Here is a 56928-nt window from a genome sequence, read left to right on the forward strand (position 1 = left end):
CTCCGGGTCGATGGCATCAGGGCCAAGGTCGATCGGGCGGCGCCGCGCATCGGCGAGCACAGTGCCGCCATCCGCGCGGAGTTCGGCCTGTGAGCGTGCCCAAGCTCAAAGGCATGACCTGGAGCCATCCGCGTGGCTACGATCCGATGGTCGCCTGCTCGGCGCTGTGGCAGCAGAAGACCGGTATTGCCATCGAATGGGACAAGCGCTCGCTGCAGGATTTCGAATCCTTCCCGGTCGAGGAACTGGCGCGCGCCTATGATCTCATCGTCATCGACCATCCGCATGTCGGCCAGATCACGGCCGAAGGCTGCCTGGAGCCGCTGGATGTCGCCGGACGCGAGGCGGAACGCACGGCCCTTGCCTCGGGCAGCGTCGGCCAGTCCTATCCGAGCTACAACTGGCAAGGACGGCAATGGGCTTTCCCGATCGATGCGGCAACCCAGGTCCAGGCATGGCGGCCGGATGCGATCGAGGCGCCACCGGCGCGCTGGAGCGAGGTGCTCGATCTCGCCCGGCAAGGCCGTGTGCTGCTGCCGCTGCGGCCGCCTCACGTGTTGATGGTGTTTTACACATTCGCAGGCAATCTCGGCCGTCCTTGCACCACCGATCCATCCCACGATCTCATCGATGTTGACGCCGGTAGCGAAGTGTTTGAAGCAATGCGCGAGATTGCAGCGCTCGTTGATCCGGCTTGCTTGGAGATGGATCCGATTGCCGTCTCGGAGCGCATGGCGGAGGCCGGTTCCAGGTTCGTCTGCGCGCCACTGATCTATGGCTATGTTTCCTATGCGACGACTGGCTTTCGGGCGAACCGGCTGGCCTTTGCCGATGTTCCGGTCATCGGTTCCGGCGGCCCGATCGGTTCGGCGCTCGGCGGCACCGGCATAGCCGTATCAGCCTTTTCCAAAGCCAGGGATGCCGCGATCAACTTTGCCTATTGGGTCTCGAGCGGCGATGTCCAGCGCGGCGCCTATGCCGCCGCCGGCGGCCAGCCCGGCCATGCAGCGGCCTGGGAAGATCAGGCCGTCAATGAAGCGACCGGCAATTTCTACCGGGACACGCGCGCGACACTGGCGGGTGCATGGGTGCGGCCGCGCCATGACGGCTACATGGCGTTCCAGCAGGCCGCGTCCGAACGCATCCTTTCCGGCATGACCTTCCGGCATCAAGCCCGACAGGTCGTTGCCGATCTCAATCGCCTGTTTCGGGAGAGTTCCCCGGTGCAGGTGTCCGGCGCTGCCGGTGGAGGAGCCTGAACCAAACCGAACGGAGGAGAACAAGAATGACAGGAATGATCCGCGGCCTGCTGGCCGCAACGGCGCTTGCCTCGCTTGCAACGGCCGCCTTTGCACAGGATGTGCAAGGCGTCATCGGTGGACTGCCGACCGAACTCAAGGCGCAGTATGACGGAGCGCCCCAGAAGGTATTGCCTTCGGCCTGGGAGAATTTCAACGCGCCGCCAAAGCCGTGGAAATGGTGCCACTCGGAATCCTACCAGGGCAACCCGTGGCGGGTCACGGTGACCAAGGAGTTGAAGCGTCTTGTCGACGGGCTGATCGCCGACGGCACCGTCTCCAGCTTCGAGGTGTCGGATTCCAACAATGATGCCAGCCAGCAGATCAACCAGATCCGCGCCTTCATCGACAAGAAATGCTCTATCATCACGTCGGTGCCGGGCTCGGCGACGGCGCTCGACGATGCCATCGACGCTGCCGCCAAGGCCGGCATTCCGTTCATCACCGCCGCCGGCTCGGTGACCAGCCCGAACGCCATCAATGTCGATTCCAACTATGCGCGCTGGGGCTATGACATGATGACGGCGATCGGCAAGGCGCAGCCGGACGGCGCCAGCATCCTTCTGGTCGAAGGCATCGCCGGCCACCCGATCGTGGTCCAGGAACGCCAGGGCGCGGACAAGGCGCTGGCGGAAAATCCGAAGCTGAAGATCTCGCGCAACGTCAACGGCAACTGGACAGCCAACGTCACCAAGACCGTGGTGCTGCAGGCGATCGCCACCAACCCGGCGCCGATCGATGCGGTGTGGACGACAGGCAGCGAAAGCCGCGTCGTCGCCGAAGCCTTCGCGGAAGCCGGCCGGCCGGCGCCATTGATCACCGGCTCGATCACCGGGGACGCGCTGGGCTACTGGAAGGCCAACCCCGACAAGTACCGCTTCGAAGGCCATGCGGTGCTGCCGCACTGGACCGCGCAAACACTGTTCCGCGTCGGCGAGCGCATGCTCGACGGCCAGAAGCCGAAGCTGAACACGCTGCTGATCCCGATCCCGCCTGTCCACACCGCCGATCTCGGTGCCTGGTACAAGGACTGCATGACGACGGATGCCGTGTCGATCTTCCCGATCCCGCCGAAAGATCCGATGCCGGAGGAATGGCTCGACGCCTATTTCTCGAACCCGGCGCCGACCAAGGGCTGGGATTATTCGAAGGTGCCCGATGCCTGTGCAAAGTGACGCCTGCTAGTCTCTCAGCAGGCCGGCTCCTTTCAGGGAGCCGGCCTGCCAGCATCGAAACGCGACATGCTTGAAATCAAAACCATATCCAAACGCTATGGCGAGACGATCGCGCTCGCGGACGCATCGATCGCGTTTCGGGCGGGAACCATCCACACCATCCTGGGCGAGAACGGTTCGGGCAAGAGCACGATGGTCAAGCTGCTGTCCGGCATCGTCCAGCCGGACAATGGCGCGATCCTGCTGCACGGCAAGCCGTTTTCGGGTGCCAAGCCCTCGGCCTTCCAGGCGCAAGGTTTTGCCACGGTGTTCCAGGAGGTGCTGATCGCGCCGGACTGCAGCGTCATCGATAACATCCTGCTCGGCCTCGACGGGCTGGTCCGGCGCGCTGTTCCCCGCAACGAGCGCCGTGACCGGGCGAAAGCCGCGCTGAAGCGCTTCGCGGTTACCGACGTCCCCCTCGACAAGCCAGCCGGCCTGCTGCCGCTTGCCGCGCAGCAATTGGTCGTTCTCGCCCGCGCGATCGTGCGCAACCCAAAGATCCTGATCCTCGACGAGGTCACCGCCGCGCTCGACTTCGCCGATCGCGAATCCGTCTTTTCCCTGATGCGCGCGCTGGCCGGCGAAGGCTGCCTGATCCTGTTCATCACCCACCGCATGGACGAGGTGATGTCGCTGTCGGATCGCATCTCGATCCTGCGCGGCGGCAGCGTCGTGCGCACCGAGGAGCGCGGCGCTTCGACGCCGGCTGAACTTCTCAAGGCGATGGCGCCACGCACGGCGGCGGAGCTGCAGCATGGCTGATCGCGCCGCCCTCGATTTTGGTGGTCTTGCCGTTCGGGACCTTGTCATCGCGCCCGGCGCCAGCCCGATCACGCAGGCAATCGCTCCGGGTGAGATCGTCGGGCTTGCCGGTCTCGATGGTCATGGCCAGGAGCTGTTTCTCAAGATGCTTGCCGGCCTGGAACCGCCCCATGGCGGCTCGATCGAACTCGGTTCATCGGATGCCTCCCGAAAGATTACCGGGTTTCGCAAGGCTGTCGCCAGCGGCATCGCCTATTTGCCGCGCGACCGACGCGCCAACGGCATTTTCCCGACACAGTCGGTGCTCGACAATTTCGCCGTCTCGACCTTGTCGCGCGACACGCGGCTCGGGCTAATCAGCCCGTCGGCACGCAAGGCGCGCTACGACTTCTATCGCGAAAAACTCTCGATAGTGGCGCCCCGGCCCGATGCGCCGATCACCACTCTTTCGGGCGGCAACCAGCAGAAGGTGCTGTTGGCGCGTGCCTTGGCGCTGGAGCCCGCGATCCTGCTCCTCAACGATCCGACGCGTGGCGTCGACGTGGCGACGCGGCATGTGCTCTACGACGTGTTTCGCGGGCTGGCGTCCGACGGCATGGGGCTCGTCATCCTATCCAGTGAAATCGAGGAGATTCTTCTCCTGTGCCAGCGCGTGCTGGTGTTCCGTGAGAATGAAGTCGCGGCCGAGATCTCTGGCGACGCGCTCACCACCGACAGCGTGATATCAGCCATGTTCGGACGTGCGGCATGAACCCTGTTGCGCGCCTCCTGTCCCTTGGGCGAAATTTCGGCTTCGCGGTGGTGCTGCTGGTCGTGCTGCTTGCGATCAATCTTATCCTCAGCCCCGGGCGGTTCCAGCCGGGTTCCTGGGGCGCGCTGGTCGGATTGGCGGCGCCCTTGATCGGTGCGGCCATTGCGTCCACGCCTGTCATCCTCGCCGGGCGTGGCGGAATCGACATCTCGGTCGGGCCATTGATGGGCTTCGTCAACGCTTTGACGATCCAGGTGCTGTTCCTCGGCACCGGCATCTCATCGCCCCCGGTGCTCGTTCCGGCTGCATTGCTCGTCGGGGCGCTGGTGGGTGCTGCGAACGGCTTTCTGGCGACAATCGTGCGCATTCAGCCGATCGTCGCGACGCTCGGCACCTATCTGATCCTCACCGGCGTGACGTTAACAATCCTGCCGGCGCCGATCGGTCCCGCACCGGCCTGGCTCAAGGCACTGTCCGGTCCGCTGTCGATGCTGCCGCTGGCGGCGATGTTCATCGTCTGGTGGCTGGTGCGGCGCACCCCTTACTACGACCAGCTTATGGCGGTGGGCAGCGACGACCGTGCCGCCTACACCGCCGGCGTCGATGTCACGCGCGTGCGCTTCATCGCCTATATCATGACCGGCATCCTTGGCGGCTGCGCCGGATTGATGCTGACCGCGCTGATCGGCTCCGCCGATCCGAACATCGGGCCAACTTACACACTGATCGCCATCGCCGCGGTAGCGCTCGGCGGCGTCAGCCTTGCAGGCGGCCGTGGTGGGGTGGCGGGTGCCGCCATCGGCGCCATCGACATCTTCCTGCTGCAAAGCGTGCTGACGACGTTCAACGTCTCGACCTTCGTGCTGCAGATCGCCTACGGCGCGATCCTGGTGCTGGCCGTGATGCTGACAGCGCTGCAGGAACGTCTTGCTATGGGGAGACGCTGACATGGTTTTGCGCCAAAACCTCTTCGCCACAACCAACGCTCGCGTCGTCGGCGCCTTCTGCGTCGCCGCCCTTCTGCATCTCGCCGGCACGATCCTCATTCCTGGCTACTCCGCGCCGTTTGCCATACGCGCCATGCTGGTGCTCGCCTCGCTGCTCGCCGTGGCCTCGATCGGGCAGACGCTGGTCGTCATCATGGGCGGCATCGACCTGTCGATCCCTTTCGTCATTGGCTTTGCCAATGTCGTGGCGGCGCAGCTTTATGGCGATGGCTGGCATTTTGTCCTGGTCTGCGGCCTCGTCGGCGTACTGGCGATCATCATCGGCGGGCTGAACGGGCTGATCTCGCGCAGCCTCGACATCCAGCCGCTCATCGTCACGCTCGGCATCGGCATGGTCGTGCAAGGGCTGGTGCTGTTGTGGACGGCGGGTTTCCCGTCAGGCTCCGCACCGCAAGCGGTATCCAGCTTCGTCTCGATCGGCGGATCGGCCGGACCGCTGCCGGTGCCGTGGCTGGTGCCGAGCCTTGTCGTGCTGGCGGCACTCGTCGTCCTGGTGCTGGAGCGAACGCCCTATGGCCGCCGGCTTTACGCGCTGGGCAGCAATCCGGGCGCGGCGCCGCTGGCGCTGATTGACCCGGTTCGCATGTGGGTCATCACCTATGCGGCAAGCGCTTTCTTCGCCGCCGTGGCAGGAGTGCTGCTGCTCGGCTTCACCGGTTCGGCCTATGGCGATGTCGGCCAGCCCTATCTGTTCCAGACCATCGCAGCCGTTGTCGTAGGAGGTGCAGCACTTGTCGGCGGCCGGGGAAGCTATCTCGGCACGATCGCCGGCGTGCTGGTGCTGACCGAGATCAACACGCTGCTGATCGGCCTCGGCTTCCAGCCCGCAGCGGTGCAGGCCGCGCTCGGCTTCGTCATCGTGCTGCTGGTTTCGCTCTATGGCCGCGAACGGCACGTCTCGACAACCATCTGAAAGGACCAGTCAGTCGAGCCGCCACAGCTTGCGGGCATTGCCGGACAACAGCCTGTCGCGCTCGGAGATGCTGCAGCCCGAGAGCAGTGCATGGGTCGCCGCCACCCAGGTCGACAGACCGCCGCCTAGCGTGCAGACCGGCCAGTCGCTGCCCCAGACGACACGGTCCCAGCCGAATGAATTGATGGTGTGCTCGACGTACGGCCGCAACGTCTCAACCGTCCAGCTGCCGGCATCGGCATAGGCGACGACACCGGAGATTTTGGCCATGACATTCGGGCGCCGGGCGATGTCGCTCATATGCTCGCGCCATGGATGTTCGCTCTTGCCTTTGATGTCGGGGACGCCGCAATGGTCGAGGACGAACGTCACATCGGGTGCCAGGTCGGCAAGCACGATCGCCCTGGGGATCTGGTGCGGCAGCACGACGAGATCGAAGGTCAGGCCGGTGCCGCCAAGCCGCTTTATGCTGGCGCGAAACACCGCACCTTCCGAGAGCTCGTCGGGCACGACGTGGAGGACGCGGCGAAAGCCTTTTACGAACGGGTTTGCCCGCTGCCGTTCGAGATAGGCCGCGAAGTCCCCTTCCTCAGGACGGCAGGACGCGATCACCCCGGCCAGCATGCTGCTGGGCTGCCGTGACAGGCCTTCGACCCGAGCGGTTTCAGCCTCGATGTCGGCCGCATCGACATCGACCTCCATATGCAGCACGCGCTCGACGCCGACACGCTGCGCCTCCACGGCGTAGTCCTCATAGGAGAAATCGCGGTTGAGCGCCGGCACGCCGGCGAGCCAGGGATAGCGCAGGGCCGAGCGATCGATGAGATGCAGATGGGTATCGATGATCATGGTGAGGCTCCTCCCTCTGGCTTTTCAAATCATCTCACGGGGGAATTCTTCATTCAAATAAGAATTCACACCGATGAGCCTACTGCTGATCCAGCAAGGTGCGACAGCTTTTCACACGTTGCCAGCAACAGTTCGATCGTCCTGGTGATGTCGGGCGCGGAAGGCGCGTTGACCACCGTGATGTAGGGAATCGACAGCGCGGCGATCGCCTTGCCGTCGGAACTGCGCACCGGGGCGGACAGGTTGAAGACGCCGGCTGTCTGCATCGAGGCCATCATCTCGTAGCCACGGTCGCGGATCTGGTCGAGACGGGTGAAGAACTCGGTCGATTGCGCCGTCTTGTCGGTGCTGCGGACGTGTTCGGAAATCATCATCTGGCGCTCTTCCGGTGAGCGGAAAGCGAGCAGCACATGTCCCGAGCCGGTGTCGAACAGACTGATATGGGAGCCGACCCGGATCGATATGCCCCAGTAGTTCGGTGCTTCTTGCTGGCCGATGACGACGGCAGAACCGCGATCAAAAACAACGAGTTGGTTGGCCTGCTGCGATGTCTCGGCAAGCTCACGCATCAGCGGCGTCGCATAGGAGACCAGCCGCCGAACCGGCGCGTGCAACTGTGCCAGACCGAACAGCTTGAGCGTCAGCGAATAGCGGTCGCCGTCGAGCCTGGTGACATAGCCGCGCCGCACCAGCCGGTCGAGCATACGGTAGAATTCGTTGGGGCTGCGGTCGAGTTTCTTGGCGATTTCTGCCTGGGTCAGGCCGCCGTCGACGCCCGCCAGCAGTTCAAGGATATCGAGCCCCTTGTCGAGCGCCGGCGCGCGATAGCGCTCGTCTTCGCTGTCGTCCATGGGCTCATCCTCCAGTGAATTTCACCCTTCATATATGCAGGAACGTGCGCGGCGGAAACAAATTTCGCCTTGACGTGTCTATGAATGTTTTGTTTGTATATGAATGTAGCACTTCTTGTCATCAGACGAGTTGCGGTCGCCGCGGAGGCGGCACCAAGGGAGGATACAGATGAACAGACTGCTGTCCGGCGTGTGCGCCGGTGCATTGTTGCTCGCGTCAGGTGCGGGCGCTGCCCTTGCCGGCGACCTGCCCGGCAAGTTCGAAGGCGTGACCGTCGACGTGAAGCTGATCGGCGGCCAGCAATATGAAAAGCTCTACGAGCGCATTCCCGAATGGGAGAAGGCGACCGGCGCCAAGGTCAACATCCTGACCAAGAAGAACGGCTTCGACATCGACAAGGAGCTCAAGTCCGACATCGCCTCGGGCAGCACCAACTGGTGCGTCGGCTGGAACCATTCGTCCTTTGCGCCGCAATATACGGGCCTTTACACCGACCTCAGCAAATTGCTGCCCAAGGAAGAGATCGACGCTTTCGTGCCGTCGACGATCACGTCCGCAACCATCGACGGCAAGCTGGAGATGCTGCCGCGTGCGCAGTTCGACGTTTCGGCGCTCTACTACCAGAAGAGCCTGTACGAGAACGCCGACAACAAGACCAAGTTCAAGGCGAAGTACGGCTATGATTTGGTGCCGCCGGACACCTGGAAGGAAGTGACCGACCAGGCCCAGTTCTTCGCCAACCCACCCAATTTCTACGGCACGCAGTTCGCCGGCAAGGAAGAGGCGATCAACGGCCGCTTCTACGAGATGGTTGTCGCTGAAGGCGGCGAGTATCTCGACAAGGACGGCAAGCTGGTCTTCAATTCCGAGGCCGGCATCCGGGCGCTCGACTGGTTCGTCAACCTCTACAAGGCCAAGGCCGTACCGGCCGGAACCACCAACTATCTCTGGGACGATCTCGGCCAGGGCTTTGCGTCCGGCACCGTCGCCATCAACCTGGACTGGCCGGGCTGGGCTGGCTTCTTCAACGATCCGAAGTCGTCGAAGGTCGCCGGCAATGTCGGCGTGAAAGTCGCGCCGAAGGGCTCGTCCGGCAAACGCACCGGCTGGTCGGGTTTCCATGGCTTCTCGGTGACCGAGAATTGCCCCAACAAGGAGGCCGCGGCTTCCCTGGTGTGGTGGCTGACCAACGAAGACAGCCAGAAGCTCGAGGCCGCCGCAGGCCCGCTGCCGACCCGCACCGCGGTGTGGGACTGGGATTTGAAGCAGGCCGAAAACGATCCTTACAAGAAGGAGGTTCTTACCGCCTTCCAGGAAGAGGCCAAGCACGCGTTTGCCGTGCCGCAGACGCCTGAATGGATCGAGATCTCGAACGCCGTCTATCCCGAATTGCAGGCGGCGATCCTCGGTGACAAGACCTCCAAGCAGGCACTGGACGATGCGGCCGCCAAGGCGACGCAAATCCTCCAGGACGCCGGCAAGCTCTAGAAACGGGCTCCCAAGGCTGCCTCCCCCATCGGAAATGGGGGAGGCGATCGTGTTTCGCGGCCAGCGATTTACGCTAACCCATCGCCCCCGGCCCACTCACGGCCGTCCAAATGCAAACACCTCAAGGATTCTGATGAAGGGCTTCAAGCCATCCGCGCCATTCCTGCTGCTGCTTCCGGCCATGATCGTGCTGGCGGCGGTTGTCGTTGTGCCGTTGCTGTTGTCCCTTTACTCCAGCTTCACGCCGTTCCGCCTGACGCGGCCCGAAACGTTCTACGTCTTCATCGGCATCCGGAACTATCTTTCGATCCTGTCCAACACTGATTTCTGGTGGGCGTTCGGTCGCACGGTGCTGCTGCTGACCATCGCGCTCAATCTCGAAATGCTGCTTGGCCTTGGGCTTGCCATGCTGGTCGAGAAAGCGACACGCGGCCAGCGCATCCTGCGCACGCTGATGATGTTTCCGATGATGTTTTCGCCGATCCTGGTCGGCTTTCAGTTCAAGTTTATGTTCAACGACAATATCGGCCTGGTGAACAATGCGCTGCAGTCGCTCGGCATCACGCAAGACGCCATACCGTGGCTGATCGAGGGCCATCTCGCCTTCATCGCCATCTCGATCGCCGAGATCTGGTCGTCGACGGCGATCTTCGCCATCCTGATCCTCGCCGGCCTGCTCGCCATGCCCAAGGAGCCGATCGAGGCGGCGCGGGTCGACGGCTGCACGCCGTGGCAGACATTCCGCTATGTGACGTGGCCGTTCGTCATGCCTTTCGCGTACATCGCCATGACCATTCGCTCGCTCGACGTCGCGCGCGCCTATGACATCGTCAAGATCATGACCGATGGCGGACCGGCGGGCCGCACCGAACTGCTATGGACCCTGGTGGCCCGCACCGCCTACAGCGACGGGCGCATGGGCATGGCCAACGCCATGGCCTATTTCTCGATCCTGCTGTCGATCGCCTTCACTGTCTACTTCTTCAACAAGCTCGCCGCGGCGCGCACGCAGATCGGTGCGGAGTGGTGATGGACGAGAATTCTTCCGCCCGCCTGAAGCGCCGGCTGCTGGGCGTCGTCTATCGCATCGGCCTGTTCCTGGCGATGCTGACCATCTGCCTGCCGGGCCTGTGGATCGTCATCTCGTCGCTGCGGCCGGCGGTCGAGATCATGGCCAAGCCACCGGTGTGGATCCCTCAGGAGATCTCGTTCGACGCTTATGTCGCCATGTTCTCAGGCATCGGCAAGGGCGGCATCCCTGTCATCGAATATTTCCGCAACTCGCTGATCATCTCGGTGACCTCGACAGTCATTGCGGTGGCCATCGGCATGGCCGGCGGCTATGCCTTCGCGCGCTACCGCTTCCGCGGCAAATCCAGCGTCTTCCTCAGCCTGATGCTGACGCGCACCGTGCCGGGCATTGCGCTCTCGCTACCGCTGTTCTTCCTCTATGTGCGGCTTGGCATCATCGACACGCATTTCGGGCTGATCCTTGCCTATGTCGCGCTCAACGTGCCGTTCACCATCTGGCTGATCGACGGCTTCTTCCGCCAGGTGCCCAAGGACCTCGCGGAGGCGGCGCAGATCGATGGCTGCACGCGCTGGCAGGCGTTCTGGCAGGTCGAGTTCCCGCTTGCCGGACCGGGCATCGCTTCGGCCGCCATCTTCGCCTTCCTGACCTGCTGGAACGAGTTCGCGCTGGCCTCGCAGCTGACCCGCTCGGTGAGCGCCAAGACGCTGCCGGTCGGCCTGCTCGATTACACGGCCGAGTTCACCATCGATTGGCGTGGCATGTGCGCGCTGGCCGTGGTGATGATCATTCCGGCGCTCACCCTCACCTACGTCGTCCAGAAACACCTTGTCGGCGGCCTGACCTCCGGCGCGGTGAAAGGCTGATACCATGGCAACCGTTACCCTCACCAAGCTGACCAAGCGCTACGGCAACATCGGGATCGTGCACGGCATCGATCTCGACATCGCCGACCGCGAATTCATCGCGCTGGTCGGCCCGTCCGGCTGCGGCAAGTCGACGACGCTGCGCATGATCGCCGGGCTGGAAGAGATCAGTGCCGGCTCGATCGAGATCGGCGGGCGCGTCGTCAACGACCTGCCGCCGCGCTCGCGCAACATCTCGATGGTGTTCCAGTCCTATGCGCTCTATCCGCACATGACGGTGCGCGAGAATCTCGGCTTCTCGCTGAAGATCGCCGGTGCCGCCAAGGAAGACATGGACCGCCGTGTCGCCGAGGCCTCGGCCATTCTTGGCCTCGACACACTGCTGGACCGACGCCCCTCGCAACTCTCCGGCGGTCAGCGCCAGCGCGTCGCCATGGGCCGCGCCATCGTGCGCGATCCTGACGTCTTCCTGTTCGACGAGCCGCTTTCCAATCTCGACGCCAAATTACGCACGCAGATGCGCACCGAGATCAAGAAGCTTCATGCCAAGGTGCAATCGACGGTGATCTACGTCACCCATGATCAGGTCGAGGCGATGACGCTTGCCGACCGCATCGTCATCATGCGCGACGGCCATATCGAACAAGTCGGCACGCCCGACGAGGTGTTCCGGCAGCCGGCGACGCGCTTCGTCGCAGGCTTCATCGGCTCGCCGCCGATGAACCTGCATGAAGCCACGATCGATGATGGCCAGATGGTTTTCGCCAGCGGCGAAAAGCTGCCGCTGCCCGCCCAGTTCAAGACCAACGTCGCCACCGGCGACAAGGTCGTGTTCGGGCTGCGGCCGGACGACATCTATCCGACCGGCCATGGCATCAGCTCCGGTGGTGCGGCCGATGTCCACCAGATCGAACTGCCGATCACGGTCACCGAACCGCTCGGCAACGAGACACTGGTGTTCGTCGAATTCAACGGTACGGACTGGGTGTCGCGCATGCTGAACCCGAGGCCACTGCGGCCGGGCGAGCGGGTCGCCATGAGCCTCGACATGTCGCAGGCGCACCTGTTTGCCACCGAGACCGGAAAGACATTGCGGAGCTGATCGGCATGGCCAAAATTGAGAAAGTCGACCTTCGGATGGTGGACCTTGTGCCCAAGGTCAAGCGCACCGACGCCATCCAGAGCTTCGTCAGCCAGGAAACGCCTATCGTCACCATCACCGATTCCGACGGTGCGGTCGGCACCGGCTACAGCTACACGATCGGCACCGGCGGCTCGTCGGTGATGCGGCTTTTGTCCGACCATCTGGTGCCGCGCCTGATCGGCCGCGACCCCGACATGATCGAGGCAATCTGGCACGATCTCGAATTCGCCACGCATGCCACGACCATCGGCGCCATCACCGCCATCGCCATCGCGGCCATCGATACAGCACTGTGGGACCTACGGGCAAAGAAGCAGAACCTGCCTTTGTGGAAGCTGGCCGGCGGCGCCAAGGACCGCTGCCCGCTGTACACGACCGAAGGCGGCTGGCTGCACATCGAGACGCAGGCGCTGGTCGACGATGCGCTGGCCGCCAAGGCCAAGGGCTTTCGCGGCTCGAAGGTGAAGATCGGCAGGCCGCACGGCTCGGAAGATCTGGCGCGCCTGTCGGCGGTGCGCAAGGCGGTCGGCGACGGCTACGAGATCATGACCGACGCCAATCAGGGCTTTTCGGTCGACGAGGCGATCCGGCGCGCGGCAAGATTACGCGACCTCGACCTCGCCTGGATCGAGGAGCCACTGCCGGCCGACGACATTGACGGGCATGTGCGGTTGTCGAACTCGACGCCGACGCCGATTGCCATCGGCGAGTCGCTCTACTCCATTCGCCATTTTCGCGAGTACATGCAGAAAGGCGCCTGCTCGATCGTGCAGGTCGATGTCGGCCGCATCGGCGGCATCACGCCCTGGCTCAAGATCGCGCACGCGGCGGAGGCCTTCGACATTCCGGTCTGCCCGCATTTCCTGATGGAGCTGCATGTCAGCCTGACCTGCGCTGTTCAGAACGGCCGATATGTCGAGTACATTCCGCAACTCGACCAGTTGACCGGCAAGCGCCTCCGCATCGAGGATGGCCAGGCGCTGGCGCCCGACGAACCCGGCATCGGCATCGATTGGGACTGGGACGCGGTCAAGGCCATGAGCATCGCCGAATTCACCACGGCGATCACGAAATAGGAGAATGATATGCAGCGGATGGGAATGGTTCTGGGGCTGAAGCCGGAAAAGGTCGAGGAGTATGTCCGCCTCCATGCCGCCGTCTGGCCCGACGTGCTGGCCATGATCTCCGCCTGCAACATCAAGAACTACTCGATCTACCTGAAGCGGCCGGAGAACGTGCTGTTCAGCACCTTCGAATACCACGGCAGCGACTACGAGGCCGACATGGCGAAGATGGCGGCCGATCCGAAGACGCAGGAATGGTGGGCGGTCTGCATGCCGTGCCAGGAGCCGCTGGCGACGCGCAAAGAGGGCGAGTGGTGGGCCGAGATGGATGAGGTCTTCCATCATGACTGAAGGCGGTTTCGACCCTGCCTTGCTCGTTCAATCCTGGCCAAAACCCTCCAAGCCCCGGCAGATCGTCACCTTCGGCGCCGGATCGATCGTCGGCGACGCGCATTTCCCGGCCTACCGGAAGGCCGGCTTTCCGGTTGCCGGGCTTTATGATCCTGATCATACCAGGGCCGAAAAGCTGGCCAGCCAATGGGGCGTGACGGCCTTTGGGTCGGTCGAAGAAGCTGCTGCCGTCGAGGGCGCGATCTTCGACCTTGCCACCCCGCCGTCGCGTCATGCCGATGTGCTGAAGTCCTTGCCTGATGGCGCGGTGGCGCTGATCCAGAAGCCGATGGGCAGCAATCTTGCCGAGGCGACCGCGATCCTCGAGATCTGCCGCGCCCGGAAGCTGCACGCAGCGGTGAACTTCCAATTGCGCTTCGCGCCGATGATGCTGGCGCTCCAAGATGCCGTCGGCAAGGGCTGGCTCGGCGAGATCGTCGACTTCGATGCCTGGCTGGCGCTGGCGACACCGTGGCAGCTTTGGGAATTCCTGCTCAAGGCGCCGCGCGTCGAGATCGCCATGCATTCGATCCACTATCTCGACCTGATCAGGCAATTGCTCGGCGACCACAAGGGCGTGCACGCTAAGACGCTCGGCCATCCCAATCATGCCGTGGCGCAGACGCGCACCAGCGCCATTCTCGACTATGGCAACACCATGCGCTGCGCGCTGTCGATCAACCACGACCACAAGTTCGGCCGCCGGCACCAAGCCTGCGAGTTCCGCATCTGCGGCACCGAGGGAGCAGCCTATCTCAAGTTGGGTCTCAACCTCGATTATCCCACAGGTGAGCCGGATGTGCTGGAAATCTATCCGAAAGGCGGGACGGACTGGATCGCAGTGCCCTTGGCCGGCGAGTGGTTTCCCGACGCCTTCGTCGGCCGCATGGCCAATGTCCAGCGTTTTGCCACCGGAGAAGATGCTACGCTGATCAGCCCGGTCGAGGACGCGTGGAGCACGATGGCGCTGGTCGAGGCGGCGTATCAGTCGAGTGCGGCACCGGCGACGCCGATTGCGGAAAGACCCTGATGGAACGGATTCAGTATTTCGAAGACTATGAGATTGGCGCGTCGCGCCTGACCAGCGGCCGCACCATCACCGAGACCGACTTCATCGTCCATGCCGGCCACACCGGCGATTTCTTCCCGCACCACATGGACGCCGAGTTCATGAAGACGACGCCATTCGGCCAGCGCATCGCGCACGGCACGCTGGTGTTCTCGGTCGGCATCGGGCTGACGGCAACCGTCATCAATCCTGTTGCCTTTTCCTATGGCTATGACCGGCTGCGCTTCATCAAGCCGGTGTTCATCGGCGACACGATCCGGACGCGCACGACAATTACGGCCAGGGAAGACGACCCGAAGAGGCCGGGGGCGGGACGGGTGATCGAACGCTGCGAGGTGATCAACCAGCGCGGCGAAGTGGTGCTGGCGGCCGACCACATCTACATCGTCGAACGCAGGCCGGCGCAGGGCTGAAGCCCATCGCATGCCCATGAGCCACGCCGTCAGGATTCTCGCGACAGGCCATCTTCCCTGATCGCGCGGACCAGCGTCTCGCTTCCTTCGCGAAGATGCTGCCTCAGAATGCTTATGGCCCTGTCGCCGTCGCGCCGCCGGCAGGCGGCCAGCAGCTCGCGATGCTCCGTCTGCGAGCGGCTGCGATAGTCCAGGTTCGACAGCAGGATGCGGACGTAGCGATCGGCGGCATTGTGGTGCGCCTCGATCAGGCCGAGCAATCGATGGTTGCCACAGGCATCGTAGAGAGCCAGATGAAAGGCACGGTTCAGCGCACCCCATCGGCCGACATTGCGCTCCGCGTCGATCTGGTCGAGCACCTGTTCGGCCTCGTCGAACTTCGCGCCGGAGAGGCTGGGTACCGAAAGCCGGAGCGCCTCGCTTTCGAGCAGCTCGCGTAGCGCGTAGATTTCACTGATCTCGGCGCCGTCCATCCGGGCGACCTGCGCGCCTTTTGTGGGATGAATGGAAACAATACCTTCGGCTTCCAATTGGCGAAGGGCGTCACGAATTGGCATGCGGCTGAAGCCAAACTGCTCGGCCAATTCATCCTGGCGCAGCGGCGTGCCCGCCCTGATGGTTCCACTGGCAATCGCTTCGCGCAGGACATTGGCGACCTGTTCGGCCACGGTCCGCGGCCCCTGCATCACGCTTTCCGCAAATCCTCGCAATCGATGCTCCCCGTTTTCACACAGCATCGAGCCTAATTGAAAAACCCATGCGGATATAGGTATGCCCGTATACACACTGCCCGCGCCAAGCAGACTTCCTCCGCAAGACGCCACCCGCCTCCGCAAGGCAACGTCCCGATTCGCGCATATGAGACGATCGTCTGAAGCACTGAAGGCGCGGCTCGCCCAGCCCTGCGGGCTTTCAGCCAGTCTGCGGCAGGTCAAGCGCGGAGCGCATCCGCCCGACACCACGCTTGTAGAGCATCGCGCCTTGAGCTGGGGCGAGCAGATCAGCATGCGGCGTGAAGTCGGCAACGCACTTGTTGAAGGCGATCTCGCCACACCCGGGAACCAGGCAGTCGAGCTTTCCCTTCGGACACTGACTGAACTTGCAGAGCCGGCCCAGATATCTGTCGCTGCCGGGTTCGATCAGAAAAACGTCTAGCTGGTGATCGGCAACGCTGATCCCTGTTCCCTTCTCAAACGCCTCACGCAGGGCAAGAACGGCGGCGCGACGCAGTTCGCCTAGACGAGCCTGCGAGTCAAGCCAAAGCGCCAGGTCGAGATCGCTACATTCATGCCAGACCTCGATCCGAGCGCGCCGGAATTCGCTGAAGCGCGGCACCTCTTTCCAAAGCGGCTTCGCGACAGAGCCGATAACGGCCACCGCCCCCACCTCTCGAAAACGCGTCCAAGCATCGGTGACGACATCCGCCGCCGCGCGGAACTGCTGCTGGCGTTCCAGCATGTAGCGATTTTGCTCGTCAATCGCCGCGCGCCGCATGTCAGGCCAACAGTTTCATGAAATTGCGCTTGCGGCCGAAGCGGTCTTTCACATCCGCCAGATACGCGGCATGTTCGGACGCGCCGCGCAGGCCGGCCATACGGCCGATCAGGGTTGACGCTTCTGCATAGGCGCCGTTACCGCCAAACTGGGCCAGTTGGTTTACGCGTTCCGCATAGATCTTCAGTGCCTCGCGCGGATGCGTGGCTTCACTGACCTGCGCGAGCTTTTCCTTCAGTCCTTCGGAAGCGCCATGTGCGCGCGTGTTCGCCCACGCCAGATCAAACTGCTTCTCCTCAATCAAGATGCTGATGAGCAGATCGGCCGGATAATGCCAGGCGGACGGCTTCTCGCGCGCTAGCCTGGACTGGAGGCGCTCGATTACTCGATCGCGCGTCGCCGTGCCCGTCTTGCACAGCCGTTGATACAGTCCGAAGCTCGGTGCCTTCTCGAATGCGCGCCACAGATGCGCTTCGGCGTCCGCATCGCGACCGGCCGTGGTCAGCAGGTCGACTACAAAGGAAATGAGCCGCTCGTCGGGTCGATCATCCTCGAACACCCACAGGCCGTCCTCGGCCCTGCGCAAAGCCTCTTCGGCGCGACCGTGCGAGAGGCAGAATTTGGCGACTTGCAGATAGGCTTGCTGTGAGGACAGATGCTTGGCGCGAAGGGCGATGCGTGCCTCGAGGTCGCCATCGCGGTCAGCAAAGAAGTCGAGGATTTCCTGCAGCCTGAAATGGTCGCCGGACAGTCCGTGACCTATCCGATTCTTGCCGGCGGTTGCGGGCAGTTCATTCCAGGCTTCGTTGGCCAGGCGACGGTATTCGGCCAATCCTTCCTCGCCGAGGATATCGCCATAGCGCTCAGCCGCGCCACCGAAGGTGTCGTAGCCACCATTCATCTCGCGCGCGAACAGGTCACGCGCCAGGGACAAGGGTTCGCAAGGCGCCTCCGAGACAGCGTTGCAGTGAATTTCGCATGCCCGGTCGAGAAGTGGGGCGCAATGGCCATCGGAATCGTCCACGACCTCGATGGCAGCCTCGATCCGATCGATGGCTCGCATAGCGAGCCGTATAACGATGCCCGCATGCTTGCTCGAGACCGAGGCGATCACATCGAGCGCCTCGTCCACACCTTGGGCCCAGTCGGGCGCCTCGCGGTAATCTATGAAGCCATTCGTGGCGGTTGCGCCGTCGATCATCTTGCCGAGACGCGCCTCGATGGCCGCCTCGTCGCCGTCTTGCGTAGTCAGCGTGGCCATTTCCAGCCTACGCAACAGGATAGGATCGCGCTCGACGACATCCATGATCATATCGACAAGCGCCGCCTTGTTCTTGCCTTCCAGATGTTCGCGTATACGCGTGAACACATCGATGCTTTGCGCTTCCGTGTCGCTGCCCATCGCGTTTGCCGCCAGCGCCGTCGCCACCAAATGCTTGCAATAGCCCCAGTCGCCGAAGGCGCGGCAGGAACACGAACCGTCGACCGACTCGCCACGCCCCGTCAGTTCAACACGGTAGTCCTCCGTGCCGGCAACCTGCGCCAGCACGCGCTTGGGCCCAACGGTCAGCAGTTGCACCAGCCCGTCACGCCAGTAGGCCTCGCCGCGCGAGTACACCTTGGTGCCGACAAGATCGCGCAGGGCATCGACATCGAAACGGGGTCGGCTGTTCTTGCGGTTCATAGTGGCGGCTGGAGCCTCGAGTCAGCCGAGATGAGACGCAGGGCTTCGTCCAACGTAACGGTCGCATGCAGCCGCCCACATGCTCCGGTGTGCCTGTGCCACATGAGGTCGAACCGGGTCTCGGCGAGATGCTCCTCCACATGATCGAGCCGGGCGAAGGGAGCGTTGAATTCTTCACCGTCATCCGAACGGTAGCGCGCTGAGAAACCGTATTTGCTTCCTCGCCACTTGCCGAAAATGTCTAGCGGATGGTCGAGCCGATTCGGCTGGCCGTGGATGAACCGAGGCTTCAGAACCTCGGCGATGAAACGCTCGCAAGTGGCAGCCATGGCCAGCTTCTCGTCAGCCGAAGGCTTCTTAACCCACACCATCGCGTTTTCCCGTTTCGCCAGCGCGATCATTTCCCACTATCCGCCGCCAAGAGCGCTGTGGGGCTGCCCTCAGCCATACGGTATCGCCGTTCATGATAATCGACCGATCCGGCGAGGCAATCCTTTTTGAACGCAGAATGCATCTGGCATCATTTGCGAGAATTACCCGATCGAACATGACCGCTGACCTGCACGCCGTCCTCGGCACGCAGGTACAGGAAGCCGGGGACGGACAGCAACGGGATGACCGCGGTCAGCAGGAACACCTGGTGGAAGCGTTCCGCTGTCACGATGTGGGTTTCTCCTGCGACAAGGCCCAGCACCATGGCGGCGATCGAAACGCCCAGGGAAACGCTGAGTTGCTGCAGGACGCCGCCGAGACTGGTGGCGCGGCTGAGCTTGTCGGCCGGCAGGTCGGCGTAGGAAAGCGTGTTGGAGGTCATGAACTGCGCCGACCGGATGACCCCGAAGACAAAGGCGTAAAGGCCGATCATCCAGTGCGGCGTATCGGCTTCGATCAAGGCGAAGCCCCCGACAGCGGCGGAACCAACCACCGCGCTGCCGATCAGCACGACATTGAAACCGAAGCGCCGCAACAGCGGCGACAGCAGCGGCCGAATGAGCAAGGCGCCGAAGCTGCCGACGAATGTCAGCGAGCCCGAGGTGACCGGGCTCATGCCAAAGCCGACCTGCAGCATCAGCGGCAACAGGAAAGGCACGCCATTGAGGCCAACGCGGCACAGGCCGCCTGCGAGCGTACCGACCCAGAACGAGCGAAATCGAAACAGTGTCAGATCGACTGCCGGTGCAACGACGCGGCGCGCATAGCGCCCGAAGGCGAGCAGCAGCAGGATCGCCGCGGCCAACACCAACGCTGTCGCCGAAACGGAGATGATTGGCCTACCGATGCTTTCCAGTCCGAACTGCAGCAGCGCGACTCCGCATCCGACCATCAGGAACCCGGCAAAGTCGAAGCGTTGCACCGCTTCCTCGCGGAAATCGTCGACGAAGCGCAGCGCCGCCAGAATGCCGAGGCAACCGAATGGCACGTTGACATAGAATATCCAGCGCCATGAGGCATAAGTGGTCAACAGGCCGCCGAGCAGCGGCCCGATCACAGGCCCCATGATGGCGGGCAAGGTCGTGTAGGTCATGGCGGTGATCAGCCCGCTGCGTGGGAAGCTGCGCAGCAGGATCAGCCGCCCGACCGGCGTCATCATGGCGCCGCCCAGCCCCTGCAGGGCGCGCATCGCCAGCAGCATGCCGAAACTGTTGGCCATGCCGCACAGCGCCGAGCCGAGGGTGAAGGTGAAAAGCGCCAGCGCGAACACTTTTCGCGCACCGAACCTGTCGGCGAACCAGCCGCTGACGGGAATGAATACGGCCAGCGTCAGAATGTAGGTGGTGATCGCCAGGTTCAGCCTGACGGGCGTCGTGTCGAGACTGCGTGCGATGGCGGGGATCGCGGTGGTGATGATGGTGGAATCGAGCTGCTCCATCAGAAAGGCGATGGCGACGATGATTGGGATGATCAATCTCAGCCTCGGGTCGCGCTCGGTGGCAAATTGAGGCTGTTCCAATTCTATTGCCAATTCCGTCATGCAAGCGGCTGCTCTATTCCAGGTGGCGCGTCCGCGTTCAAAGGCAAGGTCGCCTTCCGTGCGGCAAGCCAGCCGAGGCCCGATCACACGGCCTGTCTTATGGTCCGACAAGCAGGCAAGCGGTAGTCATTTCCTCTTTGATGGAAGTCAACAAATTTTGACTGCCGACCCCTTCGAGAGGAGATCGGCAGGACAGCGCATTGGGAGTCCGAACTGCCGTCGCCAGGCACATTTGCGTTTCAGCGGACGCCCGTCCCGATTTCGTGAAGGAACGTGTCAGGTAAGAGGCCGTCTTACCGCCGCCATGAGCGCTTGCGTCTTGACGGCACAGCGAGATTGAGCCACTTGTCGACTAGTATACAAGTGGTGAGGCCATGCTTGAAGTTCTCGTTCGCGCACCGCAGTCGCTGGAAGTCCGGCAGGGCGCCATGCCAGAGCCCGGCACTGGCGAAGTCGTCGTTCATGTCAGCCGTGCCGGCATCTGCGGCTCCGACATTCACATATTGCACGGCTCCAATCCGTTCGCCGTCTATCCGCGCATCATCGGCCATGAATTCGCCGGCACCGTAACAGCGCTCGGACGCAATGTGACCGGCATAGCGGTGGGAGACCGCGTGGTGGTCGATCCCGTGGTGTCGTGCGGCCACTGCTATCCCTGCCGGGTCGGCCGCTCCAATGTCTGCGCCAACCTCGAAGTGATGGGCGTTCACCGCGACGGCGGTTTTCGCGCCTTCGTGGCGGTGCCGGCGGCAAATGTCATACCGGTTCCAAGGGATATGCCGTTTGGGCTGGCGGCACTGGCCGAGCCGTTTTCCATCGCCGCCAATGTGCTTGATCGTACCGGTTGCGGACCCGAGGACACGGCGCTGATCTATGGCGCCGGCACGGTCGGCGTCACTGTCCTGCAGGTCGCCAAGCTCAAGGGCGCACGCTGCATCGTTGCCGATATCGACGAAGCCCGCCTGGAGCGAGCGCTCCGCTTCGGCGCCGACAGGGTGATTCACTCCGTGCGCGATCCCGTGCCGGCCGCGGTGCGCGGTGAAAATGACGGTCTTGGCCCGACGCTGGTCATTGACGGCGCCGGCATTCCCGCACTTCTTGACGAGGCTTGCCGGCTGGCCAGCCCGGCGGGCCGCATCGGCCTGCTCGGCTTTTCGGACGCCCCATCCAACCTCAGCCAGCAGGAAGTGGTGCGCAAGGAACTGACCATCGTCGGCTCGCGCCTGAACCGCCGGCTGTTGCCGCGCGTCGTCGAATGGCTGGCCGACAAGCGGCTCGATCCGCAAGGCATGATCACACAGGTCTTCGCGGCGACGGAGGCGCGCGCCGCCTTCGACCTGATCGAGAAGGAACCTCAGCGCACGCTCAAGGTCCAGCTGGATTTCTCTTGAGCCGGTTTAGCCCTCGACCAGCGCGATGGCGCGCAGCGGTGATCCGGTGCCGCCTTCGATCGCCAGCGGCAAGCTGATCAGGAAGCACCGAGGCGGCAAGTCACCAAGCCGTGCGAAATTCTCGCCGATCAGGATGCCGGCTGAAAGCAACGTATTGTGCGCCGGGAAATCCTCGCTGCCGAAACAATCGATCGACAGGCAGTCCGAACCGACGATGCGCGCACCGCGCTCGACCAGCAATTCGCTTGCTTGCCGCGACAGGCCGGGCCAGTCGGCGAGAAACGCGGCCGGATCGTCCCAGAACCGGTCCCAGCCGAAACGGAAGAACACGGCGTCGCCCTGCCGTACGCAGCCCTGTTCGGCCTCGAAAGCGAAGATAGAATCCGGCTCGACCGCCTGCCGGGGCGCGCAGTCCCGCGCATCGATCGTCACCATGCGGCCGAAGAAACGCTCGACCGGAATGTCCGAGATGGCAGCACCGCCGCGGATGAAATGGACCGGCGCGTCGAAATGCGTGCCGGTGTGCTCGCTCATAGCCAACGCATGGTTGCAGGCGACGTCGCCGCGGTCATAGGATTCCACCATCTCCTGGCAGTAATGCGGGTGCGTCGGCCACACCGGCATGCCGGGCTTCATCGGATGCGTCAGGTCGACGAAGGAAACTGCCTTTGTTTCGAACAGCCCGGCGAGCGTATCGGTGGCGGGTGTCATCTGACGCGAGGCCTCGGCACGAGAGCGACGATCAGGATGATCAGCACGCCGGTCAAAAGGAAGCGCACGCCTGCCTGGATGCCAAAGGTGTTGAGCATGGTGGACATCAGGTTGAAGAACAGCGCAGCCCCCCATATGCCTACCGCGTTGGCCTGTCCACCGGCGACGCTGGTGCCGCCAAGCACCACCACGGCGATCGATTCCATCAGATAGGCGTCACCCATGTTGAGTGCTGCCCCGCCGCTGAAGCCGGCAAGCAGGAAGCCGGCGAGCGCTGCCGCCGTGCCGCACAGCATATAGGCAATCAACCGCACCCGGGCGACGTTGATGCCGGCGAGCCGCGCCGCCGGTTCGCTCTGGCCGGTGGCCAGCAATTGCCGGCCCCAGACCGTGCGTTTTGAGGACGACCATGGCGACCAGCGTCAGCACCATCACCGCGATCGGCATGAATTGGACACCGCCAAGGTTCATCAAGGTAAACCGGGAAAGGCCGGCCGGCGGCTTCAGTGTCGCCTGGCCGCCGAGATTAAAGGCAAGCGACTGGAAGACGAAGCTCCAGGCGAGCGTTGCGATGATCGGCGGCAGCCTGAGCGCGACGATGGCAAGGAAGTTAGCGGCACCCGCGACGGCGCCGACGGCAAGTGCTGCAAGCAGGCCAGGCAGCAGCATGCCGTCGGACCCTTGCATGACCGTTATCGATACATAGGCGGCCAGCGTCAGCACGGATGGCACGGACAGGTCGATATTGCCCGGCCCGGAGGCGACGACGAACATCTGCCCGGTTCCCACCACAACGCTGAAGGCACCGAAGGCGAGCGCCCCCGAGAGCGTGGCGCCGGCGCTGTCGATACCGGAATAGGCTGATGTCACCACCCACATTGCGAGCGCCACGATGAAGCCGTAGGTCCACGGCGCGAGGCTCAATCTTCGGGTCATCGCGCCCGCTCCGACAAAAGCACGCGCCCGGCCAGCACGAGAAACAGGATAACGCCCTGGGCACCAATCTGCCATGTCGGCGGCACCTGCAGGAAAGACAAAAGCGAGCCCGCGAGCGACAGCGTCAGAGCGCCGACCACCGTGCCGACCGGCGAGACGACGCCACCGGTGAAAGCGCCACCGCCGAGGATCACCGCGCCGACGCCGAGCAGCGTATAGGCCGGCGCGACATTGGCGTCGCCCGATGTGGTGAGGCCGGTCAGCGTCAGCCCGGCCAGACAGGCGAGCAGGCCGGCGGCGGCATAGACAGCGACGCGGATGCCGACAACGGACCAGCCGGCGCGCTGGACGGCGCGCGGATTGCCGCCTGCGCCGCGCAACACCACGCCATAGGAGGAGCGTGAGATGACGAGATGGCCGGCAAGCGCCGCCAGTGCCGCCAGCCAGATCGACAGCGGCATCAAAGGCGGCTGCCAGCTCATGAAGGCGGCAAGCCATGCGGGTGCCGAGCCACCCGGTGCCGGCAACAGGATGACGGCGATGCCTAGCCAGATGAAGGACATGCCCAGCGTCACGATGATCGAGGGCAATTGCCGAGCATGAATAAGCAGGCCTAAACCGGCATAGGCGGCGATCAGGACCAGGTAGCACAGCGCCGCAATTGCCGGCGCATCCCCGAGATAGAGCGCCGTGATGCAGGTGATCAGCCCGACAAAGGCGCCGTTCGACAGGTCGATGTCGCCCAGCATGATCACCATCATCTGCGCCAGTGCGGCAAAGACCAGCGGCACCGAGAGCTTGAACAGCAGATGGAAGCCGAAATAGCTCATCGCCGCCGGGCGGATGCTGAAGATGATGGCCAGCATGACCAGCAGCGCGATTGCCGGCAGGCCGACCTGCATCGCATTGAGCAAGGCCGAGCGCGGATTGGAAGGAGAACGGGCCGGAACTCGGGCAGGCGCGTCAGACATGGTCGCCTCCGAACGACGCCTGCAGGATACGGCCGGTCTCGATGGCCTCGCCTTCCAACCTGGTCACGGCGCGGCCCTCGCGGAAGACATAGATGCGCTCGCAATTGGTCAGCTCTTCGAGTTCGGTTGTGTACCAGACGAAGGCGCGTCCGTTCTCGGCTTCCGCGCGGATCAGCCGGTAGACCTCCTGCTTGGTGCCGACATCGACGCCGCGCATCGGATCGTCGAGGAAGATCACCTCGGCGTCCGACGACAGCGCGCGGGCGAACAGCACCTTCTGCTGGTTGCCGCCGGACAGCGACAGGATCGGCGTGTCGATCGAAGGCGCCTTGACGTTGAGCCTGTTCGACCAGGTCTCGGCCAGCTTGCGGGCGGCGGCGCCTGAAATCATGCCGCCCCGCGTCAGTGCATTCAGGCTGCGGATGGTCAGATTGTCGGCGATAGACCACAGCGAAAACACGCCTTCCGAGCCGCGGTCGCCGGCGACATAGGCACCCGGCAAGGCCTCGCGTTGCCGGCGCGAGGCATAAAACATCGCGCGCAGCCGCTCGCGCTGGCCGTGGCCGTCGAGCCCGGCGAAGCCGATGACCTCACCCTTGCCGACGTCGATGGTCAGATCTGTGGTGTCGCGACCCGCATGCCGGATAACCGGAGCTTGCACCGAGGCCACCTTGCCGGCCGTGCGCTCACGCGGCCGTTCGATGCTTCCCATCAACTCGACCAGCGCGGCGCGTGACAGGCCGGCGGTCGGCCGCTCGGCGACGACCTTGCCGTCGACCATGACGACGGTGCGGTCGCAGACGGCGAGGATCTCGTTGAGGCGATGGGTGATCAGGATGCAGGCGATGCCACGCCCTGCGGCACGACGAATGTGGGCGAGCAGTTGTTCCGTCGCCTCATGGCCGAGCGCCGAGGTCGGCTCATCGAGAATGACGGCGCGCAATTTGATGCTGGTCTGCGTGAAGGCGCGGGCGATCTCGACCATCTGTCGCTCGCCGATCGGCAGGTCGGCGACCTTCCTGTCGAGATCGATGCCGTGGCCAGGGAAGATCTCGTCCAGCACCGGACCAATCACCTGGCGCGCGCGCCGCCGCCAGCCCAACCCACGCAAGGACCTGTGCACGATGCGGGTGTTTTCCGCCGACGTCAAATTGGCGCAGAGCGACAGTTCCTGGAAGATACAGCGCAGACCGGCCTGCTGGGCACTGGCCGCACTCCAGGCACCGATCTCACGTCCGCCGAGGCGAAAGCTGCCGCTGCTGCGCTCGATGGTGCCGGCCAGCACGTTCATCAGCGTCGACTTGCCGGCGCCGTTGTGACCGACAAGGCCAACGACCTCGCCGGGTTTGAGATGAAAATCCACGCCGCCCAGGGCATGCACGGCATCATAGTGCTTGCGGACATCGCGCACCTCGATGAGGAGGCCGTCGGCATTGACCGTCTCTGCTGCGTCCCTTTTGGGCGACGTGGGATCGTTCATCATTCGGCCATGCTGCTCATTTCGGCGCGGGAACGCCCGGCAGTGGCTCCTTCTTCACGTTGGCGTCGATGATCTTGGCCACCAGCTCCTGCGGGTATTCGGCATTGACCACGCCGCCTGCGGGAACCGTCTTCAGCCAGGCGTCGAGGTCAGGCTGATTGATCTGCAGGAGCGGCACCTCGACGAATTTCGGCACCTGCTTGCCGGCCAGGATCTGCTGCGCGACCCAGAACGCGACCTGCGAGACGCTGGGCGTGGCGCCCAGCGAGAAGGTTTCGTAGCCGCCGGCATCATGCTCCTGCTTCCACAGCGCCAATTCGTCCTGGCGGTTGCCCATGATGATGATCGGCAGCGGCCGGCTGGCGGCCTTGAATGCCTGCGCCGCGCCATAGCCGTCGCCGCCCTGCGTCAGCACCGCATCGACCTGAGGCAACGACGGCAGGATGCCCGACACTTCCTTTTGTGCCACGGTGGCCGTCCACTGACCATAGACCTCGCCGACAGCCTTGTAGCTGGCGTGCGCCTTCATCGCTTTCTCGACGCCCTCATGCAGGCGCTTGTCGAAACCGTCGCCGGCCATACCGCGGATCTCGAGGATGTTGGCCGGCTTGTCGCCGAGCTTGCTGGAGATGAAATCCAGTTCGGCCTTGGCATAGGAATCGAGGTTGTAGTCGACGACATAGGCGCAAGGCTCGGTGACGCCGCTGGCGAAGGCGACGACCGTGATACCGGCATTGCAGGCATCCTTGATGGCGCCATTGAGTGCGGTGTCGGAGCCGGCAAGGACGATGATCGCATCGTAGCCCTGCAGGATCAGGTTCTCGATCTGGCTCGCCTGTTCGGTCACCGAATTGTTCGAGCTGACGACGGCTGTTGCGGCGATCTGCTTGTCGGCCACGGCCTTGGCGCCCATTTCCTCGAAGCTCTTGATCATCACCTGGCGGAAGGAATTGCCGGCGTAGGAATTGCTGAAGGCGATCTTCTTGGCCGAAGTGTCGCCCTTGGCGACGCCTTCATAGGCGCGCGCGTCCAGCGCTGCAAAGCTGGTGCAGCCGAGCATGGCTGCAATGAATAAGGCTGTGGTCTTGCTCATTGTTGTTCTCCTCCGGTTGAAAGTCATAGCGTCCTCCCGACGATCCTTTCGAACGGAAAATGTCAGCCCAGCCCGAGATCAGGCACGGCATCGTTCAAATGGTCGGCGAAATTAGTGTTGGGCAGCAGCGGATACCAGCCCGGACGGCCGGGATCGCGGTCGTAGGCATAGCCGCCCAGCGAGCGATAGAGTTCGGCATAGGTGGCGAGTTTGTCACGATCGAGTTCGACGCCGAGGCCCGGTGCCTCCGGCACCGCGATCGCACCATTCTCGTAGAGCATCTTGCCGCCGACGATGATGTCGTCGGCAAGGTGGTGATAATGCGCGTCGGCGGTGAAGACGAGGTTGGGCAGCACTGCGCCAAGATGCAGCATGGTGGCGAGCTGGATGCCGAGTTCGCCAGAGGAATGCACCGCAATACCGAGACCGAACGTGTCGCAGATCTGCGCCGCGCGCACGCAGGCGCGGATGCCGCCCCAGAAGGTGGTGTCGAGCAGGATCACGTCAACCGCAGGGTCGCGCACATTGGTGGCGAGCTGTTCGAAATCGATGACGATGGTGTTGGTGGCCAGCGGGATGGAGAGCTTCTCGCGCAAGCGGCGCATGCCGGCCAGGCCCCAGGTCGGGTCCTCGAAATAGTCGTTCCTGAGATCGGAGATGGCTTGGCCGAAACGCAGCGCCTCTTCGACCGACAGGGCTGCGTTCGGATCGTAGCGCAGCGTATCGGCAGGAAATTCGGCGGCGAGCGCCCTGAAACATTCCAACTCATAGTCGGGGTGAAACACGCCGGCCTTGAGCTTGTGGGCGTGAAAACCATGTTCGGCCTTGAGCGCGCGGGCATGCTCGAGCAATTGATCGATGGTGCGGACTTCGCCCTTGCCGCTGCGGCGGTCGGCATAACGGAAGAACAGATAGGAGGCGAAGCCGATCCGGTCGCGCACGCGCCCGCCAAGCAATTGGTAGACCGGCACGCCGAGCTTCTTGCCGATGATGTCGAGACAGGCGAATTCCAGCGCTGCGTGCAGCTGCGTGCGGTTGTTGTAGAGCGACGCCGTCGGATTGCAGATGGCGTAGCGCATCCGGTTGAGATCGAAAGGGTCATGGCCGACCAGGTAGGATTTCAGGCCGGCGAAAGCGAGTTCGGCGCCGGCGCCACCACCGCCCATCTCGCCGAGCCCAACAATGCCTTCGTCGGTCTCGACCTCGACCACGGTGCGGACAAAGCGTCCCCAATGCGTACCGTTGCTGTGCCGCAATGCTGCTTCCAGCGGAACGGTGATGGTGGTCGCCTTGATGTCCGTGATCTTCATGCCGGCTCCTCTCCCCTAGCCTGCTGGCGTCATACACACTACCATGGTAGTATGTCAACACAGCTTCAATCCTGCTTGCCGCTTGAGTTGGGACGTGCGCGGTGTCATGACCGGAGCAGTGCAGCGCCATTCACAGCAACGGATTCGTCATGGGGACCAAGCTTTCGGGGGCGACCAGATTTTCAGGCAGTGCTGCCAGGCTGAAAACCGCCGGTCAGCGCGAACCCTCGCGGGTGCTGGAGCCGGTCAACAATCGCATGCCGATCTCACCGCAGATCTACGAGCGCCTGCGCCGCGCCATCACGACGCTGGCGATGTTGCCGTCGGAAGCGCTCAGCGAACAGGACCTAGCCCAGCAGCTCGGTGTCAGCCGGACACCCGTGCGCGAGGCGCTGATCCGGCTTGCCGATGAAGGGCTGATCGACATCCTGCCGCAACGCGGCAGCTTCGTCGCGCCGATCCGGCTAAGTGACGTCGAGGAAGCGCAGTTCATTCGCGAGGCACTCGAGGTCTCCGTCGTGCAGAAGCTGGCCGGACACGGTTCGAGCGCCTTCATCGCGGCAGGCAGGGTGAATCTTGCCCAGCAGGCCAAGGCAGTGGCCGAGGGCGACCGCGAGCTGTTTCTTGAGCTCGACGAGGGCTTCCATCGTAGCCTTTGCGAAGAGGCCGGCCTGCCCAAGAGCTGGCGGGTGATCCAAGTGGTCAAGCTGCAGATGGACCGTGTGCGCTATCTGAGCCTGCCCGAGCCGGGTCACCTCGAAACGCTGCTCGCTCAGCATGTGGCGATCTTCGAGGCCGTGGAGACCGGCGAGGCAAAGCAGGCAGGCGCGCGTATGGCGGCGCATCTGCGCGAAGTGCTGCGCACGGTGCAACGGCTCAACGTGGCTCGCCCGGACCTGTTTGGCCAATGATCCGTTGACCGCTCATTGGGATGCCTGCGCGAAGGCCTGATCCGCGTATGCTACGGGCGCTTCGCTTGTCTGGCGTCAGCTGCCGAAGCGGGGCTCCGCAACGCCTTTGACGCCAAGGCCCGTGATGGCGAACAGGCTGCCGCGCAAAACGCCGTCGCCGGGAAAACGCGGCAACGGCGGCTTGGCCATCGAGGTGACGTAAAGGATATCTAGCTTCGGTCCGCCGAACATGACGCTGGTGATCTTCTTGACCGGCATGTCGATGATGCGATCGATGCTGCCATCGGGCGCATAGCGCACCAGTCTTCCGTCATAGACCAGCGCATTCCACAGATAGCCCTCGGCATCGACGGTCGAGCCGTCCGCCGCACCGCCCCGGCTGGTGTCGACGCGCACGAAGGTACGCCTGTTGGTGGCGGCACCGGTGGCGATGTCGTAGTCGTAGGCCCATATCTCGCCGGTCCAGGTGTCGGCGAAATAGAAGGTGCGGTCGTCGGGGCTCCAGCATGGACCGTTGGAACAGATGATGCCGGAATCGATCCGGGTGACGGAGAAATCCGGATCCAGCCTGTAGAGACCGCCGGACGGCCCCTCTTCCATCGTGTCCATCGAGCCGGCGAAGAAGCGGCCGCGCCGGTCGACCTTGCCGTCGTTGAGCCGGTTCATTGGCCTGTCCGGCTCGGGATCGTGGATCAGCGTCACATCGCCGGAGGCGAAATCGAGCAGATGGAAACCGCGCTGCAGCGACACCACGGCGCCGCTACCGTCCTTGCGTAGCGCCATTGAGCCGATCTTCATCGGCACGTCCCATGACCGGATCTCGCGTCCGTCGGCGGTCGCCCGAAACACGCGCCCGTCGAAGCTGTCGATCCAGTAGAGTCGTTCCTGTTCGACGTCCCACAGCGGTCCTTCGCCCAGTGTGGTCTTCACGTCCACCACGACTTCGATCTTCATGCCGTCCTCCTCGGAATTGGCGCCACGCAACGATTTAGAAAGCGACCTTGTCGCCGCCCTTCAATGACAGGATTTCGCGCGCCTCGTCGGGCGTCGCCACCTCCATGCCGAGCCCCTCGATGATCTTGCGTGCCAGCAAGACCTGTTCGGCGTTCGATTTGGCAAGCTTGCCCTTGCCCGCCCAGAGACTGTCCTCCAGCCCGACGCGGATGTTGCCGCCAAGTGCGGCCGATTGCGCGGCGATGCGCAGCTGGCTGGCGCCGGCGCCGAGGACCGACCAGCGGAACTGGTCGCCGAACAGCCGGTCGGCGGTGCGCTTCATATGGGCGACGTCTTCCGGGTGCGTGCCGATGCCGCCAAGCAGCCCGAACACCGACTGCACGAAGAAAGGCGGCTTCACCAGCCCGCGGTCGGCGAAGTGCGAGAGGTTGTAGAGATGGGCGATGTCGTAGCACTCGAACTCGAAGCGCGTGCCGTTGTCGTAGCAGGTCGCCAGAATGTACTCGATGTCCTTGAACGAGTTGCGAAAGACGAGGTCGCGGGTCGCTTCCAGATGCGGCTTTTCCCAGTCGAACTTGAAGGTCTCGTATTTGTCGGCGAGGTGATAGAGCCCGAAATTGATCGAGCCCATGTTGAGCGAGGCGACTTCCGGTTTGAACTTGGCGGCCGGGCGCACGCGCTCCTCGACCTTCATGTACGGGCTGCCACCGGTGGTGATGTTGATGGCGGCGTTGGTGCCTTGCTTGACGCGCGGCAGGAAGCGAGCGAAGGCCTCCGGCGTCTGGTCGGGCTTGCCGGTTTCCGGATCTCGCGCATGCAGATGCAGGATTGCGGCGCCGGCTTCGGCAGCCGCGATCGCCTCAGAAGCGATCTGGTCAGGCGTGATCGGCAGATAGGGCGACATGGTCGGCGTGTGGATGGCGCCCGTCACCGCGCAGGTGATGATGACCTTGCCCCTGGTCTGCGCAGCACTTGGCTTGCGGCTCGTTTCGATCATTGTCCGTACTCCTGGTCCGATTTTTTCTTGTGTGCCGCCAGCGCCATCAGCCGACGATCGCGCCATACCTGCCGTTCGCCGAGGTTTTCGCGTGGCAGGCGCTCGCGGCGGTCGGCTTCGACGGTTTTCATCACCTCGCCCGCCCAGTCGACGCGCCGCAGCATCTGCGGGAAAATGTTCGAATAGATCGACTGATAACGCTCGACATAGTCGCGCACGCCGCCAGGTGCATTGAGATCGATGGTCTCGAACGGACCCATGAACGACCAGCGCAGCGCCAGTCCGTCACGGATACCGATATCGACATCCTCGACGCTGGCGTAGCCGTCGGCGACAAGCCGGAAAGCCTCCTCAAGCAATGCGCCTTGCAGGCGGTTCATGATGAAGCCGTCGAGCTCGCGCTTCATCACCAGGGGCGCATGACCGGCGTCGATGAGGAAGGCGCAGGTTCTCTCGACCGTCTCGGCGGACGTCCATGGCGCCGGCACGATTTCGGCCGCCGGAATGAGATAGGGCGGATTGATCGGGTGCACGACCAGACAGCGATGCCGTCCTTGCAGATGGTCGGTGAATTTCGACGGCAACAGCGCCGAGGTGGAACTGGCGATGACTGTCCGCGGATCGGCAAGCGTGTCGATCAGCGAGAATACCTCCCGCTTCACCTCGAGGTTTTCAGGCGTGTTCTCCTGGATATGGACCGCACCCGCCAGCGCCTTTGCCAGCTCCGCGACAATGGTGATCCGGCCAAGCACAGTGTCGACGGACTGACCGCGCAGCAGGTCGTTTGCGGCAAGGTCACCGAGCACGCCGGCAATGTAGTCGCGGGCGCCGCCGGTCGCAGCGGGCGACTGATCCCACATCCGCACGTCATGGCCGGCACGGGCAAAGCTGATTGCCCAGGCCCGCCCGATAAACCCGCTTCCGACGATCGCGACATTAGCCATGGCTTGTTCCTCAAAGTGTTTCGACGTTGCCGTCGACGCCGAGCGACTGGCCGGAAATGTTGATCCCCGCATCGGAGAGCAGGAAGGCGACCATCGACGCCACATCATAGGGGCTGGTCATGCGGCGCAGCGAGATGTTCTGCAGATAGCGTCCGGTCATCTCCTCGTGGCTGATACCGACCTGCTTGGCGCGCGCCGAGATAACACCTTCGATGCGGGGCCCCTCGATGATGCCGGGCAGGATGGCGTTGACCCTGATAGCGTGCGGCCCGAGCTCCTTGGCGAGACTCTGCGTGAAACCGATGACACCGAACTTGGCCGCCGAATAGGGTGTGCGGAAGGCGTAGCCATGGCGGCCGGCGGCCGACGACATCGAGACGATCGAGCCGCCGCCCGCCGCCTTGATCAGCGGCACGGCGCGCCGGGCGCACAGGAACTGGCCAGTCAGGCAGATGTCGATGCAGCGCCGCCAGTCGGCCGGGTCGATTTCGTCGACACCGCCGGTCGGCCCGGCAATGCCGGCATTGTTGATCAGCGCGTCGAGCCCGCCGAGTTCTTTCTCGACCGCCTCGAACAGCCGGTCGACGTCATCGTCGCGCGAAACATCCGCCTTCACAGCGGCGACCAGATCGATCTTGCCGGGAGCAGCGGCCAGCGCCTCGTCGGAAACGTCGCAGACGACGATGCGGGCACCGAGGCGTGACAGTGTGTCGGCTATGGCAAAACCGATGCCGCCGGCGCCTGCCGTCACCAGCACGCGCTGGCCTTTCAGCCCAGTCAGAAATTCGTCCGCAGATGCCGGGGCTCTTGTGCTCATCGTCCTGTCCTTCTCATTGCAGCCGCCGTTCGCGCAGCGCCATGACGGCGCCCAGAACGACCAGTCCGTAAAGAATTGCCCTCGTGGCATAGGGAAGCGTGGTGCCGGCGAGCAGCATCTGCAGCGCGGTCAGCAACAACACGCCGCCGAGCATGCCGAGATAGTGGCCGCGCCCACCGGTGATCAGCGCGCCGCCGACCACCACCACGGCGATCGACGGCAACAGATAGTCGTCGCCCATGCCGAGGCTTGCCTGACCCGAAAAGCCGGTCAGCATGACGCCGACAACAGCCGCGCAGACGGCCGAAAGCATATAGACCAGGATCAGCGTGCGCTCGACGCCGATGCCCGACAAGCGCGCCGCGCGCAGCCCATTGCCGATGCCGTAGACGCGTCGTCCGAACGGGGTGCGGCCAAGCAGCAGTACCGCCGCGACGACAAAGACGACCATCAGCAGGACGATTGGGGTCAGCAGGCCGGCAAGCTTGGCCGTCATGACCCAGCGCAGCATCGGCGAGGAAAAGCCGGCCGGCGTTCCCTGCGAATAGAGCAGCGCACAGCCTTGCAGAATGCCGTTGGTGGCAAGCGTCATGACGATCGGCGAGATGCCGAGATAGACGATGCCGAAACCATTGGCGAAGCCAATGGCGCAAGCCATCACCAGGACGACCGGCAACGCGTAGACAAGGGCGGCGTCGGAGCCGTTGACCATGCCTGCCAGAATGATGCCGGAGATGCCGATCGTCCACGGCACGGAGAGGTCGAGGCCGCCGGTCAGAATGACGGTTCCCTGCCCCAGCGCCAGTACTGCTAGGAAGGACGACAGCACCAGCAGCGAATTCCAGTACCCCGGATTGAGGATGGCGCGGCCGAGCCAGACCTGCGTGACGACCACGATGAGCAGCAGGCAGACATAGGCGGGCAGCGCATAGCGCAGCGTTTCCGCGTTGCGCAGATGGAAGGCAGGGCGCGGCGATGCCGGACTGCGCTGGGCATGGGCTGGTTCGGCGGTCTTGAGACGCCGGTCCACGCGCTCGAGTTGCGAGGGCAGTATGCCGGCGCGCCAGGCGGCGAGCCGGGCACGCGCGGCGCGCAACTGCACGGCAAGCACCGATGCGTGCGAGATGGAGCCGGCAAGTGCTGCCAGCACCAGAATGGTGCCTTCGGCGATGGTCGCATAATAGGCCGATACGTTGAGCACCAGCAGGATGTTCACCACGATCATCAGGATAAAGGCGCCAAAGACAGAGCCCACCGGGCCGCCCTGCCCGCCGCCGAGGCGCGTGCCGCCGACGACGACCGCCGCGAACATCGACAACAGCAGCGGATTGCCGACCAGCGGATCGCCGCTGCCGGTCTGGGCGCTGATGAAGACGCCGGCAAGGCCATAGCAGCCGCCGGCGATGACATAGACGGCAAAGCGCACCAGCACGACATTGATGCCGACGGAAGCGGCCGACTCCGCATCGCTGCCGACCGCATAAAGTGCTGTGCCGAAGCGGGTTCCCTTCAGCCAGAACCAGGCGAGCAGGACGACGCCGATCACCACCAGCGGCATCGGCAGCCAGCCGGCGATCGCGTCGCCAAGATAGAAGGTACCGAGATCGGGCGACACGAAGCCGCCGGGCTTGTCCATCACCAGCAGCGTCACGCCTTGCAGGATGAACATGGTGGACAGCGTCACCACGATGGGCTGCATGCGCAGCACAGCGATGAAGAAGCCGTTGAAGGCGCCCACGGCCATGCCGACGCCGATGCCGACGGCGGTCCACAAGATGATGCTGGCGCCTGGCGCCATTGGGTCCATGCTCGATGCCAGCACGGCATTGACCAGCGATATCACCGCGCCGGCGGACAGGTCGAAGCCGCCCGACAGGATCACGATGGTCTGGCCGATCGCCGCGAGCGCCGAGGTTGTGCCGCCGCTCGACAGGAACGACACATCGAAATAGGTCAGCGGCCCGGCGCTGATCCAGTCGACGATGAAAAGCAGGATGGCCAGGACGACCGCGGCGATCAGAGCGCCGCGATTGCGCATCAGCGCGCGGCGCAGCCCGAAGCCACCGGAAACAGGGGATGAGGCTGCCGTGCTGCTCATGCGGCGGCTTCCCCGGCATCGCCGAGCGCCGGGCGCATGATGGCCGGCTCGGTGATGGCGTCGCCTGCGAGCTCGGCTACGATGCGCCCGTCGTAGAGGACCAGGACCCGGTCGCACTGGTGGACAAGTTCGGGGATCTCCGTCGAGTGCAGCAGGATCGAGCCGCCGGCGGCGACGTAGTTTCGCATCATCACATAGAGCTCGTGCTTGGTGCCGACGTCGATGCCGCGGGTGGGATCGAACAAAAGCAGGATGCGGCTCTGCGCCACCAGCCATTTTGCGATGGCGATCTTCTGCTGATTGCCGCCGGAAAATGCGGCGGCCCGCGTCCACAGCGCACGATCATCGACTTCGACAGTGGCGAACGCCGCCTCGACGGAGCGGGTCTCGGCTTGCGCGTCGACAAGGCCTAGCCGTGTGAAGCGCGATATCACGGGCAGCGTGGCGTTCTGGCTTCCCGACAGTTTCAGGAACAGGCCTTCGGATTTGCGGTCTTCCGGCACCAGGCCGATCGCCATGTTGGGGAGCACGGCATCGGCGGGCGATCCCAGCCAGACCTTGCGGCCATCGACGAGGATGTCGCCGCGGGTGATTTCGGCCATGCCGAAGCAGGCCAGGAACAGATCCTGCTGGCCCATGCCCTGCAGTCCGGCGACGCCGAGGATCTCGCCTTTGCGCAAGTCGAATCCGGCACCGTCGAGCTTGCGCCCGACCTTCAGGTCGCGCACGCCCAGAACCGGCGGGCCGAAGGCCTGGGCACTGTCGGGCTTGGGCGGGAAGGTCTGCTCGATGCTGCGGCCGATGATCTTTTCGATGACGTCGGCGTCAGAGACATCGGCAACCGGCGCGGTGACGATGTGGCGGCCGTTTCTCAGGATCGTCAACGTCTCGCAAAAAGCGCGAACCTCGCGCATGCGGTGGGTGATGAAGACGATGGTGGTGCCCGCCGCCTTCAGCCTGGCGATGATGTCGCCCAGCCAGTCGACGTCGCGGCCGGCGAGCGTCGAGGTCGGTTCGTCGAGCAGCAGGATGCGCGGCTTGCGGTAGACGGCACGCGCGATCTCGATCTTCTGGCGCACCGAAAGCTCGAGTTCGCTCACCTCGGCGTCGAGATCGACGGAAAAACCGAGATCGTCGATGTGGCGGCGGACAGCCTTGCGGGCAGCGCTGCGCCGGATCAGGCCGGAGACGCCGACGGGAGCATAGGGCAGCAGCATGTTGTCGAGGACGGAGAGATCGCGCACCAGGGTCATCTCCTGGAACGCGGTCTGCATGCCGAGCGCATGTGCCGCGCGCGGTGCGCCGTAAGCGATCTCCTTGCCAAAGACGCGGACATGGCCTTGGCTCGGCCGGACCAGCCCGGACAGCAGCTTCACAAGTGTCGACTTGCCGGCTCCGTTTTCACCGAGCAGGGCATGGACGCTGCCGGGCGCGATCCGAAACGACACGCCGTCCAGCGCGACGGTCGGGCCGAACGCCTTGCTGATGCCGTCGATCTCGATGGCGGGAAGCTCGGAATGTTCTGTCATTGTCCTCGATCGCCGGGCTTGGCATGGACCGACGATGCACGGACAGAAAATGTCCGCGCATCGTCAAGATCGCCTTGGGAGGCTTATTCTTCCGGTTGTCCGACGAGGGCAGCCGCGAGGCCGACCTCGGGTGTCTGGTCCGAGAAGATCGAGGCAAACCAGCCCGGATTGGAGACCAGCGACGGCTTGAAGGCGTTGCAGCCGGCCTTCATCTCCGCCCATGTGCCTTCGTCGCACAGCTTGATCGTCTCATTGGTGACGACCGGCAGCGGCAGGATGGTGGTCTTCGGCACGTCCTTGCCTTCGATCGCCTCGACGGCAAGCTTCAGCGCCAGCGCACCCGAATAAGGCGGCGAGGCGTAGGAAATGCGTTGTGCGCCGGCCGGCGCGTAAGGGGCGGCCGCACCTTCGACTTCGGTGCCCTCCGGCAGCATCTGGATGCGGCCGCCATTGGAACCTTCGCCGGCGCAAGGCAGGAGTTCGCTTGTCTTCTTGCCGGCCTCGAGCTGCATCGAGTTGGCGGTGAAGCAGCCGACCTGCATCCACAGCCCGTTGATGTCGTCCCAATTGCGGGTGGCCAGGATTTTCGAAAGTTCGGTGCGGGCGACCGCCTGGCTCCACATGCCGACAGCCTCGCCGACGATCTTGATATCAGGATATTTGGCGAAGACTTCCTTGGCGGCTTTTGTCCGCTGATCGTCGACGGATGTTCCCGGGACACCCGTGATGGCGATGATGTTGCCCTTGCCGTTGAGCTTCTTGACCAGCCATTCGGCGGTCACCCTGCCGGCTTCCAGCTGGTCGATGTGGACGTTGTAGGCACAAGGCTCGGTGATCTCGGCGTCGTAGGCAAAGACCTTCACGCCCTTGTCGCAGGCATTCTTGACGACCTGGTTGAGCGCGGTCGGCGAGATCGGATATACGACGATGGCCTCGGCGCCGCTTTGCACCATTGCGTTGATCTGCTGAATCTGGCGTTGCGCGTTGGGGCCGGCGACCTGGACCTGCAGGTCGACCTTGTCGGCCAGGCTCTTGTGGGCGGCCATGGCCTTGACCATGTTGGCCGCCTCCGCTTGCCAATCATTGCCTATGTAGCTCATGCTGAGAAAGATCTTGTGCTTCTCGGCTGCCTGCGCGGCGGACAGGCCGAAGGCGCATGCAGCCATGCCGGCCAGCAGCGCGAGCCGCCGGACTTTCGATCCGATACCCATGTGAACTCCTCCCAAACAGAACGATCGAATGCCTCCCAAGGGCACAAAACGTAACCCTTGCCATTCGATGCCGACGACCGTAACATGATTTGATCAAAGATCAATGATGAAATCGCTTAATATCAAAACGGGCGCCCGTGGGCGCTTGACGCGGCACCTTGAACCTTGCATTCCGGATGCAGGTAGCGTCGCCCTTGGGCGGGAAGGTTGACGGGAGATGGCTGGATCGGCGTTCAGAAAGCCGGGGGTCGAGATCGCACCCCTGTCCAGGGAAACCCTGCAGGACAGGGTCTATCGCCATGTCACCGAACTGATCCTCGACGGTAGCATCGTGCCGGGCGAGATGGTCACGGTTCAGAGCCTTGCCGATGCTTTTGGCGTCAGCCCGATGCCGGTCAGGGAAGCGTTGCGGCGCCTGACGGCCGCCAACGCGCTGATGGTGGTTTCAGGTCGGTCGATCGGCATTCCGGCATTAAGCCGCGCACGCCTCGTCGACCTCAGGAATGTCCGGTTCGAGATCGAGGCGATCGCGGCCGCATGGGCTGCGGAGCGTATGGGCGACCAGGCCGTGGCGCAGTTGCGCCAGCATCTGGATGCGCTCGAACAGGCCAATGCCGCCGGCGACGTCAAATCCTACCTGCGCGCCAACTACGCCTTTCATTTCTCGATCTATCGGGCAGCCGGTTCCGAGAACATGCTCAACATCATCGAGAACCTGTGGCTGCAGATCAGCCCCTACTTCAACATGCTGCACGATTCAGGAAACTACTCGACCGCCAACGAACACCATCAGGCGATGTTCGCGGCATTGAGAAACCGGGACGCGGAAGCCGTCAGGGCCGCGGTCCGCGCCGACATCGACGCCGCTTTCGACGTGCTGGTCGATCTTTTGAAGTAGCGCCCGACCCAGTCTCCGACCGCCTATCACATGCCGGCTCATCCCTGGTGATGGCAGAGCGCCAATGCGCATTTAACGGCCAGTGCGGGCTTCTTCGGGCTGATCGTATCCCCTGAGCGCGCCATCCAAGGTTCTGTTCACGGAGCAGTTCGTGGGCGAAACATCATTGTCATCTTCGTGCTGGAGCTTGCTGGGCGGCAGGCGATTACGCCGCAAACGCATGACCCTGCGCGCACGGTCATTATCGATTGCCAAAATCTGGTAGCGTGATTATACCAGTTGATAAGTAGACGACGGGCGATACCGTCGGCTGAGATGGAGTAGTGACCAGATGACAACGATTGCGCTGTTCGGGGCTGGCGGAAAAATGGGCTACCGCCTGTCGACCAATTTTCGCGGGTCGCCCTACACGATACGCCATGTCGAAGTCAGCGATGCCGGCCGCGAACGGCTGAAGACCGGACTGGGTTTCGATACGGTCAGTGCCGACGAGGCGCTCAAGGACGCCGATGTGGTGATCCTGGCCGTCCCAGACACGCATATCGGCAAGGTAGCGGCCAGCATCGAGAGCAAGCTGGTATCAGGCACGATGGTGGTGGTGCTCGACGCGGCAGCACCCTTTGCCGGCCATCTGCCGAAGCGGCCGGACCTCACCTATTTCGTCACCCACCCCTGCCATCCGCCGATCTTCAATGACGAGACGGACATGGCCGCGAAGAAGGATTATTTCGGCGGCGTGAAGGCCAAGCAGCATATGGTCAGCGCCCTGATGCAGGGGCCGGAAGAGGACTACGCCAAGGGCGAGGCGATCGCGAAGATCATATGGGCGCCGGTGATGCGTTCGCACCGCGTCAGCGTCGAACAGATGGCGCTGCTCGAGCCTGGCCTTTCGGAGACGGTGTGCGCCTCGTTGCTGGTGGTCATGAAAGAAGCCGTCGACGAGGTCGTGGCGCGCGGCGTCGACCAGCAGGCGGCACTCGACTTCCTGCTCGGCCATATGAACGTGCTCGGCGCCGTCATTTTCGGCGAGACCAAGGGCGTTTTCTCGGACGCCTGCAACAAGGCGATCGAGTTCGGCAAGCCGGTGCTGATGCGTGACGACTGGAAGCGGGTGTTCGAACCGGAAGAGATCGCCGCCAGCATTCAGCGGATCACCTGAGAGAAGACAGGTGCTTGACGCAGCACCTCGAGGGCCCGGCATGTCATTGCCGACCCTCGGTTTTGGTAGCTCATCAGGTACATGTCACCTGAATTTGTGGTTGACTCATCATACCAGTTGGCTTAGCTGTTCATGGCTCGGATCGACAAGGTTTCGCAGGGAGCAGGATGCCTGGGCGAGTGGAGGAGGGCTGGGGAGCAACGATCCGTCTTGGGTAAGCCGGCAACGGTTTTTTGACCCAAGCGATCCGCGGCCCGCGCTGCCTGACGAATTCGGATGCAGACAAAGCCATTGGCCGATCAAGGCAATTTTTTCAAACGGGAGGACTTCATGAAACTCACACGCAGAATGACGCTTGCGGCTTTCGCCGGCATGCTGGCGCTTGGCACGGCAGTGCCCGCCTACGCGGCGGATCTCATCGCCATTATCACGCCCTCGCACGACAATCCGTTCTTCAAGGCGGAAGCCGTCGGCGCCGAAGCCAAAGCCAAGGAACTCGGCTACGAAGCGCTGGTGCTGGTCCATGACGACGACGCCAACAAGCAGTCCGAGCTGATCGACACCGCGATCGGCCGTGGCGCCAAGGCGATCATCCTCGACAATGCAGGCGCCGACGCCACCGTCGCCGCCGTGCAGAAGGCCAAGGACGCAGGCATTCCGTCCTTCCTGATCGACCGCGAGATCAACGCCACCGGCGTCGCCGTGGCGCAGATCGTGTCCAACAACTACCAGGGTGCCCAGCTCGGCGCGCAGGAGTTCGTCAAGCTGATGGGCGAGAAGGGCAATTTCGTCGAACTGGTCGGCAAGGAATCCGACACCAATGCAGGCATTCGCTCCAAGGGTTATCACGACGTAATCGACGACTATCCGGACCTGAAGATGGTCGCCCAGCAGTCGGCCAACTGGAGCCAGACGGAAGCCTATTCCAAGATGGAATCGATCCTTCAGGCCAACCCCGACATCAAGGGTGTGATCTCCGGCAACGACACGATGGCGATGGGCGCCTATGCGGCACTTGCCGCGGCGAACCGCAAGGACGTCATCGTCGTCGGCTTCGACGGATCGAACGACGTACGGGACTCCATCACGTCGGGCGGTATCAAGGCAACCGTGCTGCAGCCGGCCTTCGCGCAGGCGCAGATGGCGGTCGAGCAGGCCAACGACTTCATCAAGAACAAGAAGTCGCCGGCCAAGGAAAAGCAGTTGATGGACTGCGTTCTGATCAATGGCGACAATGCCGCCAAGCTGGAGACCTTCGCGCTGACGAACTGAGCCAGCGTGATTTCAATAGCGAGGGGCGAAAATCGGTTTTCGCCCCTCGCCGCCATTTTCCGTGGGTCGCCCACGATGCTGAACGACAGGCCGCCATGCTGAACACCAAGCCGAACTGGCCGATCCTTACCGTGATGGTCGGCATCAGCCTGACCGCCTGCAAGATCCTGCCTACGAAATCGGAAGCCGGAGACAACGCTCCCGCCTTCAATCCAGACAAGATGGTCGAAGAGACATGGGCGGCAAAGGTCGTGCCCTATCTCCAGCAGAAAGCCGGACCGTTTGCGCAGGTTCACACCCTGGCGACAACCGATCCATCGGCTGCCGGCGCCAAATACGGCAATCCGAACAAGCAGGCGAATTCGCCTTGGACTTTCGCGGTTCGCCTGGAAGGCAAGATCGTCGCGGCCAACACGCAGTCGCGGGCGGCAACCGTCGACGTCGATGTCGACGGCGACGGCAAGGCCGATGCACGGGTGCAGATCGGACCGGCGGTGCGCGGCACCGCGCTGCGCGACAGCCTGGACTTCATCCAGTTCAACGACTTCACCAACCAGATCGACTTCGCCCAGTTCGGCAAGGCGTTCAACAGCTACACCGACAAGACGGTGCTGTCCAAGCTGCCGCGCGAGGCGCTGGAAGGCCGCAGTGCCAAAGTGCTGGGTGCCTATACGCTGGGCAACGGCCAGGACCTGCCGCTGGTGACGCCGGCGGAGGCAGAGATCGGGCCGAAGCCATGAGCGCGACAGCAGAGCGCGAAATCATCCTGAAGCTCGAGGACGTCTCCAAGGTCTATTCCGGCACCGTTGCGGTCAAGCGCGCCAATTTCGAGGTGCGCAAGGGCGCGGTCAACGTGCTGGTCGGTGAAAACGGCGCCGGCAAGTCGACGCTGATGAAGATCATCGCCGGTGTGGAACGGCCGACCGCCGGCCGCATCCTGCTGGAAGGCGAAGAGGTTTCCTTCTCGTCATCCGGCGATGCGGTGAACCGTGGCATCGGCATGGTGTTCCAGGAGTTGAACCTGTTCGGCAACATGAGCGTCGCCGAGAATATTTTCGCCACCCGGGAGATCACCAACCGCTTCGGCAAGATCGACCGCGAGCAACAGGAAAACCGCGCTGCGGAATTTCTGGAACGCCTGCAAGCCGGCATCCGGCCCGATATGCTGGTCGAGGATCTGCGCATCGGTCAGCAGCAGCTGGTCGAGATCGCCAAGGCGGTCTCGCTCGACGCGCGCATCCTGATCATGGATGAGCCGACCTCGGCGCTGAGCGCGGCGGAGGTCGAAATCCTGTTCAAGGTGATCGCCGACCTCAAGGCGCGCGGCGTCGCCATCGTCTACATCTCGCACCGGCTGGAAGAGCTGATCCGCATCGGCGACTACATCACCGTGCTGCGGGACGGCCGCATCACCGGCCATGAGGAGATGAAGAACGTCGACACGCAGTGGATCGTTCGCCAGATGATCGGCTCCGATGCCAAGGACTTCGCCAAGGCCGACGGCCATCTTCCGGGAGAAGAGATTTTTCGTGCCGAGGAGATCTGCCTGCCCCGCGCCACCGGCGGACTTGCCGTCGACCATGTCTCGTTGTCGCTGCGTGCCGGCGAGATCCTCGGCATCTACGGCCTGATGGGCGCCGGTCGCAGCGAACTGTTCGACTGCATCATGGGCCGCCACGGCCATTCGACGGGTGAGATCTTCATTGGCGGTATAAAGGTCAAGGAGCGCGATACGACGCGGCGCATCCGGCGTGGCCTGGCATTGATCCCCGAAGACCGTCAGCGCGAAGGGCTGGTCTCGATCCTCTCGGTCGCCAGCAATTTGACGCTGGCCAGCCTATCGCGCTTTGCCCGCCTGTTCCATATCCGTGGCGCCGGCGAAAGGCAGGCGGTGACGCAGATGGTGCGGGAGCTGGCGATCAAGGTCGCCGATCCTGCGCAGGAGGTGTCGTCGCTGTCGGGCGGCAACCAGCAGAAAGTGGTGATCGGCAAGGCGCTGCTCACCGAACCCAAGGTGCTGCTGATGGACGAGCCCAGCCGAGGCATCGATGTCGGCGCCAAGGCCGACGTCTTCCGCACCATGCGCAAACTGTCCCGCGACGGTTTGGGGATTTTGTTCGCCACCTCCGACCTCGATGAGGTGATGGCGCTGTCCGACCGCATCGCGGTGATGAGCAACGGAAAACTGACCGGCATGTTCGATCGCGCCGAAGCGACGGAGGCGGCACTCGTGGCTGCATCCGCGCTTGGCCACGGACCGGCCTCACGCACGGAGAGCACCGCCCATGACTGACATCCCAGCCAAGGCGGCCGCTCATTCCGCTTCCAGCGGCTCCGTGCTGTTGACGCTGATGAAGCTCAGGACCTTCATCGCGCTTATCGCCGTGCTGATCTTCTTCTCGATCGCGGCGCCGAATTTCCTGTCGACCGCCAATCTGATCCTGATGTCGAAGCACGTGGCGCTGAACGCGTTCCTGGCGATGGGCATGACCTTCGTCATCATCACCGGCGGCATCGACCTTTCGGTCGGCTCGATCGTCGGCCTGTGCGGTATGGTGGCCGGCTATCTCGTGCTCAACGGCATCGACCTGCAAATCGGCTACACCATCTATTTCAACGTCTTCGAGATCGCGCTGATCACGCTTGCCGTCGGCATATTGATCGGCGCCGTCAACGGCTTGCTGATCACCCGGCTGAACGTCGCGCCGTTCATCGCCACGCTTGGCGTCCTCTATGTCGCGCGCGGCCTGGCGCTGCTGTCGTCGGATGGCCGCACCTTTCCCAACCTCGTCGGCAAGCCGGAACTGGGAACCACCGGCTTCGGTTTCCTCGGAGCCGGCCGGCTGCTTGGCCTGCCGGTGGCGATCTGGATTCTGATCGTCGTTGCGCTGGGAGCCGCCTATCTCGCCAAATACACGCCACTCGGCCGCCACATCTTCGCGGTGGGCGGCAATGAGCGGGCGTCGCGGATTTCTGGCGTCCGTGTCAACATGGTGAAGATGTTCGTCTATATGTTCTCCGGTTTCTGCGCCGCGATCGTCGGCCTGATCATCTCGTCCGAGCTGATGGCCTCGCATCCGGCAACAGGCGAAAGTTTCGAGCTCAACGCCATTGCGGCGGCGGTGCTCGGCGGTACCTCGATGTCGGGCGGGCGCGGCACGATCGGCGGCACCATCGTCGGCGCCTTCGTCATCGGCATTCTTTCGGACGGGTTGGTGATGATGGGTGTGAGTTCGTTCTGGCAAATGGTGATCAAGGGTCTCGTCATCATCGTCGCCGTTGTCGTCGACCAGGCACAACGCCGGCTTCAACAGCGCGTCACCTTGATGCAGATGGCGAAGGCGGGTTGAGCATGGCGGAGTTGCGTGGAGCGCTGATCGGCTGCGGCTTCTTTGCCGTCAACCAGATGCACGCCTGGCGCGGCATTGCGGGCGCTTCGATCGTTGCCATCTGCGACCGTGACCCGGAACGGCTCAAGATCGTCGGCGACCAGTTCGGCATAGCGAAGCGCTATACCGATGCGGCGGAACTTTTTGCCGGCGAAAGCCTGGACTTCGTCGACATCGCCACCACCGCGCCCAGCCATCGTCCGCTTGTCGAAATGGCGGCCGCTCATCGCGTTCCGGTGATCTGCCAAAAGCCGTTCGCGCCGACGCTCGCCGACGCCAAGGCGATGGTCAAGGCATGCGCGGAAGCCGGCGTGCCGCTGATGGTGCATGAGAATTTTCGCTGGCAGTCGCCGATCCAGGCGGTGCGCGCCGTGCTCGACAGCGGCGAGATCGGCACGTCTTTCTTCGGGCGCATCTCCTTCCGCTCCGGCTATGACGTGTTTTCCGGCCAGCCCTATCTAGCGACGGGAAAGCGCTTCATCATCGAGGACCTCGGCATCCATATCCTCGATATCGCCCGCTTCCTGCTCGGCGACGTCTCGACCATCACGTCGCGAACCGCCCGCGTCAATCCTAGTATCGCGGGCGAGGATGTGGCGACGATGCTTCTGGACCACAAGAGCGGCGCGACCTCCGTGGTCGACTGCAGCTATGCGACGAAGCTTGCCACCGAGCCGTTTCCCGAGACGCTGATCGAGATCGACGGCAGCGACGGAACGATCCGGCTGGCGCAGGGATACCGGCTCACCGTCACCGGCAAGAACGGCACGGTCGTCACCGACGTCTCGCCGCCGCTGCTGCCATGGGCGTCGCGGCCCTGGCATAACATTCAGGAAAGCGTCGTCGCCATCCAGCAGCATTGGGTAGACTGCCTGGCGAAGGGAATCGAACCGGCGACCTCGGGCGCCGACAATCTCAAGACGTTCGCACTGGTCGAGGCGGCTTACACCGGTGCCGCGAGCCGGCAACCGGTGCAGCTCGACGCCTTGCTTAAATGACCGCCGACGCATTCCTGCTCTACGGAACGCATGCCGTCGAGGCCGAACCAATCAGGCTACGCGCAGGCGCGCTCAGCGCCGACTTCGTCAACGGCAATCTGCGCACCATCCGGCATGGCGGCACCGAGGTGCTGCGCGCCATCGCCTATATCGTGCGTGACCGCGACTGGGGCACCTATGAGCCAAATTTGACGGACCTGATCATCAACCAGGCGGCCGACGCTTTTTCGGTCAGCTATTCGGCAAGCTGCCTGGCCCCCGATGGAAGCCGGCTCGGCTTCCGCGCCACCATCAAAGGCTCTGCCGATAGCCATCTGGCCTTCGAGGTCAGCGCCCTTCCCGAAAGCGATTTCGAAACCAACCGCTGCGGCTTCTGCATCCTGCATCCTATCGCCGACCTCGCCGGCAGCCCGGTCAAGGTCGAGCATACGGACGGCAGCGTGGAGGCGACAAAGCTTCCCGAACTGATAGACCCCTGGCAGCCTTTCAAGGATATCCGCGCCATCACCCATCAGGTTCGGCCTGGCGTCACCGCCGAATGCCGGATGGAAGGCGATACTTTCGAAATGGAGGACCAGCGCAACTGGTCTGACGCATCCTACAAGACCTATGTGCGGCCGCTGGCGCTGCCATGGCCGTATGTGCTGCCTGCCGGCCAAACCCTGCGCCAGACGATCAGCCTGCGCATCGCAGGTGAAGGCAAAGCACCGGCTGCCACCGTGACCAGCGAACCGGTCCGCGTTGGACTCGGCGAGGTCGGGCCAAGGCTGCCCGATGTCGGCGTGGTCATCTATCCCGAGGATGTCGAGACGGCGCTGGCGAACCTCTCCACGCTGGCGGCACTCGGCCCACAACAGCTGCTGTTTCACTACGATCCGACGCGTGGCCACGGGCTCGACGCCTTGCGCGCTTTCGCCCGACTGGCAACTGCCTACGCAGCCGAAACGACCCTCGAATGCGTCGTTGCCTGCGCTGGCGATCTCGACGCCGAGATGTCAGGTGTCGCCGGCCTGGTGCGCGAGGCCGGGCTAAAACTCTCGGCCATTGCCGTGTCGCCTTCGGTCGACCGGCAGTCGACACCGCCGGGCAGCACGTGGCCGGACTGTCCGCCGCTCGAGAACGTTTACGCGGCCGCGCGGCGCGCCTTTCCGGACATCCGGCTCGGCGGCGGCATGTTCAGCTATTTCACCGAACTCAACCGCAAGCGCGTGCCGGAGGACCAGCTCGATTTCGTCACCCATTGTACTTGCCCGATCGTTCACGCCGCCGACGATCTCAGCATCATGCAATCGCTGGAGGCGCTGCCTTTCATCACCCAATCGGCGCGGGCGATCTTCGGGGCGAAACCCTATCGGATCGGACCATCGACGATTGCCATGCGGCAGAACCCCTATGGCGGCGCGACCAAGCCCAATCCCGGGGGACAGCGCATCGCCATGGCCGACCGAGACCCGCGCCATGCCGGCCAGTTCGCGACGGCATGGACGATCGGCTATGCCGCGCGCATCGCGCCCGCTGGGCTGGAACAGCTCACGCTCTCCAGCTTCACCGGACCGTTCGGCGTGCTGGCGTCATTTGGAGAACCCGTCGCGGAAGGAACACCCCGGCCGCTCTTCAGGGCCATCAAGGGGCTTTGCGAACTGGCCGGCCTTGCGCATGTGTCGGCAAGGACGAGCGATGAGACCAAGGTGCTGGCGCTGGCCGGGCGCTCCGCCTCGGGCAAGACAATCGCGTGGCTGGCGAACCTGACGGCGGACGAAGTGCCGGTCGACATTTCGGCTTTTGGCCGCGGCCATCTCGTGATGACGCCTTACGCGATCACCCGGCTCGGCTGAAGTTACTTTTCGGAATTCATCACATAGAGCGCGCGCGAGCGTTCGAGATGCTTGATCATCGCCTTCTCGGCGCCATCCGCATCCTTTTTCTCGATGCGGCCGATGATCTCTTCGTGCTCGGTCAGCGTGAACTTTTCCTTGCCGGTCCAGATCAGCATTTCGGTGTGGTATTCCTTCAGCCAGCCGAGCATCGCCTCACTAACGGCGACATAGATCGGATTGCCTGAGATCGCGGCGATCTGGGTATGGAATTTCATGTCGGCGGAGATGAAGGCTTCGGAATCGCCACGGAAGCCGCGCTGTTCGGCAACGGTGGCCCTGAGGCGCTGCACATCCTCGGCGGTGGCCTTTTCGGCGGCTTCCCTGACCATGCCGCGCTCGAAGAAGATGCGCGCGGTCTTCAGGTGCTCAAGCGTGTCCTTCGATGACGACAGGATGATCTTGGCGGCGCCATCGACCTGCTTGATGATCGACTTTGCCGTGAGCTGCAGCACCTTGGCGCGCTCGCCATGCGAGATCGCGACCAGGCCCATATTGCTCAGCGCCTGCATCGCCTCGCGAATCGCCGGCCTGCCGACCTCGAAGCGCTCCATCAGTTCGCGCTCCGACGGCATGTCGTCACCCGGCATCAATTCGCCGCTGGTGATCAGGCGCTTCAGCCGCAAGAAGACCTCGTCGGAAAGCTTGCGCCGGACAATCGGTTCCGAACGGTTCATCGTCGCGAATCACTCCCTTGAGCCGGCCCTATCTAACACTGCCGCCACATTTCCCGGAAATTGCCGCCTGTCGATCTGCCTAAAACTTCTAGCCGGATATGCCTTGCAATACTTATGTACTCATTATACCAGATTTAGAACACCGGTGAACCTTTTTCGAACGCCTCGGCTTAAGACAGCAGACCATGATCACCCTCACCTATCGCATCGAAACGCCTGGAAGCATCGAAGCGTTGGCCGCCAAGATCGCCAGCGACCAGTCGACCGGCACCTTCGTCGCGCTGCCCGGCGAGACCGAAGAGCTGAAGGCCCGGGTGGCGGCGCGCGTGCTGGCGATCCGGCCTCTGCCCGATGCCGAGCGGCCGTCACTTCCCGATGACGGCAGCGGGCCGTTCAAACGCGCCGATGTCGACATCGCCTTTCCGTTCGATGCCATCGGCACCGACCTTTCGGCGCTGATGACCATCGCCATCGGCGGCACCTATTCGATCAAGGGCCTCACCGGGATCCGCGTCGTCGACATGAAGCTGCCGGAGGATTTTCGCGGCGCGCATCCCGGCCCACAGTTCGGTGTCGCCGGCAGCCGCCGACTGACCGGTGTGACGGACCGCCCGATCATCGGCACCATCGTCAAGCCGGCGCTCGGGCTGCGGCCGCACGAGACGGCGGCAATGGTGGCGGAACTGATCGCCGCCGGCGTCGATTTCATCAAGGATGACGAGAAGCTGATGAGCCCGGCCTATTCGCCGCTGTCGGAGCGGGTGAAGGCAATCATGCCGCTGATCCTCGACCATAAGCAGAAGACCGGCAAGAAAGTGATGTATGCCTTCGGCATTTCGCATGCCGACCCGGATGAGATGATGCGCAACCACGATCTGGTGGCGAAGGCCGGCGGCAATTGCGCTGTTGTCAACATCAATTCGATCGGGCTCAGTGGCATGGCGTTCCTGAGGAAGCGCTCCAGTCTGGTGCTGCATGCTCACCGCAACGGCTGGGACATCCTCACCCGGCACCCCGGGCTAGGTATGGGCTTCAAGGTCTGGCAGCAATTCTGGCGACTGCTCGGCGTCGACCAATTCCAGATCAACGGCATCGCCTCGAAATATTGGGAGCCGGATGACTCCTTCGTCGAGTCGTTCAAGGCGGTGACGACGCCGATCTTCTCACCTGAGGACTGCGCCTTGCCGGTCGCCGGCTCCGGCCAGTGGGGCGGGCAGGCGCCCGAGACATATGCGCGGACCGGCCGGACCGTCGATCTTCTCTATCTCTGCGGCGGTGGCATCGTCAGCCATCCGGACGGGCCGGGCGCCGGCGTGCGTGCCGTGCAGCAAGCCTGGCAGGCGGCGGTCGACGGCATTCCGCTTGCCGACTTCGCCCTGAACCACCCTGAACTGGCGCGGTCGATCGAAAAATTCGGCGACGGCAAGGCAGCCTGAAGCCATGCAGAACCTGCTTCTCAGCTATTATGGCGACGACCTGACCGGCTCGACCGATGTCATGGAGGCGCTTGAGCTCGGCGGCGTGCCGACCGTGCTGTTCATGCGCCAGCCGGACGATGCCTTGCTTTCGCGGTTTGCCCATTGCCGGGCGATCGGCCTCGCCGGCACCAGCCGCAGCGAGACGCCGCAGTGGATGGACATGCATCTGCGCGATGCCTTTGCCTGGCTGAAGACACTCAACGCCGCGATCTGCCACTACAAGGTTTGCTCGACCTTCGATTCCAGCCCAACGGTCGGCAGCATCGGCCGGGCCATCGAGGTCGGCCGCTCGGTGTTCGCGCAGGATAGTGTGCCGCTGCTGGTCGGCGCGCCGCAGCTCAAGCGCTACACCGCCTTCGGCCATCTATTCGCCGCCTATCGCGACCAATATTTCCGCATCGATCGCCACCCTGTGATGAGCCGCCATCCGACGACGCCGATGGATGAGGCCGATCTCCTGATCCATCTGTCGCGGCAGACGGCGCTGAGCTCCGGGCTGATCGACCTTGCAACGCTGCAGTCCGCGTCGCGATCGGCCGCGTTCGATCGCCTGACCGGAAACGGCACCCCCATCGTGCTTCTCGATGTCGACAATCTGGAAACGCAGGCTCTGGCCGGCAAGGAGATCTGGCGCGTTCGCAAGCCAGGCGGTTCTTTTGTCGTCGGCTCGTCCGGGGTCGAGTATGCATTGCTGGCCGAATGGGCGTCGAATGACATTGTCGGCGCTGGACAAGGTTTTACGCCGCCGGGCGCAGCCGAGCGGATAGCCGTCGTGTCGGGCAGTTGTTCGCCGACCACCGAGCGGCAGATCCGGCATGCCCTGACCGACGGTTTCGACGGCATCGAGGTCGATCCCGTCGAGCTGGTTTCGGAGTCTTCGCAGCAGGCGATCGCGCGCGCAACGGCAAGCGGCCGTGCCAGTCTGCAAGCCGGGCGCAGCGTCATCCTCTACACCGCGCTTGGCCCCGATGCCGACAGGGGCGCCGAAATCGACCGGCAGGAAGGCGCCCGCCACAGGCTTGGCCGCGGCCTTGGAGAAATCCTTCGCAGCCTGACGATCGAACAGAATTTGCGGCGCGTGGTCATTGCCGGCGGCGACACGTCGAGCCACGCACTCGGCGAGATGGGTGTCGATGCCCTGACAATTCGCATGCCGCTGCCCGCTTCGCCTGGCTCGCCGCTCTGCGTTGCCCACTCGCGCGTCAAGGCGATCGACGGCTTGGAGGTCGCGCTCAAGGGCGGCCAGGTCGGAACCGATCGCTATTTCTCAGCCATCCGCGACGGCCTCGGCACTTGAACCAGCCGACACCTGGATTTCAGGAGCCGCTGTGCGAGAGCACTTCAACACGCGAAATGCGCCTTGCCGGGTGGAAATCCCGGTAACACCCGGTACTATCTGCGAAAATGCCGAAATCGGGAGGACGTCGGGTGCAGACCAAGAAGATCATCAACGATGGCAACCGCGCCGTTGACGAGATGCTGGAAGGCATCCTGGCAGCGCATCCCCGCCATCTCAAAAGCGTGGACGGCAGTCCACGCTCCATCATCGCCCGCGACGGACCGCGCCAGGGCAAGGTGGGCCTCGTGATTGGCGGCGGTTCGGGCCACGAGCCGAGCTTTCTCGGCTTTGTCGGCAAGGGATTGGCTGACGCTGCGGCCATCGGCAATGTCTTTGCCTCGCCGCCGCCGGACCCGATCCTCGAATGCGCCAAGGCAGTCAGCGGCGGCGCCGGCGTGCTCTTCATGTACGGCAATTATGCCGGCGACGTGATGAATTTCGACATGGCGGCCGAGATGGCCGCCATGGACGACATCGAGGTGCGCACGGTGCTGAGCACCGACGACGTCGCCTCGGCACCGCGCGACCAGCGGCACAAGAGGCGCGGCGTCGCCGGCAATTTCTTCATCTTCAAGGCGGCCGGCGCCGCCTGCGACCGGATGTTGTCCTTCGACGAATGCGAGCGCGTCGCCGGCAAGGCCAACGACCATACCTTCACCATGGGCGTGGCGCTGTCGCCCTGTTCGCTGCCGCAGACCCGCCGGCCGAATTTCGAGATCGGCCCGGACGAGATGGAGATCGGCATGGGCATCCACGGCGAGCCCGGCATCGCGCGCGAAAAGTTGAAAACAGCCGACGAGATCACCGACGAGATGCTGGACAGGATTCTCGACGAGATGGCGCCGGCGCGCGGCGACAAGGTCGCGGTGCTCGTCAATTCGCTGGGCTCGACGCCGCTGATGGAACTCTACATCATGAACCGGCGCGTGAAGCAGAGGCTCGATGAGATCGGTGTGTCCATACACGCAAGCTGGGTCGGCAATTACTGCACCTCGCTCGAAATGGCCGGGGCCTCGATCACTCTGCATCGGCTGGACGGCGAGTTGCAGACGATGCTGGACCACCCCTGCGACTGCGCCATGTTTCGCGCCGGCTAAACCCACTTCTGTGGCAAGGACTAAGACATGACGACAATCGACACCGCCCGCCTTGTCGCGATGTTCGCGGCGATCGCAACCGCCATGTCGGCCGACAGGGACCGACTATGCGCGCTTGACGGAGTTATCGGCGACGCCGACCACGGCATCGCGATGGAGCTTGGATTTTCCGCGGCACGCGATGCAGTCGCCGCACTGGACACCGAGGCCACTGATCCGACCACCTTGCTGAACACGGCGGCAAAGTCGTTCCTGAATGCGGTTGGCGCCTCCTCCGGTCCGCTCTATGCGACCGCGTTCATGCGCGCCGCGGCAGCCGTCAAGGGCAAGACGACGCTCGACGACGCGGACGTGGTCACTCTGTTCCAGGCGATGGCCAAAGGCATTCAGGATCGCGGCAAGGCCGAGCCAGGCGAAAAGACGATGATCGATGCATGGGCGCCGGCTGCGCAGGCGGCGGGCGAAGCGCTGACCTCCGGCAAGGATCTGGCGGGCAGTCTCGAAGCTGCTGCACAAGCGGCAAACGCCGGCGCGGAGGCGACCAAGTCGATGGTCGCCACCAAGGGCCGGGCATCGCGCCTCGGCGAACGCTCGCTTGGCCACATGGACCCGGGCGCCGCCTCCGCCGTGACCGTGATCGAGGCGATGCGGGTCGCCTTGACCACCTGATCAGTAACGGGCCTTCCGCGCCTCAGCGCTTGGCGTCGAGCTTGTCGATGGCCTGCACGTTTGTGGCGGAGGGGCCATTCGGATCGAACTCCGAGGCCAACCATGCGTCGGCGATCGATTTCGCCAGTTCGGGACCGATGACGCGGGCGCCCATGGTGATGATCTGGGCGTTATTGGACTTGGCGGCGCGCTCAGCGGAATAGGTGTCGTGGGTCAATGCGGCGCGAATGCCCGGGACCTTGTTGGCGGAGATGCTGACGCCGATGCCGGTGCCGCAAAACAGGATGGCCCGGTCGTAATTGCCGTCGAGAATTTCGTGGCCGACCGAGGCGGCGATATCGGCGTAGAATCCGGCCTGGCTTAGGTCGACGACCTGCAGTTCCGGCTTGGTGGCGAGATGCTTGGCGATGACGTCGAGCAACGGCTTGCCGGCGCTGTCGGCTCCGAGTGCGATCTTCATGATGATGAGCTCCTTTGCTTGGTCTTTTAGCGGTCAGCGCGCGATGGCGGCCGACGCCTTTTTCAGAATGTCGATATAGCCTTCCGCTTGCCACGCCGAGCGGCCGATGAACAGGCCATCGATATGCGGCTGGCCGATGAGTTCGGCCGCGTTGCCGGGATTGACGCTGCCGCCGTAAAGCACAGGCGGGGCAGCCGGCAGCCGGTCGGCGGCAACCTGCTTGATCAGCGCCTGCTGCCTGTCGGCATAGTCGGCGCTGGCGGGAATGCCCTTCTCGCCGATCGCCCAGACGGGCTCGTAGGCAAAGAGGATTTCAGCCTTCAGTTGATCGCCGCTCAGCTCTTGCAGCGCGCCGAGAACCTGTGCCGTCAACACCGCCTCGGCGCGGCCTGATTCACGCTCAGCCAGCGTCTCGCCGACGCAAATCAGCGGCACGAACCCGTGCCTGACAGCGGCCGCCGTTTTCAGTCCCACAGTCGCGTCCGTTTCGCCGAAATGCTCGCGACGCTCGCTATGGCCGAGTTCGATCACATCCAGCCCACAGTCTTTCAGCATCACTGGCGAGATCTCTCCCGTCCAGGCACCGGCGTCGGCCCAATGCATGTTCTGGGCGCCGACTTTCACGCGGGTGTTGGCCAGCGCCGCTTTGACCTGGCGCGCGGCGGTGAACGGCGGAATGACGAAAGGCTGTATCGCCTGATCGAAGTCAGGCACGAAGGCCGCCAACGCATCGGCGAACTGCAGCGCCTCGGCAAGCGTCTTGTTCATCTTCCAGCTCGTGCCGACCCAATATGGGGTCATTCTTTTCTCCTTCAACGCGCGTTTTTCCTGGCCACCATCGGTGCCGGCGTCTAGCCAGCATTTCACTCAAGCCCGAGGCTTGAGACTGTCGCGACCGCTGTCGATATGAGGCGCCCAGAAATCCACCGACTCGCGGATCATCTCGATAACCTGATGGTCGACTGGTTCCCTCTCCCTGAAGGAAAGTTCAAGGCAAATTTCATTGTCGGTTCCACCGCCCTGCCGAACCGCGTCCAGCAACTTCTGCGGCACTATGCGGCCATCCTTGTTGTAGGCGGCCGTGAACGGCCAGTGCCCGCCCTTATTCATCGACGACTGCTTGATGTGGATGATCGGCGATTGCAAGGGAAACGCTTTCGCCCAGGCATAGGGATCGGTGTCGGCAGGGTTGGGCGAAGTGACGTCGCCATGGTCGATGTCGACCATCATTTTCATCGGTATGGGCAGCTTCGCCGCGTCGATGGCGCCTTGCAGCGTGGCGCAGCTTTCGATCGTGTGGCCGAACTCGCGGCCGACCGACATCGGCTCCCAGAACAGGTATGTCAGACCCGCCGCCTTGGCGTGTTCGGCCACCTCGCGCCAGCATTCGAGGGCGATATCGAGAAGCACTGCCCGCCGTTGCGGATCGTCAAAGTCCTTGTGGGTGAAGATGGCGAACTGCGTGCCCATGCCCGACGCACCGAGTTCCGCGGAAATATCGGCGAAGGTCTTGAACCAGTCGACATAGTAGCGCCGGACATCCGCGTCCGGATGGCCGAAGTGATTGAGCCGGCCATAAGGTCCGGTCATGCCGGAGGTGATCCGCACGCCGGTCCGCGAAAGCGCCCTGTCGAACAGGCGCAGGAATTTGGCAATCGTTGCCGCCGGCCAGCCCGGATTGACGAATTCATGCGTCAGCTGCACGTCGCGGATACCGATGCCATAGGCAATCGCGTCGATCAAATCGTCCGGATCGGCGAAACGGTTGACCAGCGGATTGGTGTTGAGGGAAAGCGTGAAGGCCATCAGTCTGCCGTCGCCATGATGTTATCGAACCAGTCTTCGAATGCTTTCCGCTCGGCCGCATTGAGATGCAGGCCATGTTTGGTGCGGCGTTCCAGAATATCGGCTGATGTGCCGGCCCATTCGGTCTCGGCCAGGAACCTTGCCTCCCGCTCATACAGGTCGGGACCGAAGCGGCGGCCGAGATCCGCCTCGCGCTGTGCGCCGGCGAGCAATTGCCTGGCACGGGTGCCGTAGCTTCGAGCGTAGTGCTTCACCAGCGACGGGCTGAGCCATAAAAACTCGGAATGCAGATCGCTCAGGAACTGCTCGAAGTCCGCATTGGGCAGGTCGCCTCCCGGCAAGGGGATTTTGGCCGTCCAGGCTTTCTTCATCATCGGAAAAAACGGCTGGATCTTTTCCAGCGCATGTTCCGACAGCTTGCGGAAGGTGGTGATCTTGCCGCCGAACACCGACAGCAGCGGCGCGTTGCCATTGGAGGCGTCGAGTTCGAAAATATAGTCGCGCGTCACCGCGCTTGGATTGTCGGCATTGTCGTCATAGAGCGGACGCACGCCTGAGAAACTATGGACCACGTCCTGTGACGTCAGCTGTCGCTTGAAATAGCGATTGACCACCTTGATCAGGTAATCGACTTCGCTTGCCTCGGCGACCACTTCCTCGGGCCTGCCTTCGTAGGGAATGTCGGTCGTGCCGATCAGCGCCAGATCGTTCTCGTAGGGGTTGACGAAGATCACTCGCTTGTCGTTGTTCTGGATGAGATAGGCCTGCCGCCCCTCCCAGAATTTGGGCACGACGATATGACTGCCTTTCACCAGGCGAACATTGCGGGTGGAGTTCTGCCCGGCGACTCGGCTGACAATGTCGTTGACCCACGGCCCGGCCGCGTTGACCAGCGCCCGCGCCCGGACCTTCGTCACCGCACCCGTGCGACCATCCTGCATGTCGATCGACCATAGTCCGTTTTCGCGGCGGGCCGCGACACAGGCGGTGCGCGTGAGCACTCTGGCACCGCGCTGCCTGGCATCCAGGGCGTTGAGCAGCACCAGGCGCGCATCGTCGACCCAGCAGTCGGAATATTCGAAACCGCGCTTGAATTCGTCCTTGATCGGCGCGCCTTCCGGCGCAGTCCTGAGGTTCAGTGTTCGTGTCCCCGGCAGGCGTTTACGGCCGCCAAGGTGGTCGTAGAGAAACAGCCCGAGCCGGACCAGCCATGCCGGCCTGTCTTGCGGGCTGTGCGGAAGAACGAAGCGCATCGGCCAGATGATGTGCGGCGCTGCCTCGAGCAGCACCTCGCGTTCGATCAGTGCTTCGCGAACCAGCCGGAATTCATAATATTCGAGGTAACGCAGGCCGCCATGCACCAGCTTGCCGGAGCGCGAGCTCGTGCCTTGCGCGAGATCGTCCTTTTCGCACAGGATGACGGACAGCCCGCGACCTGCCGCATCACGCGCTATGCCGGCTCCATTGACGCCGCCGCCGATCACGAAGAGATCGACGACATCTGTTGTATTGCTCAAGATCTTGCTCCTGTGCGGTGCGCCATGCCCTTCCACACCGGCCGAAGCGCCTGACGCGCTGCAACGAAGGAAGGGAAGAGGGCATCGTAGGTATGCGAAAGCGCCTCGTCATAGGCATCGCAGTCGCCGAGAAGCGGCGTCACCCATTCGGCGGCGCAGTCTTCCATCGAGCCATAGACGCCGAGGCCGACGGCCGCCATCATCGCGGCGCCTGCCGCGCCGGCTTCCTGGCGACTGCTGGTGCGCACCTGCGCCCGGGTCGCCGCCGCGATGATGCGGCGTAGGGAGGGGCTGCGCGCGGCGCCGCCCGACAGGCGGATCTCGCTCGGCACGGCGCCCATCGCCTGGTAGCAATCGCGTGCGGCGAAGGCCAGTCCCTCGAGGACGCCGCGTGCCAGATCGCCAAAGCCGTGCTTGACCGAAAGGCCGATGAAGCCAGCGCGTGCGTCAGGATCGACGAACGGTCCTCTTTCACCGGCCAGCGATATATAGGGCTGGTAGATCAGCGAACCAGGCTCCGATGCTTCCACCCAAGCGTCGAGGGCCTTCAGCAACTCGTCATGAGAAGGCTTGCCGCCAGCCGTCGCGAGCACGTCGCGCGCAAGGCCAAGCACCCAGTCTATGTTGAGCGTCGCCGCCATGTTGGATTGCAATTGTGCAAAGGCGCCTGGAATAGGCA

The 56928-nt window shown here is 63.5% G+C and carries 56 protein-coding genes (2 of these 56 only partly in view); 30 read left to right on the forward strand and 26 right to left on the reverse strand.

The features are described 5' to 3' along the window. The 7 genes from NKJ11_RS03670 to NKJ11_RS03700 form a co-directional block, all read left to right on the forward strand. On the forward strand, positions 1-93 hold the 3' end of the coding sequence (locus NKJ11_RS03670) for a CaiB/BaiF CoA transferase family protein (protein ID WP_023808856.1). 1068 nt of this gene lie to the left of the window's left edge; the window shows 93 of its 1161 coding nt (coding positions 1069-1161); the start codon falls outside the window, past its left edge; the stop codon is at positions 91-93. Then, positions 90-1259 (forward strand): extracellular solute-binding protein, encoded by a 1170-nt coding sequence (locus tag NKJ11_RS03675; RefSeq protein ID WP_023808857.1) that lies wholly within the window; start codon positions 90-92, stop codon positions 1257-1259. Before NKJ11_RS03670 ends, NKJ11_RS03675 begins: the two co-directional genes overlap by 4 nt. A 26-nt stretch (positions 1260-1285) precedes the next feature. Further along, a complete protein-coding gene (locus NKJ11_RS03680) occupies positions 1286-2473 on the forward strand; it encodes an ABC transporter substrate-binding protein (RefSeq protein ID WP_023808858.1) in 1188 nt (395 codons plus the stop codon). 66 nt (positions 2474-2539) lie between these two features. After that, positions 2540-3277 carry an ATP-binding cassette domain-containing protein gene (locus tag NKJ11_RS03685; RefSeq protein WP_352440084.1) on the forward strand — a complete coding sequence of 246 codons (738 nt, stop codon included), beginning with the start codon at positions 2540-2542 and terminating at the stop codon, positions 3275-3277. Continuing rightward, positions 3270-4028: an ATP-binding cassette domain-containing protein gene (locus NKJ11_RS03690; protein ID WP_023808860.1), complete on the forward strand. Its 759-nt coding sequence runs from the start codon at positions 3270-3272 to the stop codon at positions 4026-4028. The genes NKJ11_RS03685 and NKJ11_RS03690 overlap by 8 nt, the downstream gene beginning before the upstream one ends. Further along, the gene (locus NKJ11_RS03695) at positions 4025-4975 is read left to right on the forward strand and encodes an ABC transporter permease (protein WP_023808861.1); all 951 of its coding nucleotides are present in this window, start codon (positions 4025-4027) and stop codon (positions 4973-4975) included. Before NKJ11_RS03690 ends, NKJ11_RS03695 begins: the two co-directional genes overlap by 4 nt. A 1-nt stretch (position 4976) precedes the next feature. After that, a complete protein-coding gene (locus NKJ11_RS03700; protein WP_023808862.1) occupies positions 4977-5948 on the forward strand; it encodes an ABC transporter permease in 972 nt (323 codons plus the stop codon). Between the two features lie 9 nt (positions 5949-5957). Here NKJ11_RS03700 and NKJ11_RS03705 read toward each other — a convergent pair whose 3' ends face one another. Both NKJ11_RS03705 and NKJ11_RS03710 read right to left on the reverse strand, forming a co-directional pair. Continuing rightward, complete coding sequence (locus tag NKJ11_RS03705) at positions 5958-6797, reverse strand: amidohydrolase family protein (protein ID WP_352609312.1); 840 nt, start codon at positions 6795-6797, stop codon at positions 5958-5960. A 65-nt stretch (positions 6798-6862) separates the two neighbouring features. Then, the gene (locus NKJ11_RS03710; RefSeq protein ID WP_023808863.1) at positions 6863-7648 is read right to left on the reverse strand and encodes an IclR family transcriptional regulator; all 786 of its coding nucleotides are present in this window, start codon (positions 7646-7648) and stop codon (positions 6863-6865) included. A gap of 169 nt (positions 7649-7817) precedes the next feature. Between NKJ11_RS03710 and NKJ11_RS03715 the strand changes: the two genes are divergently transcribed. The 8 genes from NKJ11_RS03715 to NKJ11_RS03750 all read left to right on the forward strand — a co-directional run bounded on the left by NKJ11_RS03715 (position 7818) and on the right by NKJ11_RS03750 (position 15113). Beyond that, complete coding sequence (locus NKJ11_RS03715) at positions 7818-9137, forward strand: ABC transporter substrate-binding protein (protein ID WP_023808864.1); 1320 nt, start codon at positions 7818-7820, stop codon at positions 9135-9137. A 133-nt stretch (positions 9138-9270) separates the two neighbouring features. Then, positions 9271-10167, forward strand: a complete 897-nt coding sequence (locus NKJ11_RS03720) for a carbohydrate ABC transporter permease (protein WP_023808865.1) — start codon at positions 9271-9273, stop codon at positions 10165-10167. Then, the gene (locus NKJ11_RS03725) at positions 10167-11033 is read left to right on the forward strand and encodes a carbohydrate ABC transporter permease (protein WP_023808866.1); all 867 of its coding nucleotides are present in this window, start codon (positions 10167-10169) and stop codon (positions 11031-11033) included. The genes NKJ11_RS03720 and NKJ11_RS03725 overlap by 1 nt, the downstream gene beginning before the upstream one ends. Positions 11034-11037: 4 nt before the next feature. Beyond that, complete coding sequence (locus NKJ11_RS03730; protein WP_023808867.1) at positions 11038-12135, forward strand: ABC transporter ATP-binding protein; 1098 nt, start codon at positions 11038-11040, stop codon at positions 12133-12135. 5 nt (positions 12136-12140) lie between these two features. Beyond that, complete coding sequence (locus tag NKJ11_RS03735) at positions 12141-13253, forward strand: mandelate racemase/muconate lactonizing enzyme family protein (RefSeq protein ID WP_023808868.1); 1113 nt, start codon at positions 12141-12143, stop codon at positions 13251-13253. 9 nt (positions 13254-13262) lie between these two features. After that, positions 13263-13592, forward strand: a complete 330-nt coding sequence (locus NKJ11_RS03740; RefSeq protein ID WP_023808869.1) for an L-rhamnose mutarotase — start codon at positions 13263-13265, stop codon at positions 13590-13592. Continuing rightward, the gene (locus NKJ11_RS03745) at positions 13585-14661 is read left to right on the forward strand and encodes a Gfo/Idh/MocA family protein (protein WP_352792714.1); all 1077 of its coding nucleotides are present in this window, start codon (positions 13585-13587) and stop codon (positions 14659-14661) included. The genes NKJ11_RS03740 and NKJ11_RS03745 overlap by 8 nt, the downstream gene beginning before the upstream one ends. Beyond that, the gene (locus NKJ11_RS03750) at positions 14661-15113 is read left to right on the forward strand and encodes a MaoC/PaaZ C-terminal domain-containing protein (protein ID WP_128302349.1); all 453 of its coding nucleotides are present in this window, start codon (positions 14661-14663) and stop codon (positions 15111-15113) included. Before NKJ11_RS03745 ends, NKJ11_RS03750 begins: the two co-directional genes overlap by 1 nt. A gap of 29 nt (positions 15114-15142) precedes the next feature. Here NKJ11_RS03750 and NKJ11_RS03755 read toward each other — a convergent pair whose 3' ends face one another. The 5 genes from NKJ11_RS03755 to NKJ11_RS03775 form a co-directional block, all read right to left on the reverse strand. Further along, positions 15143-15781 (reverse strand): GntR family transcriptional regulator, encoded by a 639-nt coding sequence (locus tag NKJ11_RS03755; protein WP_502895155.1) that lies wholly within the window; start codon positions 15779-15781, stop codon positions 15143-15145. Positions 15782-16025: 244 nt separating this feature from the next. Further along, positions 16026-16607, reverse strand: a complete 582-nt coding sequence (locus NKJ11_RS03760; RefSeq protein ID WP_128302348.1) for a hypothetical protein — start codon at positions 16605-16607, stop codon at positions 16026-16028. Between the two features lies 1 nt (position 16608). Beyond that, complete coding sequence (locus NKJ11_RS03765) at positions 16609-18291, reverse strand: SWIM zinc finger family protein (RefSeq protein ID WP_023808874.1); 1683 nt, start codon at positions 18289-18291, stop codon at positions 16609-16611. Continuing rightward, positions 18288-18692: a DUF3024 domain-containing protein gene (locus NKJ11_RS03770; protein WP_245273055.1), complete on the reverse strand. Its 405-nt coding sequence runs from the start codon at positions 18690-18692 to the stop codon at positions 18288-18290. The genes NKJ11_RS03765 and NKJ11_RS03770 overlap by 4 nt, the downstream gene beginning before the upstream one ends. Before the next feature lie 119 nt (positions 18693-18811). Next, positions 18812-20242 (reverse strand): DHA2 family efflux MFS transporter permease subunit, encoded by a 1431-nt coding sequence (locus tag NKJ11_RS03775; protein WP_245486006.1) that lies wholly within the window; start codon positions 20240-20242, stop codon positions 18812-18814. A 395-nt stretch (positions 20243-20637) separates the two neighbouring features. Here NKJ11_RS03775 and NKJ11_RS03780 point away from each other — a divergent pair, with 395 nt between their 5' ends. Beyond that, the gene (locus NKJ11_RS03780; protein ID WP_128302346.1) at positions 20638-21654 is read left to right on the forward strand and encodes a Zn-dependent oxidoreductase; all 1017 of its coding nucleotides are present in this window, start codon (positions 20638-20640) and stop codon (positions 21652-21654) included. Positions 21655-21660: 6 nt separating this feature from the next. Here the strand turns inward: NKJ11_RS03780 and NKJ11_RS03785 are convergent, their stop codons facing one another. After that, complete coding sequence (locus tag NKJ11_RS03785) at positions 21661-22365, reverse strand: cyclase family protein (protein ID WP_023808878.1); 705 nt, start codon at positions 22363-22365, stop codon at positions 21661-21663. Further along, positions 22362-22739, reverse strand: coding sequence for an ABC transporter permease (locus NKJ11_RS03790; protein WP_352792715.1), 378 nt, complete (start codon positions 22737-22739; stop codon positions 22362-22364). Before NKJ11_RS03790 ends, NKJ11_RS03785 begins: the two co-directional genes overlap by 4 nt. Positions 22740-22755: 16 nt before the next feature. Here NKJ11_RS03790 and NKJ11_RS03795 point away from each other — a divergent pair, with 16 nt between their 5' ends. Next, a complete protein-coding gene (locus NKJ11_RS03795) occupies positions 22756-23229 on the forward strand; it encodes a hypothetical protein (protein ID WP_352792716.1) in 474 nt (157 codons plus the stop codon). A gap of 68 nt (positions 23230-23297) precedes the next feature. On the opposite strand, the gene NKJ11_RS03800 is transcribed toward NKJ11_RS03795, so the two are convergent. The 4 genes from NKJ11_RS03800 to NKJ11_RS03815 form a co-directional block, all read right to left on the reverse strand. After that, positions 23298-24203: an ABC transporter permease gene (locus tag NKJ11_RS03800; protein ID WP_031212319.1), complete on the reverse strand. Its 906-nt coding sequence runs from the start codon at positions 24201-24203 to the stop codon at positions 23298-23300. Positions 24204-24264: 61 nt separating this feature from the next. Then, positions 24265-25755, reverse strand: a complete 1491-nt coding sequence (locus tag NKJ11_RS03805) for a sugar ABC transporter ATP-binding protein (RefSeq protein ID WP_023808881.1) — start codon at positions 25753-25755, stop codon at positions 24265-24267. Positions 25756-25768: 13 nt separating this feature from the next. Further along, positions 25769-26845, reverse strand: a complete 1077-nt coding sequence (locus tag NKJ11_RS03810; protein ID WP_023808882.1) for an ABC transporter substrate-binding protein — start codon at positions 26843-26845, stop codon at positions 25769-25771. Between the two features lie 62 nt (positions 26846-26907). Further along, on the reverse strand, positions 26908-28155 hold the full coding sequence (locus NKJ11_RS03815; protein ID WP_023808883.1) for an enolase C-terminal domain-like protein: 1248 nt from the start codon (positions 28153-28155) through the stop codon (positions 26908-26910). 149 nt (positions 28156-28304) lie between these two features. Between NKJ11_RS03815 and NKJ11_RS03820 the strand changes: the two genes are divergently transcribed. Continuing rightward, a complete protein-coding gene (locus NKJ11_RS03820; RefSeq protein ID WP_128302340.1) occupies positions 28305-29066 on the forward strand; it encodes a GntR family transcriptional regulator in 762 nt (253 codons plus the stop codon). A gap of 75 nt (positions 29067-29141) precedes the next feature. Here NKJ11_RS03820 and NKJ11_RS03825 read toward each other — a convergent pair whose 3' ends face one another. The 7 genes from NKJ11_RS03825 to NKJ11_RS03855 form a co-directional block, all read right to left on the reverse strand. Further along, positions 29142-30020, reverse strand: coding sequence for an SMP-30/gluconolactonase/LRE family protein (locus NKJ11_RS03825; RefSeq protein ID WP_023808885.1), 879 nt, complete (start codon positions 30018-30020; stop codon positions 29142-29144). A 34-nt stretch (positions 30021-30054) separates the two neighbouring features. After that, positions 30055-31017 (reverse strand): 3,5-dioxohexanoate:acetyl-CoA acetone transferase, encoded by a 963-nt coding sequence (kce, locus tag NKJ11_RS03830; protein WP_023808886.1) that lies wholly within the window; start codon positions 31015-31017, stop codon positions 30055-30057. Then, a complete protein-coding gene (locus NKJ11_RS03835) occupies positions 31014-31961 on the reverse strand; it encodes a 3-hydroxyacyl-CoA dehydrogenase (protein ID WP_023808887.1) in 948 nt (315 codons plus the stop codon). Before NKJ11_RS03835 ends, kce begins: the two co-directional genes overlap by 4 nt. Positions 31962-31971: 10 nt before the next feature. Then, on the reverse strand, positions 31972-32778 hold the full coding sequence (locus tag NKJ11_RS03840; RefSeq protein WP_023808888.1) for an SDR family oxidoreductase: 807 nt from the start codon (positions 32776-32778) through the stop codon (positions 31972-31974). Positions 32779-32791: 13 nt separating this feature from the next. Beyond that, entirely contained in the window at positions 32792-34876 is a 2085-nt protein-coding gene (locus NKJ11_RS03845) for an ABC transporter permease (RefSeq protein ID WP_352792717.1), read from the reverse strand. Next, on the reverse strand, positions 34873-36405 hold the full coding sequence (locus NKJ11_RS03850) for a sugar ABC transporter ATP-binding protein (protein ID WP_352792719.1): 1533 nt from the start codon (positions 36403-36405) through the stop codon (positions 34873-34875). Before NKJ11_RS03850 ends, NKJ11_RS03845 begins: the two co-directional genes overlap by 4 nt. Before the next feature lie 83 nt (positions 36406-36488). Further along, the gene (locus tag NKJ11_RS03855) at positions 36489-37616 is read right to left on the reverse strand and encodes a sugar ABC transporter substrate-binding protein (protein WP_127273122.1); all 1128 of its coding nucleotides are present in this window, start codon (positions 37614-37616) and stop codon (positions 36489-36491) included. A 217-nt stretch (positions 37617-37833) separates the two neighbouring features. Between NKJ11_RS03855 and NKJ11_RS03860 the strand changes: the two genes are divergently transcribed. From NKJ11_RS03860 to apnL, 8 genes are all read left to right on the forward strand, one after another. After that, the gene (locus NKJ11_RS03860; protein ID WP_128302334.1) at positions 37834-38514 is read left to right on the forward strand and encodes a GntR family transcriptional regulator; all 681 of its coding nucleotides are present in this window, start codon (positions 37834-37836) and stop codon (positions 38512-38514) included. Positions 38515-38845: 331 nt separating this feature from the next. Further along, positions 38846-39673, forward strand: a complete 828-nt coding sequence (locus tag NKJ11_RS03865) for a phosphogluconate dehydrogenase C-terminal domain-containing protein (protein WP_128302332.1) — start codon at positions 38846-38848, stop codon at positions 39671-39673. 330 nt (positions 39674-40003) lie between these two features. Beyond that, positions 40004-40945 (forward strand): D-ribose ABC transporter substrate-binding protein, encoded by a 942-nt coding sequence (locus NKJ11_RS03870; RefSeq protein ID WP_023808893.1) that lies wholly within the window; start codon positions 40004-40006, stop codon positions 40943-40945. A gap of 95 nt (positions 40946-41040) precedes the next feature. Further along, complete coding sequence (locus NKJ11_RS03875) at positions 41041-41685, forward strand: DUF2291 family protein (RefSeq protein ID WP_128302331.1); 645 nt, start codon at positions 41041-41043, stop codon at positions 41683-41685. Further along, positions 41682-43238, forward strand: a complete 1557-nt coding sequence (locus NKJ11_RS03880) for a sugar ABC transporter ATP-binding protein (protein ID WP_352792720.1) — start codon at positions 41682-41684, stop codon at positions 43236-43238. The genes NKJ11_RS03875 and NKJ11_RS03880 overlap by 4 nt, the downstream gene beginning before the upstream one ends. Further along, positions 43231-44295 carry an ABC transporter permease gene (locus tag NKJ11_RS03885; RefSeq protein ID WP_023808896.1) on the forward strand — a complete coding sequence of 355 codons (1065 nt, stop codon included), beginning with the start codon at positions 43231-43233 and terminating at the stop codon, positions 44293-44295. Before NKJ11_RS03880 ends, NKJ11_RS03885 begins: the two co-directional genes overlap by 8 nt. A 2-nt stretch (positions 44296-44297) precedes the next feature. Further along, a complete protein-coding gene (locus NKJ11_RS03890) occupies positions 44298-45332 on the forward strand; it encodes a Gfo/Idh/MocA family protein (RefSeq protein WP_352792721.1) in 1035 nt (344 codons plus the stop codon). Next, positions 45329-47167 (forward strand): D-apionate lactonase, encoded by a 1839-nt coding sequence (apnL, locus tag NKJ11_RS03895; protein ID WP_352792723.1) that lies wholly within the window; start codon positions 45329-45331, stop codon positions 47165-47167. Before NKJ11_RS03890 ends, apnL begins: the two co-directional genes overlap by 4 nt. Positions 47168-47169: 2 nt before the next feature. On the opposite strand, the gene NKJ11_RS03900 is transcribed toward apnL, so the two are convergent. After that, positions 47170-47883, reverse strand: a complete 714-nt coding sequence (locus tag NKJ11_RS03900) for a transcriptional regulator NanR (RefSeq protein ID WP_023808899.1) — start codon at positions 47881-47883, stop codon at positions 47170-47172. Between the two features lie 185 nt (positions 47884-48068). Here NKJ11_RS03900 and oiaX point away from each other — a divergent pair, with 185 nt between their 5' ends. The 4 genes from oiaX (at position 48069) to dhaL (ending at position 52466) form a co-directional block, all read left to right on the forward strand. Beyond that, positions 48069-49319, forward strand: a complete 1251-nt coding sequence (oiaX, locus tag NKJ11_RS03905; protein ID WP_023808900.1) for a 3-oxo-isoapionate-4-phosphate decarboxylase OiaX — start codon at positions 48069-48071, stop codon at positions 49317-49319. Positions 49320-49323: 4 nt separating this feature from the next. After that, positions 49324-50658: a four-carbon acid sugar kinase family protein gene (locus tag NKJ11_RS03910; protein WP_023808901.1), complete on the forward strand. Its 1335-nt coding sequence runs from the start codon at positions 49324-49326 to the stop codon at positions 50656-50658. A gap of 131 nt (positions 50659-50789) precedes the next feature. Beyond that, positions 50790-51797 carry a dihydroxyacetone kinase subunit DhaK gene (locus NKJ11_RS03915; protein WP_023808902.1) on the forward strand — a complete coding sequence of 336 codons (1008 nt, stop codon included), beginning with the start codon at positions 50790-50792 and terminating at the stop codon, positions 51795-51797. Between the two features lie 27 nt (positions 51798-51824). Further along, positions 51825-52466 carry a dihydroxyacetone kinase subunit DhaL gene (dhaL, locus tag NKJ11_RS03920; RefSeq protein ID WP_023808903.1) on the forward strand — a complete coding sequence of 214 codons (642 nt, stop codon included), beginning with the start codon at positions 51825-51827 and terminating at the stop codon, positions 52464-52466. 22 nt (positions 52467-52488) lie between these two features. On the opposite strand, the gene derI is transcribed toward dhaL, so the two are convergent. The 5 genes from derI to NKJ11_RS03945 all read right to left on the reverse strand — a co-directional run. Further along, on the reverse strand, positions 52489-52926 hold the full coding sequence (gene derI, locus NKJ11_RS03925) for a D-erythrulose-4-phosphate isomerase (RefSeq protein WP_013533067.1): 438 nt from the start codon (positions 52924-52926) through the stop codon (positions 52489-52491). 33 nt (positions 52927-52959) lie between these two features. Next, on the reverse strand, positions 52960-53727 hold the full coding sequence (locus NKJ11_RS03930) for a triose-phosphate isomerase (protein WP_023808904.1): 768 nt from the start codon (positions 53725-53727) through the stop codon (positions 52960-52962). 66 nt (positions 53728-53793) lie between these two features. Continuing rightward, the gene (locus NKJ11_RS03935; RefSeq protein ID WP_023808905.1) at positions 53794-54732 is read right to left on the reverse strand and encodes a sugar phosphate isomerase/epimerase family protein; all 939 of its coding nucleotides are present in this window, start codon (positions 54730-54732) and stop codon (positions 53794-53796) included. Next, positions 54732-56249 carry a glycerol-3-phosphate dehydrogenase gene (locus tag NKJ11_RS03940; RefSeq protein ID WP_128302322.1) on the reverse strand — a complete coding sequence of 506 codons (1518 nt, stop codon included), beginning with the start codon at positions 56247-56249 and terminating at the stop codon, positions 54732-54734. Before NKJ11_RS03940 ends, NKJ11_RS03935 begins: the two co-directional genes overlap by 1 nt. After that, positions 56246-56928: the 3' portion of an FGGY-family carbohydrate kinase gene (locus NKJ11_RS03945; protein ID WP_128302321.1), read on the reverse strand. 877 nt of this gene lie beyond the right edge of the window; the window shows 683 of its 1560 coding nt (coding positions 878-1560); its start codon lies beyond the right edge, outside the window; the stop codon is at positions 56246-56248. Before NKJ11_RS03945 ends, NKJ11_RS03940 begins: the two co-directional genes overlap by 4 nt.

The organism is Mesorhizobium sp. M0243 (genome assembly GCF_040321775.1).
Taxonomy (GTDB): Bacteria; Pseudomonadota; Alphaproteobacteria; order Rhizobiales; family Rhizobiaceae; genus Mesorhizobium.

Bases quoted from the DNA above. Each gene is read 5' to 3' on its own strand.
- NKJ11_RS03780 (WP_128302346.1), top strand. From the start codon at position 20,638: ATGCTTGAAGTTCTCGTTCGCGCACCGCAGTCGCTGGAAGTCCGGCAG.
- NKJ11_RS03880 (WP_352792720.1), top strand. From the start codon at position 41,682: ATGAGCGCGACAGCAGAGCGCGAAATCATCCTGAAGCTCGAGGACGTC.
- NKJ11_RS03685 (WP_352440084.1), top strand. From the start codon at position 2,540: ATGCTTGAAATCAAAACCATATCCAAACGCTATGGCGAGACGATCGCG.
- NKJ11_RS03875 (WP_128302331.1), top strand. From the start codon at position 41,041: ATGCTGAACACCAAGCCGAACTGGCCGATCCTTACCGTGATGGTCGGC.
- NKJ11_RS03750 (WP_128302349.1), top strand. From the start codon at position 14,661: ATGGAACGGATTCAGTATTTCGAAGACTATGAGATTGGCGCGTCGCGC.
- NKJ11_RS03865 (WP_128302332.1), top strand. From the start codon at position 38,846: ATGACAACGATTGCGCTGTTCGGGGCTGGCGGAAAAATGGGCTACCGC.
- derI (WP_013533067.1), bottom strand. From the start codon at position 52,926: ATGAAGATCGCACTCGGAGCCGACAGCGCCGGCAAGCCGTTGCTCGAC.
- oiaX (WP_023808900.1), top strand. From the start codon at position 48,069: ATGATCACCCTCACCTATCGCATCGAAACGCCTGGAAGCATCGAAGCG.
- NKJ11_RS03870 (WP_023808893.1), top strand. From the start codon at position 40,004: ATGAAACTCACACGCAGAATGACGCTTGCGGCTTTCGCCGGCATGCTG.
- NKJ11_RS03810 (WP_023808882.1), bottom strand. From the start codon at position 26,845: ATGAGCAAGACCACAGCCTTATTCATTGCAGCCATGCTCGGCTGCACC.
- NKJ11_RS03785 (WP_023808878.1), bottom strand. From the start codon at position 22,365: ATGACACCCGCCACCGATACGCTCGCCGGGCTGTTCGAAACAAAGGCA.
- NKJ11_RS03720 (WP_023808865.1), top strand. From the start codon at position 9,271: ATGAAGGGCTTCAAGCCATCCGCGCCATTCCTGCTGCTGCTTCCGGCC.
- NKJ11_RS03710 (WP_023808863.1), bottom strand. From the start codon at position 7,648: ATGGACGACAGCGAAGACGAGCGCTATCGCGCGCCGGCGCTCGACAAG.
- NKJ11_RS03860 (WP_128302334.1), top strand. From the start codon at position 37,834: ATGGCTGGATCGGCGTTCAGAAAGCCGGGGGTCGAGATCGCACCCCTG.
- NKJ11_RS03740 (WP_023808869.1), top strand. From the start codon at position 13,263: ATGCAGCGGATGGGAATGGTTCTGGGGCTGAAGCCGGAAAAGGTCGAG.
- NKJ11_RS03840 (WP_023808888.1), bottom strand. From the start codon at position 32,778: ATGAGCACAAGAGCCCCGGCATCTGCGGACGAATTTCTGACTGGGCTG.
- NKJ11_RS03680 (WP_023808858.1), top strand. From the start codon at position 1,286: ATGACAGGAATGATCCGCGGCCTGCTGGCCGCAACGGCGCTTGCCTCG.
- NKJ11_RS03800 (WP_031212319.1), bottom strand. From the start codon at position 24,203: ATGCAGGTCGGCCTGCCGGCAATCGCGCTGCTGGTCATGCTGGCCATC.
- NKJ11_RS03805 (WP_023808881.1), bottom strand. From the start codon at position 25,755: ATGATGAACGATCCCACGTCGCCCAAAAGGGACGCAGCAGAGACGGTC.
- NKJ11_RS03745 (WP_352792714.1), top strand. From the start codon at position 13,585: ATGACTGAAGGCGGTTTCGACCCTGCCTTGCTCGTTCAATCCTGGCCA.
- NKJ11_RS03690 (WP_023808860.1), top strand. From the start codon at position 3,270: ATGGCTGATCGCGCCGCCCTCGATTTTGGTGGTCTTGCCGTTCGGGAC.
- NKJ11_RS03850 (WP_352792719.1), bottom strand. From the start codon at position 36,405: ATGACAGAACATTCCGAGCTTCCCGCCATCGAGATCGACGGCATCAGC.
- NKJ11_RS03935 (WP_023808905.1), bottom strand. From the start codon at position 54,732: ATGGCCTTCACGCTTTCCCTCAACACCAATCCGCTGGTCAACCGTTTC.
- kce (WP_023808886.1), bottom strand. From the start codon at position 31,017: ATGATCGAAACGAGCCGCAAGCCAAGTGCTGCGCAGACCAGGGGCAAG.
- NKJ11_RS03725 (WP_023808866.1), top strand. From the start codon at position 10,167: ATGGACGAGAATTCTTCCGCCCGCCTGAAGCGCCGGCTGCTGGGCGTC.
- NKJ11_RS03765 (WP_023808874.1), bottom strand. From the start codon at position 18,291: ATGAACCGCAAGAACAGCCGACCCCGTTTCGATGTCGATGCCCTGCGC.
- apnL (WP_352792723.1), top strand. From the start codon at position 45,329: ATGACCGCCGACGCATTCCTGCTCTACGGAACGCATGCCGTCGAGGCC.
- NKJ11_RS03815 (WP_023808883.1), bottom strand. From the start codon at position 28,155: ATGAAGATCACGGACATCAAGGCGACCACCATCACCGTTCCGCTGGAA.
- NKJ11_RS03930 (WP_023808904.1), bottom strand. From the start codon at position 53,727: ATGACCCCATATTGGGTCGGCACGAGCTGGAAGATGAACAAGACGCTT.
- NKJ11_RS03845 (WP_352792717.1), bottom strand. From the start codon at position 34,876: ATGAGCAGCACGGCAGCCTCATCCCCTGTTTCCGGTGGCTTCGGGCTG.
- NKJ11_RS03835 (WP_023808887.1), bottom strand. From the start codon at position 31,961: ATGGCTAATGTCGCGATCGTCGGAAGCGGGTTTATCGGGCGGGCCTGG.
- NKJ11_RS03885 (WP_023808896.1), top strand. From the start codon at position 43,231: ATGACTGACATCCCAGCCAAGGCGGCCGCTCATTCCGCTTCCAGCGGC.
- NKJ11_RS03715 (WP_023808864.1), top strand. From the start codon at position 7,818: ATGAACAGACTGCTGTCCGGCGTGTGCGCCGGTGCATTGTTGCTCGCG.
- NKJ11_RS03900 (WP_023808899.1), bottom strand. From the start codon at position 47,883: ATGAACCGTTCGGAACCGATTGTCCGGCGCAAGCTTTCCGACGAGGTC.
- NKJ11_RS03770 (WP_245273055.1), bottom strand. From the start codon at position 18,692: ATGATCGCGCTGGCGAAACGGGAAAACGCGATGGTGTGGGTTAAGAAG.
- NKJ11_RS03820 (WP_128302340.1), top strand. From the start codon at position 28,305: ATGGGGACCAAGCTTTCGGGGGCGACCAGATTTTCAGGCAGTGCTGCC.
- NKJ11_RS03700 (WP_023808862.1), top strand. From the start codon at position 4,977: ATGGTTTTGCGCCAAAACCTCTTCGCCACAACCAACGCTCGCGTCGTC.
- NKJ11_RS03890 (WP_352792721.1), top strand. From the start codon at position 44,298: ATGGCGGAGTTGCGTGGAGCGCTGATCGGCTGCGGCTTCTTTGCCGTC.
- NKJ11_RS03910 (WP_023808901.1), top strand. From the start codon at position 49,324: ATGCAGAACCTGCTTCTCAGCTATTATGGCGACGACCTGACCGGCTCG.
- NKJ11_RS03855 (WP_127273122.1), bottom strand. From the start codon at position 37,616: ATGGGTATCGGATCGAAAGTCCGGCGGCTCGCGCTGCTGGCCGGCATG.
- NKJ11_RS03760 (WP_128302348.1), bottom strand. From the start codon at position 16,607: ATGCGGCGCGCGGCGATTGACGAGCAAAATCGCTACATGCTGGAACGC.
- NKJ11_RS03730 (WP_023808867.1), top strand. From the start codon at position 11,038: ATGGCAACCGTTACCCTCACCAAGCTGACCAAGCGCTACGGCAACATC.
- NKJ11_RS03705 (WP_352609312.1), bottom strand. From the start codon at position 6,797: ATGATCATCGATACCCATCTGCATCTCATCGATCGCTCGGCCCTGCGC.
- dhaL (WP_023808903.1), top strand. From the start codon at position 51,825: ATGACGACAATCGACACCGCCCGCCTTGTCGCGATGTTCGCGGCGATC.
- NKJ11_RS03735 (WP_023808868.1), top strand. From the start codon at position 12,141: ATGGCCAAAATTGAGAAAGTCGACCTTCGGATGGTGGACCTTGTGCCC.
- NKJ11_RS03825 (WP_023808885.1), bottom strand. From the start codon at position 30,020: ATGAAGATCGAAGTCGTGGTGGACGTGAAGACCACACTGGGCGAAGGA.
- NKJ11_RS03695 (WP_023808861.1), top strand. From the start codon at position 4,025: ATGAACCCTGTTGCGCGCCTCCTGTCCCTTGGGCGAAATTTCGGCTTC.